The 56,802-nt window shown below is 68.0% G+C and carries 49 protein-coding genes and 1 pseudogene (2 of these 50 only partly in view); 22 read left to right on the forward strand and 28 right to left on the reverse strand.

Going from position 1 to position 56,802, the window contains the following annotated elements; genetic code table 11:
* The 5 genes from kdsB to cyoA all read right to left on the reverse strand — a co-directional run.
* Nucleotides 1-176, reverse strand: the start of a protein-coding gene (gene kdsB / locus CCO03_RS12225) for a 3-deoxy-manno-octulosonate cytidylyltransferase (protein WP_087281423.1). Its footprint begins 601 nt before the window's first position; the window shows 176 of its 777 coding nt (coding positions 1-176); the start codon lies at nucleotides 174-176; its stop codon lies off the left edge, out of view.
* Nucleotides 177-447: 271 nt separating this feature from the next.
* Entirely contained in the window at nucleotides 448-831 is a 384-nt protein-coding gene (gene cyoD, locus CCO03_RS12230; RefSeq protein WP_087281425.1) for a cytochrome o ubiquinol oxidase subunit IV, read from the reverse strand.
* Nucleotides 831-1,463, reverse strand: coding sequence for a cytochrome o ubiquinol oxidase subunit III (gene cyoC, locus CCO03_RS12235; protein WP_087281427.1), 633 nt, complete (start codon nucleotides 1,461-1,463; stop codon nucleotides 831-833). Before cyoC ends, cyoD begins: the two co-directional genes overlap by 1 nt.
* A complete protein-coding gene (gene cyoB / locus CCO03_RS12240; RefSeq protein WP_087281429.1) occupies nucleotides 1,456-3,465 on the reverse strand; it encodes a cytochrome o ubiquinol oxidase subunit I in 2,010 nt (669 codons plus the stop codon). The genes cyoC and cyoB overlap by 8 nt, the downstream gene beginning before the upstream one ends.
* A 29-nt stretch (nucleotides 3,466-3,494) precedes the next feature.
* Nucleotides 3,495-4,478, reverse strand: a complete 984-nt coding sequence (gene cyoA / locus CCO03_RS12245) for a ubiquinol oxidase subunit II (protein WP_087284625.1) — start codon at nucleotides 4,476-4,478, stop codon at nucleotides 3,495-3,497.
* Nucleotides 4,479-4,839: 361 nt separating this feature from the next.
* Here cyoA and CCO03_RS12250 point away from each other — a divergent pair, with 361 nt between their 5' ends.
* The 3 genes from CCO03_RS12250 to CCO03_RS12260 all read left to right on the forward strand — a co-directional run bounded on the left by CCO03_RS12250 (nucleotide 4,840) and on the right by CCO03_RS12260 (nucleotide 11,117).
* Entirely contained in the window at nucleotides 4,840-6,174 is a 1,335-nt protein-coding gene (locus CCO03_RS12250; protein WP_087281431.1) for an MFS transporter, read from the forward strand.
* Nucleotides 6,175-6,481: 307 nt separating this feature from the next.
* Complete coding sequence (locus CCO03_RS12255) at nucleotides 6,482-6,805, forward strand: thioredoxin family protein (RefSeq protein WP_087281433.1); 324 nt, start codon at nucleotides 6,482-6,484, stop codon at nucleotides 6,803-6,805.
* Between the two features lie 382 nt (nucleotides 6,806-7,187).
* A complete protein-coding gene (locus tag CCO03_RS12260; protein ID WP_087281435.1) occupies nucleotides 7,188-11,117 on the forward strand; it encodes a type I restriction-modification enzyme R subunit C-terminal domain-containing protein in 3,930 nt (1,309 codons plus the stop codon).
* A 168-nt stretch (nucleotides 11,118-11,285) separates the two neighbouring features.
* Here CCO03_RS12260 and CCO03_RS20605 read toward each other — a convergent pair whose 3' ends face one another.
* From CCO03_RS20605 to CCO03_RS12280, 5 genes are all read right to left on the reverse strand, one after another.
* Nucleotides 11,286-11,408, reverse strand: coding sequence for a hypothetical protein (locus CCO03_RS20605; RefSeq protein ID WP_257789715.1), 123 nt, complete (start codon nucleotides 11,406-11,408; stop codon nucleotides 11,286-11,288).
* Between the two features lie 281 nt (nucleotides 11,409-11,689).
* On the reverse strand, nucleotides 11,690-13,519 hold the full coding sequence (locus CCO03_RS12265) for an ABC transporter ATP-binding protein (protein ID WP_087281438.1): 1,830 nt from the start codon (nucleotides 13,517-13,519) through the stop codon (nucleotides 11,690-11,692).
* A gap of 5 nt (nucleotides 13,520-13,524) precedes the next feature.
* Nucleotides 13,525-14,598: an ABC transporter permease gene (locus CCO03_RS12270; RefSeq protein WP_087281440.1), complete on the reverse strand. Its 1,074-nt coding sequence runs from the start codon at nucleotides 14,596-14,598 to the stop codon at nucleotides 13,525-13,527.
* Nucleotides 14,599-14,603: 5 nt separating this feature from the next.
* Nucleotides 14,604-15,632 carry a microcin C ABC transporter permease YejB gene (locus tag CCO03_RS12275; protein WP_087281442.1) on the reverse strand — a complete coding sequence of 343 codons (1,029 nt, stop codon included), beginning with the start codon at nucleotides 15,630-15,632 and terminating at the stop codon, nucleotides 14,604-14,606.
* A 203-nt stretch (nucleotides 15,633-15,835) separates the two neighbouring features.
* Complete coding sequence (locus tag CCO03_RS12280) at nucleotides 15,836-17,686, reverse strand: extracellular solute-binding protein (protein WP_087281444.1); 1,851 nt, start codon at nucleotides 17,684-17,686, stop codon at nucleotides 15,836-15,838.
* A 39-nt stretch (nucleotides 17,687-17,725) separates the two neighbouring features.
* Here CCO03_RS12280 and fabI point away from each other — a divergent pair, with 39 nt between their 5' ends.
* The 6 genes from fabI (at nucleotide 17,726) to CCO03_RS12310 (ending at nucleotide 23,814) form a co-directional block, all read left to right on the forward strand.
* On the forward strand, nucleotides 17,726-18,541 hold the full coding sequence (gene fabI, locus CCO03_RS12285) for an enoyl-ACP reductase FabI (protein ID WP_087281446.1): 816 nt from the start codon (nucleotides 17,726-17,728) through the stop codon (nucleotides 18,539-18,541).
* A gap of 140 nt (nucleotides 18,542-18,681) precedes the next feature.
* A complete protein-coding gene (locus CCO03_RS12290) occupies nucleotides 18,682-19,365 on the forward strand; it encodes a DUF6348 family protein (protein WP_087281448.1) in 684 nt (227 codons plus the stop codon).
* Between the two features lie 304 nt (nucleotides 19,366-19,669).
* On the forward strand, nucleotides 19,670-20,188 hold the full coding sequence (locus tag CCO03_RS12295; RefSeq protein WP_087281450.1) for a hypothetical protein: 519 nt from the start codon (nucleotides 19,670-19,672) through the stop codon (nucleotides 20,186-20,188).
* A gap of 422 nt (nucleotides 20,189-20,610) precedes the next feature.
* Nucleotides 20,611-21,741, forward strand: coding sequence for an NADH:flavin oxidoreductase/NADH oxidase (locus CCO03_RS12300; protein WP_087281452.1), 1,131 nt, complete (start codon nucleotides 20,611-20,613; stop codon nucleotides 21,739-21,741).
* Between the two features lie 109 nt (nucleotides 21,742-21,850).
* Complete coding sequence (locus CCO03_RS12305) at nucleotides 21,851-22,720, forward strand: RluA family pseudouridine synthase (RefSeq protein WP_087281454.1); 870 nt, start codon at nucleotides 21,851-21,853, stop codon at nucleotides 22,718-22,720.
* A gap of 323 nt (nucleotides 22,721-23,043) precedes the next feature.
* Nucleotides 23,044-23,814: an SDR family NAD(P)-dependent oxidoreductase gene (locus tag CCO03_RS12310; protein WP_087281456.1), complete on the forward strand. Its 771-nt coding sequence runs from the start codon at nucleotides 23,044-23,046 to the stop codon at nucleotides 23,812-23,814.
* A 224-nt stretch (nucleotides 23,815-24,038) separates the two neighbouring features.
* Here CCO03_RS12310 and ppk2 read toward each other — a convergent pair whose 3' ends face one another.
* The gene (gene ppk2, locus CCO03_RS12315) at nucleotides 24,039-24,950 is read right to left on the reverse strand and encodes a polyphosphate kinase 2 (RefSeq protein ID WP_418236021.1); all 912 of its coding nucleotides are present in this window, start codon (nucleotides 24,948-24,950) and stop codon (nucleotides 24,039-24,041) included.
* Between the two features lie 274 nt (nucleotides 24,951-25,224).
* On the opposite strand from ppk2, the gene bktB reads away from it, so the two are divergent.
* Both bktB and CCO03_RS12325 read left to right on the forward strand, forming a co-directional pair.
* Complete coding sequence (bktB, locus tag CCO03_RS12320) at nucleotides 25,225-26,409, forward strand: beta-ketothiolase BktB (RefSeq protein ID WP_087281458.1); 1,185 nt, start codon at nucleotides 25,225-25,227, stop codon at nucleotides 26,407-26,409.
* A 159-nt stretch (nucleotides 26,410-26,568) separates the two neighbouring features.
* The gene (locus tag CCO03_RS12325; protein ID WP_087281460.1) at nucleotides 26,569-27,558 is read left to right on the forward strand and encodes a Bug family tripartite tricarboxylate transporter substrate binding protein; all 990 of its coding nucleotides are present in this window, start codon (nucleotides 26,569-26,571) and stop codon (nucleotides 27,556-27,558) included.
* Between the two features lie 129 nt (nucleotides 27,559-27,687).
* Here the strand turns inward: CCO03_RS12325 and CCO03_RS12330 are convergent, their stop codons facing one another.
* On the reverse strand, nucleotides 27,688-27,897 hold the full coding sequence (locus tag CCO03_RS12330) for a CsbD family protein (protein WP_087281462.1): 210 nt from the start codon (nucleotides 27,895-27,897) through the stop codon (nucleotides 27,688-27,690).
* A 78-nt stretch (nucleotides 27,898-27,975) separates the two neighbouring features.
* A complete protein-coding gene (locus CCO03_RS12335) occupies nucleotides 27,976-28,371 on the reverse strand; it encodes a hypothetical protein (protein WP_157667666.1) in 396 nt (131 codons plus the stop codon).
* A 253-nt stretch (nucleotides 28,372-28,624) separates the two neighbouring features.
* Between CCO03_RS12335 and CCO03_RS12340 the strand changes: the two genes are divergently transcribed.
* Nucleotides 28,625-29,737: a LysR family transcriptional regulator gene (locus CCO03_RS12340; protein ID WP_087281466.1), complete on the forward strand. Its 1,113-nt coding sequence runs from the start codon at nucleotides 28,625-28,627 to the stop codon at nucleotides 29,735-29,737.
* The gene (gluQRS, locus tag CCO03_RS12345; RefSeq protein ID WP_087281468.1) at nucleotides 29,734-30,723 is read left to right on the forward strand and encodes a tRNA glutamyl-Q(34) synthetase GluQRS; all 990 of its coding nucleotides are present in this window, start codon (nucleotides 29,734-29,736) and stop codon (nucleotides 30,721-30,723) included. The genes CCO03_RS12340 and gluQRS overlap by 4 nt, the downstream gene beginning before the upstream one ends.
* Before the next feature lie 622 nt (nucleotides 30,724-31,345).
* Here gluQRS and rimM read toward each other — a convergent pair.
* On the reverse strand, nucleotides 31,346-31,906 hold the full coding sequence (gene rimM / locus CCO03_RS12350) for a ribosome maturation factor RimM (protein WP_087281470.1): 561 nt from the start codon (nucleotides 31,904-31,906) through the stop codon (nucleotides 31,346-31,348).
* Between the two features lie 17 nt (nucleotides 31,907-31,923).
* Nucleotides 31,924-32,178: a 30S ribosomal protein S16 gene (rpsP, locus tag CCO03_RS12355; RefSeq protein WP_087281472.1), complete on the reverse strand. Its 255-nt coding sequence runs from the start codon at nucleotides 32,176-32,178 to the stop codon at nucleotides 31,924-31,926.
* Between the two features lie 274 nt (nucleotides 32,179-32,452).
* On the opposite strand from rpsP, the gene CCO03_RS12360 reads away from it, so the two are divergent.
* Nucleotides 32,453-32,911 (forward strand): TM2 domain-containing protein, encoded by a 459-nt coding sequence (locus tag CCO03_RS12360; protein ID WP_087281474.1) that lies wholly within the window; start codon nucleotides 32,453-32,455, stop codon nucleotides 32,909-32,911.
* 73 nt (nucleotides 32,912-32,984) lie between these two features.
* On the opposite strand, the gene CCO03_RS12365 is transcribed toward CCO03_RS12360, so the two are convergent.
* The 6 genes from CCO03_RS12365 to CCO03_RS12390 form a co-directional block, all read right to left on the reverse strand.
* On the reverse strand, nucleotides 32,985-33,995 hold the full coding sequence (locus CCO03_RS12365) for an inorganic phosphate transporter (RefSeq protein WP_087281476.1): 1,011 nt from the start codon (nucleotides 33,993-33,995) through the stop codon (nucleotides 32,985-32,987).
* 23 nt (nucleotides 33,996-34,018) lie between these two features.
* On the reverse strand, nucleotides 34,019-34,666 hold the full coding sequence (locus CCO03_RS12370; protein ID WP_087281478.1) for a DUF47 domain-containing protein: 648 nt from the start codon (nucleotides 34,664-34,666) through the stop codon (nucleotides 34,019-34,021).
* A 241-nt stretch (nucleotides 34,667-34,907) separates the two neighbouring features.
* A complete protein-coding gene (locus tag CCO03_RS12375; protein ID WP_087281480.1) occupies nucleotides 34,908-35,531 on the reverse strand; it encodes a DUF6806 family protein in 624 nt (207 codons plus the stop codon).
* A 296-nt stretch (nucleotides 35,532-35,827) separates the two neighbouring features.
* On the reverse strand, nucleotides 35,828-36,301 hold the full coding sequence (locus CCO03_RS12380; RefSeq protein WP_087281482.1) for a DUF2004 domain-containing protein: 474 nt from the start codon (nucleotides 36,299-36,301) through the stop codon (nucleotides 35,828-35,830).
* 86 nt (nucleotides 36,302-36,387) lie between these two features.
* Nucleotides 36,388-37,368: an alpha/beta hydrolase gene (locus CCO03_RS12385; protein WP_236903794.1), complete on the reverse strand. Its 981-nt coding sequence runs from the start codon at nucleotides 37,366-37,368 to the stop codon at nucleotides 36,388-36,390.
* 634 nt (nucleotides 37,369-38,002) lie between these two features.
* The gene (locus CCO03_RS12390; RefSeq protein WP_157667667.1) at nucleotides 38,003-38,959 is read right to left on the reverse strand and encodes a 2-keto-4-pentenoate hydratase; all 957 of its coding nucleotides are present in this window, start codon (nucleotides 38,957-38,959) and stop codon (nucleotides 38,003-38,005) included.
* A gap of 164 nt (nucleotides 38,960-39,123) precedes the next feature.
* On the opposite strand from CCO03_RS12390, the gene CCO03_RS12395 reads away from it, so the two are divergent.
* Nucleotides 39,124-40,272, forward strand: a complete 1,149-nt coding sequence (locus CCO03_RS12395) for an iron-containing alcohol dehydrogenase (protein ID WP_087281486.1) — start codon at nucleotides 39,124-39,126, stop codon at nucleotides 40,270-40,272.
* 281 nt (nucleotides 40,273-40,553) lie between these two features.
* Here CCO03_RS12395 and acs read toward each other — a convergent pair whose 3' ends face one another.
* From acs to pmbA, 3 genes are all read right to left on the reverse strand, one after another.
* Nucleotides 40,554-42,539: an acetate--CoA ligase gene (gene acs, locus CCO03_RS12400; protein ID WP_087281488.1), complete on the reverse strand. Its 1,986-nt coding sequence runs from the start codon at nucleotides 42,537-42,539 to the stop codon at nucleotides 40,554-40,556.
* Nucleotides 42,540-43,037: 498 nt separating this feature from the next.
* Complete coding sequence (locus CCO03_RS12405; RefSeq protein WP_157667668.1) at nucleotides 43,038-43,970, reverse strand: substrate-binding domain-containing protein; 933 nt, start codon at nucleotides 43,968-43,970, stop codon at nucleotides 43,038-43,040.
* A 259-nt stretch (nucleotides 43,971-44,229) separates the two neighbouring features.
* Entirely contained in the window at nucleotides 44,230-45,618 is a 1,389-nt protein-coding gene (gene pmbA, locus CCO03_RS12410; protein WP_087281492.1) for a metalloprotease PmbA, read from the reverse strand.
* Between the two features lie 191 nt (nucleotides 45,619-45,809).
* Between pmbA and yjgA the strand changes: the two genes are divergently transcribed.
* The 3 genes from yjgA to CCO03_RS12425 all read left to right on the forward strand — a co-directional run bounded on the left by yjgA (nucleotide 45,810) and on the right by CCO03_RS12425 (nucleotide 47,810).
* Entirely contained in the window at nucleotides 45,810-46,481 is a 672-nt protein-coding gene (yjgA, locus tag CCO03_RS12415) for a ribosome biogenesis factor YjgA (RefSeq protein ID WP_087281494.1), read from the forward strand.
* Nucleotides 46,482-46,559: 78 nt separating this feature from the next.
* Nucleotides 46,560-47,144 (forward strand): molybdopterin adenylyltransferase, encoded by a 585-nt coding sequence (gene mog, locus CCO03_RS12420; RefSeq protein ID WP_418236022.1) that lies wholly within the window; start codon nucleotides 46,560-46,562, stop codon nucleotides 47,142-47,144.
* Nucleotides 47,145-47,219: 75 nt separating this feature from the next.
* On the forward strand, nucleotides 47,220-47,810 hold the full coding sequence (locus CCO03_RS12425) for an IMPACT family protein (RefSeq protein WP_087281499.1): 591 nt from the start codon (nucleotides 47,220-47,222) through the stop codon (nucleotides 47,808-47,810).
* A gap of 681 nt (nucleotides 47,811-48,491) precedes the next feature.
* Here the strand turns inward: CCO03_RS12425 and hflX are convergent.
* The 3 genes from hflX to der form a co-directional block, all read right to left on the reverse strand.
* Nucleotides 48,492-49,658 (reverse strand): GTPase HflX, encoded by a 1,167-nt coding sequence (gene hflX, locus CCO03_RS12430; RefSeq protein WP_472298377.1) that lies wholly within the window; start codon nucleotides 49,656-49,658, stop codon nucleotides 48,492-48,494.
* Between the two features lie 126 nt (nucleotides 49,659-49,784).
* Nucleotides 49,785-50,030 carry an RNA chaperone Hfq gene (gene hfq / locus CCO03_RS12435; RefSeq protein WP_087281503.1) on the reverse strand — a complete coding sequence of 82 codons (246 nt, stop codon included), beginning with the start codon at nucleotides 50,028-50,030 and terminating at the stop codon, nucleotides 49,785-49,787.
* Nucleotides 50,031-50,160: 130 nt separating this feature from the next.
* Entirely contained in the window at nucleotides 50,161-51,492 is a 1,332-nt protein-coding gene (gene der / locus CCO03_RS12440) for a ribosome biogenesis GTPase Der (RefSeq protein WP_087281505.1), read from the reverse strand.
* Between the two features lie 306 nt (nucleotides 51,493-51,798).
* Here der and CCO03_RS12445 point away from each other — a divergent pair, with 306 nt between their 5' ends.
* The 4 genes and pseudogenes from CCO03_RS12445 (at nucleotide 51,799) to CCO03_RS12460 (ending at nucleotide 55,952) form a co-directional block, all read left to right on the forward strand.
* A complete protein-coding gene (locus tag CCO03_RS12445; protein ID WP_087281507.1) occupies nucleotides 51,799-52,506 on the forward strand; it encodes a helix-turn-helix transcriptional regulator in 708 nt (235 codons plus the stop codon).
* Between the two features lie 52 nt (nucleotides 52,507-52,558).
* Nucleotides 52,559-53,179, forward strand: a complete 621-nt coding sequence (locus CCO03_RS12450) for a glutathione S-transferase family protein (protein WP_087281509.1) — start codon at nucleotides 52,559-52,561, stop codon at nucleotides 53,177-53,179.
* Between the two features lie 185 nt (nucleotides 53,180-53,364).
* A pseudogene (locus tag CCO03_RS12455) lies at nucleotides 53,365-53,978 on the forward strand (TRAP transporter small permease subunit).
* Nucleotides 53,979-53,993: 15 nt separating this feature from the next.
* Nucleotides 53,994-55,952, forward strand: coding sequence for a TRAP transporter large permease (locus tag CCO03_RS12460; RefSeq protein WP_087281511.1), 1,959 nt, complete (start codon nucleotides 53,994-53,996; stop codon nucleotides 55,950-55,952).
* 227 nt (nucleotides 55,953-56,179) lie between these two features.
* On the opposite strand, the gene CCO03_RS12465 is transcribed toward CCO03_RS12460, so the two are convergent.
* Nucleotides 56,180-56,802 carry the 3' portion of a phytanoyl-CoA dioxygenase family protein gene (locus CCO03_RS12465; RefSeq protein WP_157667669.1) on the reverse strand. The gene runs 397 nt beyond the window's last position, so only the last 623 of its 1,020 coding nucleotides appear in the window; its start codon lies beyond the right edge, outside the window; it ends in the stop codon at nucleotides 56,180-56,182.

Genomic DNA, 56,802 nt, shown 5'->3' on the forward strand with positions numbered 1-56,802 from the left:
TGGCATGCGGCAACAACCTCGGGCGCGTCGGTGGCGACCACCACCTCCGTCGCCTGCGACTGGCGGGCGCGCTCGGCCACGCGCACCACCATGGGCTTGCCGCCCAGGTCGGCCAGCGGCTTGTTGGGCAGGCGGGTCGACGCCAGACGCGCCGGAATCAGAACGGTGAAGGGCATGGGGTCAAGCGCTTTCATGAAGGCGGTGTAGCGGGCTTTTCGGCGGCCTTCGTGGAGGCCTGCGCGGCGCGCAATCCGAGCGTGGGCAATCTGAAGACACGAAGGGTATGCCAAGCTCTCCGTTTCATCAACAACGGCATTGGACCCATACCCCTTGCCCCAAATGCAAATCAGCCAGCAACGGGTGCTGGCTGATGGCTTGGCGGCATGCAGTGCGCATGCGGGGCCGGCAACAAGCCCACGCCGGCTTGGCCGACGGGGCCTGGCGGCATCACGGCGCGCCGTGCTGCACGCCCTGCGGGTGCATGGGCATCATGTTGGTGTTCATGTGGAACATGACCCACAGCGTGCCGGCGATAGCGATGGCCACGAAGACCACGGTGAAGATGGTGGACAGCATGGTCCAACCGCCTTCGACCTTGCCGTTCATGTGCAGGAAGAACACCATGTGCACGATGATCTGCACCACCGCGAAGGCGCCCAGCACCAGCACGGCGGTCGAGCGGTTGGCGATGATGTCGGTCATCACCAGCCAGAACGGGATGGCGGTGAGGACGATGGAGAGCACGAAGCCCCACATGTAGCCCGAGAACGTGCTGTGCGGGCCATCGTCGTGGTGGTGGTCGTCGTGACCGTGAACGTCTTGTGCACTCATCAGAGCACCCCCATCAGGTAAACAAAGGTGAACACGCCGATCCAGACCACGTCCAGGAAGTGCCAGAACATGGACAGGCACATCAGGCGACGCTTGTTTTCGTGGATCAGGCCGTGCTTGCTGATCTGGATCATCAGCACGACCAGCCAGATCAGGCCGAAGGTCACGTGCAGGCCGTGGGTGCCCACCAGGGCAAAGAAGGCCGACATGGCGGCGCTGCTCTGCGGGCCCGCGCCCACGTGGATCAGGTGGTGGAACTCGTAGAGTTCGACCGCCAGGAAGCACAGGCCGAAGAAGCCGGTGATGGCCAGCCACAGCAGCGTGCCGCCCTTGTCATTGACCTGCTTGCGCAGCATGGCAAAGCCGAAGGTGATGGACGACAGCAGCAGGAAGGCCGTGTTCAGGGCCACCAGCGTCAGGTCGAACAGCTCGGCGCCGTTGGGCCCGCCCGCAAAGTTGCGGCCCAGCACGCCCCAGGTGGCGAACAGCGACGCGAAGATGAGGCAGTCGCTCATCAGGTAGAGCCAGAAGCCCAGCGCGGTGCCGTTCTCGGGATGGGGCTCGTGTGCGAGGTGGTACTCGCGCGTGGCCAGGGCGGCTGTGCCGCCAGCGTTCAGGTGTGGATTAGACATGTGCGGCAGCCAGCTGTTGCGTGCGCTTTTCTTCCGTGGCCGCCACGTCGGCCGCCGGGATGTAGTAGTCGCGCTTGTAGTTGAAGGTGTGAATGATCGAGGCCAGCACGGTGCCGGCGAACGATGCGATGGCCAGGGGCCACATGTGCCAGATCAGGGCGAAACCCAGCACCGTCGACAGGCCGGCGACCACGATGCCGGAACCGGTGTTCGCAGGCATGTGGATGGGCTCGAAGCCGGTCAGCGGACGCTGGTAGCCGTGCTTCTTCATGTCCCACCAGGCATCGACGTCGTGCACCACGGGCGTGAAGGCGAAGTTGTACTGCGGCGGGGGTGACGAGGTGGCCCACTCCAGCGTGCGGGCATCCCAGGGGTCGCCGGTTTCGTCACGCAGCTTGTCGCGCTGCAGGTAGCTGACCACGAGCTGGATCAGGAAGCAGCCGATGCCGGCGGCGATCAGGGCCACACCGAAGGCGGCAATGATGAACCAGATCTGCAGCGAGGTGTCTTCGAAGTGGTTGGCGCGGCGCGTCACTCCCATCAGGCCCAGGATGTACAGCGGCGTGAACGCCACCCAGAAGCCGACCAGCCAGAACCAGAACGACGCCTTGCCCCAGAACTCGTTGAGCTTGTAGCCAAAGGCCTTGGGATACCAGTAGTTGATGCCGGCGAACACGGCGAACACCACGCCGCCGATGATCACGTTGTGGAAGTGCGCGATCAGGAACAGCGAGTTGTGCAGCACGAAGTCGGCCGGCGGCACGGCCAGCAGCACGCCCGTCATGCCGCCGATGGCGAAGGTGACCATGAAGCCCACCGACCACAGCATGGGCACGCTGAAGCGGATGCGGCCCTTGTACATGGTGAACAGCCAGTTGAAGATCTTGGCGCCCGTCGGGATCGAGATGATCATGGTCGTGATCCCGAAGAACGAGTTCACGCTGGCCCCCGAGCCCATGGTGAAGAAGTGGTGCAGCCACACCAGGTACGACAGGATGGTGATACAGACCGTGGCGTACACCATGGAGGTGTAGCCAAACAGGCGCTTGCGGCTGAACGTGGCCACGACTTCCGAGAAGATGCCGAAGGCGGGCAGCACCAGGATGTAGACCTCGGGGTGGCCCCAGATCCAGATCAGGTTCACGTACAACATGGGGTTGCCACCCAGGTCGTTGGTGAAGAAGTTGGTGCCCACATAGCGGTCCAGCGACATCAGCACCAGGGCAGCGGTCAGCACCGGGAACGAGGCCACGATCAGGGCGTTGGTGCACAGCGAGGTCCAGGTGAAGACGGGCATCTTCATCAGGTTCATGCCGGGCGCGCGCATCTTGATGATGGTGACGATCAGGTTGATGCCCGACAGCGTGGTCCCCACCCCGGCGACCTGCAGCCCCCAGATGTAGTAGTCCAGCCCGGTGCTCCCGCTCTGGTGTCCCAGGTTGGACAGCGCCAGCCAGCCCGAGGTCGAGAACTCGCCCAGGAACAGCGAGATCATGACCAGCACAGCACCGCCGGTCGTCATCCAGAAGCTGAAGTTGTTCAGGAACGGGAACGACACGTCACGCGCGCCGATCTGCAGCGGCACCACGTAGTTCATGAAACCCGTCACGAACGGCATGGCCACGAAGAAGATCATGATCACGCCGTGGGCCGTGAAAATCTGGTCGTAGTGGTGCGGGGGCAGGTAGCCCATGTTGTCGCCAAAGGCCATGGCCTGTTGCAGACGCATCATCACCGCGTCGGCGAAGCCGCGCAGCAGCATGACCAGCGCCAGCAGCATGTACATGATGCCGATCTTCTTGTGGTCGATGGAGCAGATCCAGTCGTTCCACAACGGGCCCCAGAGCTTGAATTTGGTGATGCCGGCCAGCACAGCCAGACCACCGAGCACCACGGCAATGAAAGTCACCAGCACGATGGGCTCGTGCGTCATGGGAATCTGATCCCAGGTGATGCGACCCAACAGCCAGTGGGCCGGCGTAGTTTGTTCAGACACAGACATGTTTCTTGTCTCTCAATGATTGCTGGGGCTCAATGGCCCGCCTGGGGCGCGGATGCGGGCGTTTCAGACGCAGGCGCAGCCTGGGCGCTGGCCGGTTGCAGGCCGGCGTCCTTGGCCATGATCTCGTGCATGCAGACTTGGCCGTCTTCGACGCAGCGGTTCAGGATGCGCTGATAGAGCTGGTCTTCCACCGACGAGAACAGCTGCACGGGGTTGCGCTCGCTGGGCTTGACCAGCTCGCGGTAGGCATCGCGCGACAGCGGCTGGCCTTCCGCCTTGGCCTTGGCCACCCAGGCGTCGAAGTCCTGATCCGACAGGCCATGGAACTTGAACGTCATGCCCGCAAAGCCGGCGCCGCTGTAGTGCGCCGACTTGCCGGGGAATTCACCGGGCTTGTTGATGACCGCGTTGAGCTGCGTCTCCATGCCGGGCATGGTGTAGATCATGCCGGCCAGGTCCGGCACGTAGAACGCGTTCATGGTGTGGGTCGAAGTCAGCTTGAAGCGGATCGGACGATCCACCGGCGCGGCCAGCTCGTTGACCGTCGCAATGCCCTGCTCCGGCAGGAAGAACAGCCACTTCCAGTCCAGCGACACGACTTCCACCTCGAGCGGCTTCACATCGGGGCTCAGCGGCTTGTCGGCCGAGATGCGGTCCAGCGGGCGATAGGGATCGAGCTGGTGCGTGGTGATCCAGGTCAGGGCGCCCAGCGCGATGATGATCAGCAGCGGCGCGGACCAGATGATCAGCTCCAGCTTGGTGGAGTGGTGCCAATCGGGGTCGTAGTCGGTTTCGGCGGCCTTGCCGTTCTGGCGGTAGCGCCAGGCGAACAGCAGGATCAGGACGATCACCGGCACCACGATGAGCAGCATGAGGGCGGTGGCAACGACGATCAAACGGCCCTGTTGGGCCGCAATGTCGCCAGCGGGATTGAGTACCACGAGCTCGCAGCCGGCAAGTAAACCGACGGCGGCGAGCACGATGGCACTGCGGAGCAAGTTGATGAGACGCATGCTTTGGCAGACCAGAAGGTGGATGAGCCACACTGTTTTGGGGAAAACCCGGTGGGTCGGCGGGAATGTACGGCAAAACCAGGGGCACGCCTATAGGACGTTTTGTCCTATTGCACCCCGAAACAGTGCACACCCCAGGTCAGCCCAGCGCTGAAAGCAACGCTATCGTTTTTGCACCGCAGCGCTGCGGCCCTGATCCGCGCGGCGATTGAGCCTGTAGGGGCCCTGCTCCCCTCAGGAAAACCCTTGTCACCGCCGGCCTTTCTGCGCCCTGTTTTCCCCTATCCTGTGAAGCGTGCCCAGGGCACAAGCGGTTGCACTGCGGTGGTGCAACCGAGTTTGCTGCAGTAAGTGAGGGACCATGGCCACCTTGACCCAAACCTTTCCCACGCCAGCCGGTTCGCCGGGTGTCGGATCGTCTGCACCGTCCCAGGAGGACGTGAAGCCTGGCGACATCGCCGTGGGCGTGATCATCGGACGCACCTCCGAGTATTTCGACTTCTTCGTCTACGGCATCGCCTCGGCGCTCGTGTTTCCCAAGGTGTTCTTCCCCTGGTTGCCGGGCCTGGAGGCCACCCTGTGGTCCTTCGCGCTCTTTGCACTGGCCTTCATCGCGCGCCCCATCGGCACCGCGCTGTCCATGGCCATCCAGCGCCGCTGGGGCATGGCCACCAAGTTGACCACCGCGCTGTTCCTGCTGGGCACCTGCACTGCGTGCATCGCCTTTCTGCCGGGCTACGAGGTCCTCGGCATCCATGCCGTGATCCTGCTGGCCCTGTTTCGCTTTGGCCAGGGCTTGGCCCTGGGCGGCTCCTGGGACGGCCTGCCGTCGCTGCTGGCCATGAATGTGCCCCAGGAGCGCCGCGGCTGGTACGCCATGATGGGCCAGTTGGGTGCGCCGATCGGCTTCATCATCGCCAGCGGCTTGTTCGCCTACCTGTACACCAGCCTGTCGCACGACGACTTCTTCAGCTTCGGCTGGCGCTACCCCTTCTACGTGGCCTTCGCGATCAACGTCGTGGCCTTGTTCGCCCGCCTGCGGCTGGTCATGGACGATGAGTTCCAGACCATGCTGGCCCGCAGCGAACTCACCCCGGTCGACGTGGGCGAGCTCATGAGCAACCAGGGACACAACGTGATCATCGGCGCCTTCGCCGCGCTGGCGAGCTTCGCGCTGTTCCACCTGGTGACGGTGTTCCCGCTGTCCTGGGTGCAGCTGTTCACCTCGCAGCCGGTGGGCGAGTTCCTGGAGGTGCAGATCGTCGGCGGCTTCCTCTGCGCCATCGCCGTCGTGGTGTCGGGCTGGGCCGCCGACCGCTTCGGCCGCCGCAACACCCTGGGCTCCATGGCGGCGCTGATCGCCTTGTTTGCCCTGGCGGCGCCCATGCTGCTCAAAGGCGGCACGGCGGGCCAGAACACCTTCCTGCTGCTGGGCTTCGTGCTGCTGGGCCTGTCCTACGGCCAGTCCTCGGGCACCGTGACCTCGAACTTCCTGTCCAAGTACCGCTACACCGGCGCCGCCTTGACCACCGACCTCGCCTGGCTCATCGGCGCAGCCTTTGCGCCCCTGGTGGCGCTGGGCCTGTCGGCTTACTTCGGACTGGGCTACCTCAGCGTCTACCTGCTGTCGGCCTGCGTGTGCACGCTGGGCGCCCTGGCGCTGAACAAGTCCCTGGAATCGCGCGACAGCCAGTGAGCCTGGTTGGCCGCGGTCACCCCCTCAGGCACCTTCGGGTGCCTTTTTCATGCCCTGCCTCCATGCCTTCAATCTGACGCTCAGCTGTCTGCGCGCCAGCCACGCCGTTCCGGTTCCGGCGTCAGGATGAAGCCGAGTCTGCAGCGGGCTCGGCCGCCAACCGCGTCGGCTTCGCGCCACAGCACGGTGTGGATGCCGGATGCCAGCAGCCAGCAGCGCCGGCGACCTGGACCACCAGCATGTCGTTGCGGCCTCTGCATCGGCCTGGTGGCCGCCCGCCGGGTAGCCCTGGCGCACAATCCCTGCCATGAGCTACACCGCCAACTTCGCCCCCGAAACCCTCTCGCGCGCCGAGGTCGACGCCCAGCGCGGGCCGCTGGTGCTGGAATTCGGCACCAACTGGTGCGGGCACTGCCAGCGCGCGCAGCCCTCGGTACAGGCTGTGCTGGCCGCGAACGACGTGCCGCACGTCAAGGTGGAAGACGGTTCCGGCCGCCCCCTGGGCCGCTCGTTTGGCGTGCGCCTTTGGCCCACGCTGGCGTTCCTGAAGGACGGGCAAGAGCTGGCACGCGTGGTGCGCCCCACCGACACGTCCGAGCTGAGCCAGGCCCTGAGCCGCATCCTGACGTGAGACACAGCGAACCGCGGCACACATCCGCCCTGCTGGCCGGGCCTTGACTCCCCCGCCGCAACTCACCACCCGCGCTCGGGCCCAGTGCATCCACCCTCAAGCCGGCTCCGGTGACGCCCATCTCCGCATCGGTCTGACCGTCCGCACGCATGGCTGACGGCCACACCTGCCATGCCGCTCATGGCTGACGGGATCCAGCCGTGCTTGGTGCAATGCGGCGCGGCTCCAGCAACCAATCTCGATACGGAGTATGGATCCATCTCCGTCAATTTTTCATCGGCAACCACCCCATACCTCAACCCCTCGACAAGAAAAACACCCTCGTCCCGCTCGCACCGCCCACACCAATCAGCCCTGCTGCAAGACCACCGACAATCGCCGCATGAGCGCCGGCCCCGACTCCTCCAACTTCGACTTTCTGCGCAAACGTGAGCCTGAACTCTGGCAACTGGGCCAGCAGGCCGAGCGCTATTTCCATCCTGACCCCAACACCTGCCTGCTCAAGCTGCGCCAGTTCGGCGAAGTGCTGGCGCAGACGCTGGCCCAGCGCACCGGCCTGCAGCCCGAGCCGGGTGAAAGCCAGTTCGAGCTGATCGGCCGGCTGCAGCGCGCGCAGGTCGCCCCGTACGAGGTGAGCGACCTGCTGCACAAGGTGCGCATGATCGGCAACGATGCCAACCACGCCCAGTCGGGCGACCACCGCAGCGCGCTGACCACGCTCAAGCTGTGCTGGCAACTGGCGGTGTGGCTGCACCGCCAGTTCGAGGCCCCGGGCTTTCGCTCCGGCCCGTTTCGCCCGCCCGAAGCCCGGCAGGACGCCCCGCCCTCTGCGGCAAGCCCCGCGCTGTTGCAGGAGCTGAGCCGGCTGCGTGAACGCGTGCGCAGCCACGAACACAGCCTGGGCCGGGCGCGCCAGGCCCAGCAAGCCGCCGAGGCCGCGCACCGCGCCGCCCAGGCCACGCTCCAGACCCTGCAGGCCCAGCAGGCGGGCCTGCACAGCCAGACCCGATCGCAGACCCAGGCCCTCGCCAGCGCCCAGGCCGAGCGCGATCGCCTGCACCGCGAGCTGCAGGCCGCACAGGCCGAAGCCGACCACTGGGAGCAGCGCGCGCAAGCCCGGCTCGCGGACGACGACGCATCGACCGCCGAGCCACCCATCGTCTGCCTCGACGAGTTCGAGGCCCGCACGCTGGTGGACGTGCAACTGCGCGCCGCAGGCTGGCAGGCCGACAGCGAGCACCTGAGCTTTGCGCAAGGCGCCCGGCCCCAGCCCGGCGTGCACCAGGCCATCGCCCACTGGCCGCTGCTGGGCGGCGGCCCATCGGGCCTGGGCGAAGCCGACTACGTGCTGTTCCTGGGCCTGGAGCCCGTGGCCGTGGTCGAGGTGCAGCCCACGCGGCTGGATTTGTCCACCAGCATGCCGCTGGCCGAGGCCAAGGCGCAGCGCCTGCAGCCGCTGGATGACCAGCTGGCCTGGCCCGCCCCGCGCTGGCTGTATGCGGCCAATGGCCGGCCCTGGATGCCGTGCCTGCCCAACAAGAGCGGCATCTGGTTCCGCGACGGCCAGTGCGCCACCCACCTGCCGCACGACCTGCCGGAATTCCACCGGCCGCAGGACCTGGTGCACTGGCGGGCACGCACACCCGTCCGCCAGGCCTTGCCCGACCTGCAGCATCCGGCCTGGCGCGCCCTGGGCCTGCGACCGCACCAGACGGCCGCCCTGCACGCCGCCGAAGCCGCCCTCGGGGCCGGTCAGCGGCGGGTCCTGCTGAGCTTGGCGCCCGGCACGGGCAAGCGCCGCACGGCCGCCGTGCTGGCACTGCATCAGCTGGCCGCCAGGCAGGCGCGGCGCATCCTGTGGCTGGACCACAGCTCGGCCGCCGCGCCGGCGCGCGTGCAGCGCATCGACCAGGCGGCGGACCTGTGCGCATTGCTGGGCCTGCCCGCCAGCGCGGCCCGCCTGCTGCCCGCATCGGCCGATGGCGGCTGGGAGCTGGTCCACACCACCGCCACGGCCCTGGCGGACTTGCTGGCGCGCGACCCCGTGCGCCAGGCACAGGGCACGACACCGACCCACCCCTCACCCACGCATGGCGACGACATCCCTTGGCGCCAGGCCGAGTTCGACCTCATCCTGGCCCTGGACAGCCTGCCGCCCGGGTTGCAGGCCGACCGGCCTGCTGGTGCTGCCGCGGCCTCGCCGGTCGAAGAAGCCACACAGGCCGCCTCATCCGGCCTGACGCTGCAGCAGCTGTTGGCCGACACCAGCGAGGTGCTCGGGCGCTTCGACTGTCCGGCCATCGGGCTGGCGGCAGCCCCCACCGTGCACATGCAGGCCTGGTTTGGCGCGCCGGTGTTCGACTACGACCTGGCGCAAGCCGTGGTCGACGGCGTTCGCCTGGACCATGCCCCGCCGCTGGTGCTGCACACCCACCTCTCGGTCGCCGGCCTGGTGCTCAAGCCCGGCCAGCACGTGCCGCTGCTCGACCTTGCCAACCAGGACGTGCGCCCCCACACCCAGGCTCACGCCAGCGCGTACGAGCTGGAGGACTACAACCGCCGCGTCATCGTCTCGGCCCACACCCAGGCCGTCTGCGAGGCCGTGGCCCGCGAACTGGACCCGGGCGCGGGCGACAAAACCATCGTCTGCTGCGTCAGCGCCGAACACGCCGACCGCGTCGCCCTGGCCTTGACCCGCGCGCTGGGGCAACGCTTTCCCGGCCTGCCCGCGCACGCCGTGGTCCGCCTCGATGCCGACCTGCCCCAGGCCGACACCTTGCGCACCGCCTTCGCCAGCCAGCCCCTGCCGGCCATCGCCGTGTCGGCCCGCAGCATCGCCACCTGGCCCGCGCTCGCGGGGGTGGACACCCTGGTCCTGCTGCGGCGCGAGGACAGCACGCTGTGGCTGGACCAATGGCTGTCGCGCGCCGCCCGGCCAGCGGCTGTGCCGCACGAGGCCGCCCTGGCCTCGCCTCGCACCTTCCGCATCCTCGACGGCGCCAGCCAGTTCGAACCGGCGATGCGGTGGCACGACCTGGACCTGCAACCCACCAAGCCCGGCACCCCAGCACACGCGGCTGCGCCGGCCAGCCCTGCCCGGTCGTCGGCATCGGCCCCCGCTGCGCAGGCCAAGGCCGTGGCGCCCGCACGCAAACGCGGCAAACGCGCGGCCCGTGCCAAGCAAGTCCGCACGGCCGCGCAGGCCAGTGCCGCGATCAGCCAAGCCAAGGCGGCCGGTCTGCCGCCCATCACCGCCTTGGTGGCCGAGCTGTTGCGCGTGGACACGGCCGCCGCGCGCACGCGGCTTGTGCAGGCCCTGGGCGCCAGCTTGGCGCCCCTCGATGCGGCGGCCCTGCCCATCAGCCGCCACATCGTCGAGCAGGCCTGCGGCCAGCCGCTGGCCCGGCTCGGCGACCACCTGGCCACCCTGCCCGACGCGGCGCGAGCCCCCTGGTGGCAGGCCCGCCCCGGCCTGGCTGAATTGCTGGATGCCCTGCGGCCGCCCCCACCGCCGCTCACCCACCTGCCCGTCAGCGACGAGCCAGACATGCTGCTCGACATCAGCCCCAGCTGGGGCGACGTGGCACGCTGGGTGCCGGCTGCCGACACGGCGCCCGCGCGCCGGCCCGGCGCCTGGCGCAGGGTTGCCCCCGCCGTGCGCGACACCGACGAGCCGCACGCGATGCAGTGGCAACCCATCCATGCGGCCTCGGACGTCCTGACCGGTTTGGAGCACTGGCTGCGCGGCCTGCAGGCCTGCGCACAGGCCGGTCAGGCCCTTGAAACACGGCAGTACCCACAGGTTGGCGTCAGGTCAGCATCGCCCATCGGATCAAACTCCCCGCTGTTCCCACAAGCTGCGCTGCGAGCTCTGCACGGCCTGTGCACAAACCCCGCTCAGGTGGCACAGGCCGACATGCGGGCGCTGTCGGTGGCGCTGCAGGCCGCGGGTTTTGGCGAGGCCAGGCTCATGGCCGCGTGGCAGGCCCGCACTGGCCAGACGCTGTGGCCCGGCCATGCCGGCTGGATCCGACACCTGCTCTGCGGCGACGCGCTGATCAGCCGCCAAACCCGCGTGCAAACCGCGCTGGCGAAGCTGACCAGCCACGCCGCCCTGGGTGACGCGCAGCGCGACGCCTGGCAGGCCCTGGCCGCCCAGGCCAGCCAGCTGCTGACGCCGGACCTGGCGCAATGGGCCGAACCACGCCCCCACGAAACCCCCACGCAAGCGCTGGCCCGCCTGAACGCGCTGTTTCCGCCTGGCGCACAGGCCTGCGTGGACGCCCTGCGCCAAGCCCTCTGGGCTGTGTGACGCGCTGTTGCCCCACCGCGGAGCACGAAGCACTCACCGCTCGGTGCAAGGCGACATACCCGGTGCGGCATCGCCCGATCCAGCGGTCAGCGGCCCGACGGACCGAGCAGGTCCTTCGCAGCGTTGATCAGCACGTGGGCGAGCGGCGCGGCCATGACGGGTGTTGGATCAGGTTGAGCCGTTCACGCCCGCCATCGCCCAGCCGGTCGCCTTCGGCAATGCCTTGTGAACTGGGTATGCAGTGCTTTCCATTTTCAAAATACCGATCATGGCCAGATACTGGACGCGCATGGTGACTTGGCCCTTGACGATACGCCAACCGCGCCCACACCGATGCGTTGTGCGTGCCGCGCCCACACAGCGCCAGGTGCGCATCGTCCGCGTCACCGCAAAAGTGGACCGCCCGATGACGGCGGCGTGATCTGGGGGCACAGGGCGTCAACGGCCGCGATGGCCTGGCCGCGGCGACAGGCCGGGTGCGCGATGGTTGAGATCGCTGGGGGATGGGGCACAACGACCTCCTCCGCCCTGTCGGCTCGGCAGCAGCCACACGCCGCACCCGGCGACCGCGTTCACAGGCTGGATTCGCGGATCAAGGCCTGGGTGTATGGGTGCTTCGGCGATTTCAGCACCTCGTCCACGGTGCCGTACTCCAGGGTCTTGCCGTCCTTCATCACCAACACGTCGTGCGCCATGGCGGCCACCACCTCCACGTCGTGGGTGATGAGGATGTAGCCCAGGCCCCGCTCTTTCTGCAGCCGCTGCAGCAGCGACAGCACCTGCTTTTGCACCGTGACGTCCAGCGCGCTGGTGGGCTCGTCCAGCACCAGCAGGTCGGGCTGGGCGATGAGGGCGCGCGCAATCGCCAGGCGCTGGCGCTGGCCGCCCGAAAACTCGTGCGGGTAGCGTTGCAGCAGACCCGGGAACTGGTCCTCGGTCAGCCCCACCTCCGCCAGCACAGCGCGCACGCGGTCGGCGCGGGCCGCTGCGTCAAGCTGGGGCTCGTGCACGATCAGCCCCTCGCCGACCAGCTCCTCGACCAGCATGCGCGGCGACAACGAGGAGAACGGGTCCTGGAACACCACCTGCGCCAGCCGCCGCAGCGGCTTGTTGGCGCGCTCTTGCCGCTGCCAGGCCTGGCCAGCCACGTGCAGCTCGCCCTCGCTGGGCAGCAGCCCCAGCACCGCCTGCGCCAGCGTGGACTTGCCCGAGCCCGATTCGCCGATGATGCCCAGCGTCTGCGCCCGGGGCAGGCTGAAGCTCACGTCCTGCACGGCGACGAACCAGTCCTTGCGGAACCAGCCGGCCACCCCGGCGCGCGGCTTAGCGTAGCGCACGCGCACGTCGCGCGCCTGCGCCAGCGGCGTGTCGCCGGCCTGCGGCGGCTGGGCCGGCAACACATCGCGCACAGGGCGAGACTGCAGCAGCTTGCGGGTGTAATCGTGGCCAGGCGCCGCAAACACATCGTCGACCGGACCATACTCGACCGCCTGACCAGCTTGCATCACCAGCACCGAATCGGCGAAGCGCTGCACGAGGTTGAGGTCGTGGGTGATCAGCACCAGCGACATGCCCTGCTCGGCCTGCAGCCTGGCCATCAGCTGCAGGATCTGCAGGCGCAGGTTCACATCCAGCGCGGTGGTGGGCTCGTCGGCCAACAGCAGGCGCGGTTCGCAGGCCAGCGCCATGGCGATCATGGCGCGCTGCCGCTGCCCGCCCGACAGCTGGTGCGGATAGGCCAGCGCACGCCGCGCCGGCTCGGGGATGCCCATGTCCTGCAGCAGCGCCACGGCGCGGGCCCAGGCCTCGCGCCGGCTGGCCGCCCGCTTGAGCTGCACCACCTCGGCAATCTGCTCACCCACCGTGAGCAAGGGGTTCAGCGCCGTCATGGGCTCTTGAAACACCATGGCGATGTCGTCGCCCCGGATGCCGCGCAACTGCCGCTCTGGCAGGGCGAGTAAATCAACACCCCCACGCTCCCCTGCGCTGCGCGCATGGTCCGCTGCCCCTTGACCGGGCGTCCCCCCAGGGGGCTGGCCTTGCTTGGGGTGGCCCTGCGCTGCGGCCGCAATGCACCCACGTTCCCCTGCACTGCGCGCGGGGTCCGCTGCCCCTTGACCCGGCGTCTCCCAGGGAGACTGGCCTGCGGGTGCGTTGTCCCCCAGTCCGGTGCCTGGGGTCCACCAGGCATGACCACTGACCTCGGCACCCTCGGCCAGGCCCAGCAGGGCCAGCGCACTCAGCGTCTTGCCCGAGCCCGACTCGCCGACGATGGCCAGTTTCTCGCCCGCCGCCAGCGTGTAGCTCAGACCTTTGACCACGGCCTTGGCCCCGAAGCTCACGTGCAGGTTCTGCACCTGCAGCAGCGGCTGCGCGGGGTCGGTGGAATCGCCGGGGGACATCGGGCTCATGCGGGTTGCTTTCGCGGGTCCAGCGCGTCACGCAGGGCATCACCCGTGAACGTGAGCAGCAGCAGGGTGATGACGAGCACGGCAAAGGTCGACAGCGAGATCCACCAGGCGTCGATGTTGTTCTTGCCCTGCGACAACAGCTCGCCCAGGCTGGGTGTGCCCGGCGGCACGCCCAGCCCCAGGAAGTCGAGCGAGGTGAGCGCCAGGATGGCCGCGCTCATGCGGAACGGCAGAAAGGTCACCACGGGCGTCAGGCTGTTGGGCAGGATGTGGCGCCAGACCAGGCGGCTGCGCGACACGCCCAGCGCCCGGGCCGATTTCACGTAGTCGAGCTGGCGATTGCGCAGGAACTCGGCGCGCACGTAATCCGACAGCCCCATCCAGCCGAACAGGCTCAACAGGATCAGCAGCAGCGCCACGCTGGGCGCGAACACGGCGCTGAAGATGATGAGCAGGTAGAGCTCGGGCATGGACGACCAGATCTCGATGAAGCGCTGCCCCACCAGGTCGATCTTGCCGCCGAAAAAGCCCTGCAGCGCCCCCGCAGCCACGCCCAGCACCACCCCGATGGCCGTCAGCGCCAGCCCGAACAGCACGCTGACGCGAAAGCCGTAGATGAGCTGTGCCAGCAGGTCGCGCCCCCGGTCGTCGGTGCCCAGCAGGTTGTCGGACGTGGGCCCGCTGGGCGTTGGCGCCTGGGCAAAGTAGTTGATGGTGCCGGCGCCATACCGGTTCAGGGTGAACAGGGCCCAGTTGCCGTCGGCAGCCAAGCGATCGCGGATGAAGGGGTCGAGGTAGTCGGTGGGGGTTTCAAAGTCGCCGCCGAATGTGGTCTCGGGGTAGTCACGCCACATCGGCCAATAGGTCTGGCCTTCATAGCGCACCACGATGGGCCGGTCGTTCGAGATCAGCTCCGCCCCCAGGCTGAGCACCACCATCACCACGAACACCACCAGGCTCACAAACCCCAGCCGGTTGCGGCGAAACCGCTGCCAGGCCCGGCGCGCGGGTGACAGGCCCACGGGTGCGCCAGGCGCCTGAGGAGAAGACGAAACCGGACTGGCGGACATGGGCCTCACTCGAACTTCACGCGCGGGTCGACCCACACGTAGCAGAGGTCGCTGATGAGCTTGGTCACCAAGCCGATCAGCGTGAACAGGAACAGCGTGCCCAGCACCACGGGGTAGTCGCGGCGAATCACGCTCTCGTAGCTCAGCAAGCCCAGGCCATCGAGCGAGAACAGCGTTTCGATGAGCAAAGCGCCGGTGAAAAAGGCCCCCACGAAGGCCGCCGGAAAGCCCGTCACGATGGGGATGAGCGCATTGCGGAACACATGCTTCCAGAGCACCTGGCGCTCGCTCAGGCCCTTGGCGCGCGCCGTCAGCACATACTGCTTGCGGATCTCCTCGAGGAAGCTGTTCTTGGTCAGCATGGTGGTCACCGCGAACGCCCCCGCCACCATGGCCGTCACCGGCAAGGCGATGTGCCAGAGGTAGTCCACGACCTTACCCATCAGGCCGAGCTCGTCGAAATTGGGCGACGTGAGGCCCCGCAGCGGGAACCATTGCAACTGGCCGCCAAAGATCACCAGCAGCAGCACGCCGAGCACAAAGCCCGGAATCGCATAGCCCACCAGCACCACCACGGTGGTCACCAAGTCAAACCGCGAACCCGCGCGCACGGCCTTGGCGATGCCCAGGGGCACCGAGATCAGGTAGCTGATGAAGAAGGTCCACAAGCCCAGGCTGATGGAGACGGGCAGCTTCTCCTGGATCAGCGTCCACACGGCCTTGTTCTGGAAAAAGCTCTTGCCCAGGTCGAAGCGCGCGAACTGCCCCACCATCTGCACAAAGCGCTCGGGCGCCGGTTTGTCGAAACCGTAGAGCTGCTTGATCTGCGCCAGGCGCGCCTCGTCCACACCCTGCGCCCCGCGATACGCCATGCCACCGCCCTCGGCACCCCCGCCCGCACCGGCGCGCGCTTCGGCCAGGTATTGCTCCACCGGGCCACCGGGCACGAACTGGATCACCACGAAGGTGAGCAACAGCACCCCCAGCAAGGTGGGGATCATCAGCAGCAGGCGTTTGAGGATGTAGGCAAACATGGGCGGTGCATCACCTCGGGTGAAAGCGTGGTCGAGGATACCCGCTGACCTGCAGCCCCTCGGCATCGGCATGTGACAAGCTGCTGGCCAAAGGCATCTTCAACATGGGTATCAGGCCATTCATAAAGTTTAACGAACGACCACCCAACCATACCCCATACCACAGAATGCAACACCAGGAGCTACCTCGACCACCCTGCGCCTCACTTGGCCCACCAGGTGTCGACGGCCCAGCTCTCACCCTGAAAGTACTTGGGGGTGATGGCTGGCTTGTCCAGCCGCCAGTCGTTGTAAGCCATGCGCGCCACCCCCGAGTACCACTGCGGCAGCAGGTAGTGGCTCTGGCTGATGACACGGTCCAGCGCACGGCAGGCGGCCAGGTAGCGCGGCTGTTCGTCTGCACTCACCATGATCTGGATGAGTGCATCGACCGCCGGGTTCTTCACCCCCGCCAGGTTGCCCGAATCCACCACGTCCGCCGCCTGACTGCCGAACAGGTCCGCATACTCCTGGCCCGGGTTGATGGAGCCCTGGTAAGCGATGCTGGTGATGTCGAAATCGAACTTCTGCAACCGCTGCTGGTACAGCGCGAAATCGACCGCGCGGTAGTTCAGCGTGATGCCCAGTTTTTCCAGGTTGCGCTGCCACGGTGACACCGTGCGGATGCCGGTTTCCTGGCTGTCGAGGTACTCCAGCACGAAGGGCTGGCCCTTGGCGTTCTTCAGCACCCCGCCCTGCACCGTCCAGCCGGCCTCTGCCAGCAAGGCCTGCGCCTGGCGCAGGTTTTCGCGCAAGCCATAGGGGCTGCCATCGGTTCGCGGCGCCACATAGGCCTCGCCGAACGCTGCGGGGGGTATCTGGGCGCGCCAGGGGTTCATCAACGCCAGCTGGGCGGCGTCGGGTTCGCCTTTGGCCTGGCAGGCGGTGTTGCCAAAGATGCCTTCCACGCGGTGGTAGGCGCCATAGAACAGCTGCCGGTTCATCCACTGGTAGTCGATGGCCAGACCCAGGGCCTGACGCACGCGCATGTCCTGCAACAGCGGCTTGCGCGTGTTGAGCACATAGCTCTGAAAGCCCGTGGGGTTCTGGTTGCGGAACTCCCCCTTGACCAGCTCGCCCGACCGGAACTTGGGACCGTTGACACGGCGCGCCCAGTCGCCCGCCGAGTAGAAGGCCATGAGGTCGAACTCGCCGGCCTTGAGCGCCTCCAGCCGCGCAGTGCTGTCCTTGTAGATCTTGACCAGGATGCGGTCGAAGTTGGCCGTGCCGCGCCGCACGTTCAGGTCGCGCGCCCAATACCGGGGGTCGCGCACGTAGGTCACGTCGCGGCCGAACTTCACTGGACCGATCTTGTAGGGGCCGGAGCCAATCGGCGTGTCCATGACCACCTGGTCGAACGGCTTGCCCGCCCCCCAGTGCCGGCTGAACACGGGCAGCGCACCGACGGTCAGCGGCAACTCGCGGTTGGGGGCCTTGAAGCGAAAGCGCACCGTGCGCGCATCCAGTGCCTGTGCGCCTGCGACGTCGATCAACAGCGTTTTGTACGCGGGTGAGGTGTAAGGGCCAACCAGCGTCTCGTAGCTGTGCACGACATCCTGCGCCGTCACCGGGCTGCCATCGTGAAAGCGCGCTTCGGGCCGCAGCCGGAAGGTGACCGAAAGCCGGTCGGGCGCCACCACCACGTCCTCGGCCAGCAAGCCATAGGCCGCGCCCGGCTCATCGAGCGAGCTGACCAGCAGCGTGTCGAACATCAGCGCGCTGAGGTAAGCCGGCGCATTGCCTTTGATGGTGAACGGGTTGAACTTGTCGAAGGTGGACACGCGCAGGTTGCTCACCAGGCGGATCTCGCCGCCCTTGGGCGCCTGCGGGTTGACGTAGGCGAAGTGATCGAACCCCGGTGCGTACTTCAGGTCGCCCCACAGCGCATACCCATGGGCAGCCCAGGCCGGCTGGGCCAGCACGGCCGCCAGGGCCAGGCCCGCTCCCAGGCGGCGTAGGCCCCAGGCGCGGGGGCGGCGCGTGTCACGCGATGGGCGGCGAGCGAATACCTGCATGCGACAATTCTGCAAGATATTTCCACGGAGCCTATTCGCATGAGTCAACACCCCACTGGATTCCTGAGCGGCAAAAAACTGTTGATCACCGGTGTGCTGTCCAACCGGTCCATCGCCTATGGCATTGCCAAGGCCTGCCGCGCCCAGGGCGCCGAGCTGGCGTTCAGCTACGTGGGCGAGCGGTTCAAGGACCGCATCACCGAATTCGCCGCCGAGTTCGACTCGCAGCTGGTGTTCGACTGCGACGTGGGCGACGACGCCCAGATCGACGCCATGTTCGCCGGCCTGGGCGCGGCCTGGGGCACGTTCGACGGCTTCGTGCACGCCATCGGCTTTGCGCCGCGCGAGGCCATCGCCGGCAACTTCCTCGACGGCCTGACGCGGGAAAACTGGCGCATCGCGCAGGACATCAGCGCCTACTCCTTCCCCGCCATGGCCAAGGCCGCGCTGCCCTTGCTCAACGACAAGTCGGCGCTGCTGACGCTGTCTTACCTCGGCGCACTGCGGGCCATCCCCAACTACAACACCATGGGCGCGGCCAAGGCCAGCCTCGAAGCCTCGGTGCGTTACCTGGCCGAAGCCGTGGGCCGCACCGCCGACGGCCGCTCGATCCGCGTCAACGGCATCTCGGCCGGTCCCATCAAGACGCTGGCGGCCTCGGGCATCAAGGACTTCGGCAAGCTGCTCTCGCGCGTGGCCGATGCGGCCCCGCTGCGCCGCAACGTCACCATCGAGGACGTGGGCAACGTCGCCGCCTTCCTGCTGAGCGACCTGGCCAGCGGTGTGACGGCCGAGATCACCTACGTCGACGGCGGCTTCAGCGAAACCGCCGGCCTGTCGGCCGATCAGGTCTGATCGGCGGCTGAGGCGCGGGCCGCGCCCGCCCATGGACGCAAACCCGGTTCGCCGGGTTTTGCTTTTTCTGCAGTATCCCGCTGTTGCCGTTGACTTTGAAACGGCGATGGCACCATACCCCTTCTGACACCGCATTCCGCATGTCCAACGACCCCGTCCCCCCACCGGAAGCCCCGGCGCAGCCCGACGCCAACCCCGCGCAGGCCGCGCTCACGGCGCTGCTGGCCGCCCATGGCCTGCCTGTCGAGGACTACAACGGCTGGCTGCTGCCGCATGGCCAGCCTCCTGGCCTCAGTGCGCGCTGGACGCCGGCCTCGAACGGCCACGCCCTCATCGGCGTGCTGAGCGTGGTGCTGCGCATGGCCGACCGGCGCGAAATCGTCGAGAACTTCGCCGGCCTGGGCGAGGGCGAAGCCGGCCTGCGCGACGCCCTGGCCAGCTTTGCCGAGGGCGGCTTGCACGCCATGCTGGCCGCCATCTGGAACCTGCGCGGCGAAGCCCTGCCCGAGCCCGAGCGCTGGACCGTCAAAGGCCAGACCTACGAGGTGTTCAGCGGCCCCTGGCAGCTGCGCAACAACGCCCCCTTGCCCGGCGACATCGAGGCCCACCTGCGCGCCTGGATCGAGCACGAGCCGCTGGACCAGGCACTGCACTGGTTCCGCTTCTTCGTCTCGCAGCACGAGGGCAGCCTGGGCATCGAGGCGCTGAAAGACAACGCCCTGTGGGAGCCCGGCAAGCACCTGGCCGAGCTGGACTGGGCATCCAGCGATGCGTTCTACAGCGCGCGGCGGTTCATGCTGCTGCGGCGCGTCGACGAGGTCTGAACGGGGCAGACTCGGGCGGGCACCGCCGCGCGCGTCAGCTCGGCAAGGCCAGCCCCGCAAACTGGAGGCTCGCAGCCCACGGCAAGGCCGCACCAGGGCACTGAGCGCCAAGCCATGCGTTGGCGGCCTGCCGCCAGCGACCAGCGCTGCAAGGCGCGTACAGACCACACCCATGTCGCCCCAGGCAGCACCTGACCCAAAATGGCCGGCAGGACCCAGGCGCCCCCTTGGAAATCGATCCACGCTGCCCAGTCCAGCCCCGCACAACCGACACGCTGCCGCACGCGCGTGAACGGACGCCACCATGAACACCCTGAGGCACCCCATCTTTGGCGAACTACCCCGCCAAAACGGCCACACAGCCTTTGCCGATGCCCTGTGGACGGGTCAGGTGCAGCTGGCGGCGCAGGCGGTGCCGGTCCACCTCCGGGCGGGCGACCACGCCCTGGACCTGCCGCTGCTGGATCAGCTCGCCGCGCACCGGCACCAGCTGCCGCAGCTCGACGCCACCGCGCGCCAGCACCTGCGTGCGCACCTGGACGCGAACCGCGATGACATCGACTTCCATGTGGACGAAGCGCCGCGGCAACGCCCCGACCTGGATGGGTCCTTCGTTCAGACGCTGGCGCCGTCGGGCCAGGGCGCGGCCGTCGCCACCGACGACTTCGTCCAGGCCCTGCGCCTGAATGCGGTGTCGCTGTCGTGCGCGGGCCTCTGCCTGGACGACGTGATTGGCCTGGGCCTGCAAGGCATCGCCGACCAGATCCTCGCGGTCCGCTTCACCGCACAAGGGGCCTTCTTGCACGTCAGCGAAGAAAGCTGAGCGCCGCCGGCACACGCCCGATGCCCATGCGCGTGTGGCCGTCGTGATGCCCGCGGCACATCAACGCCAGCGCGTGAGCTCGCGACTTCAGCCGCCGGCTGGGTGCAGCCGGCGGGCTGGGTTTTCAGCCTCGGAGCCTCACAACCCCGATGCGCCCGCTGCCAACGCCTTGATCGCCAACCGCCTGAAACCCCAAGCTCCGGCGTGGCTTTGCGGCGCGCCGGCAAGCGGCGACCGCGGCGTCGCATACTCCCCCGTCTCATCGGCCACACCCGTCACACCTGTCGTCCTCCATCGGCCTGCCAGGCCTGCCCCGGCGATCACTGCCCATCCCGCCATGCTCAGGCCCACGTGCCACCAGATGTAGCCGCAACCACAGCCCCTTGCGGGCGACCTTCGCAACTGCCACGCACTTTCCGCCCATGTCCCACCTGTTTTCCCCGATCGCCCTCGGCCCGCTGACCTTGCCCAACCGCATCGTCGTCGCCCCCATGTGCCAATACTCGGCCGACGATGGCCGCGCCACCGCCTGGCACTGGCAGCACTGGGCCAACATGAGCCTGGCCAACCCCGGCCTCTTCATCGTCGAGGCCACGGCCGTGTCGCCCGCTGCCCGCATCAGCTGGGCCGACCTGGGCCTGTGGGACGACGGCTGCGAGGACGCCATCGCCGGTGCGCTGCGCTTTGCGCGCGGCGTGGCACCGCACACGGCCATGGCCATCCAGCTGGCGCACGCCGGCCGCAAGGCCTCGACCGAGAAGCCCTGGGTGGCGCAGGGCCAGCTCATCCCGCCCCATGATCCGCATGGCTGGCAGACCGTGGCCCCGAGCGCCCTGCCCTTTCGGGCCGCAGACCCCGCGCCGCACGCCCTCAGCGAGGCCGAGATCGACGCCGTCGTCGACGACTTTGCCGCCGCCGCCCGCCGCAGCGTACGCCTGGGCTTCGATGCCATCGAGGTGCACGGCGCCCACGGCTACCTGCTGCACCAGTTCCTCACACCGCTGGCCAACCAACGCACCGACGCCTGGGGCGGCTCGCTGGCAGGCCGCATGCGCCTGGCGCTGCGCGTGTTCGACGCCGTGCGCGCGGCCGCGCCCGACATCGCCGTGGGCATGCGCATCTCGGCCACCGACTGGGTGAACGGCGGCTGGGACCTGACGCAAAGCGTCGCCCTGGCCACCGCCCTGCAGGCCCGCGGTTGCGACTTCCTGCACGTCTCGTCGGGCGGCGCCGACGTGCGCCAGCAGCTGCAGATCGGCCCCGGCTACCAGGTGCCATTTGCCGGCGAGCTCAAGCGCGCGCTGGCCGATGCAGCCGCGCCGGCCGCCACACCCATGCCGGTCATCACCGTGGGCCTGATCACCGAGCCGAGCCACGCCGAGGACATCCTGGTGCGCGGCGAGGCCGACGCCATCGGCCTGGCCCGGGCCATGCTCTACAACCCGCGCTGGCCCTGGCACGCCGCCGCCGAGCTGGGTGCCAGCCTGCATGCCCCCGCGCAGTACCTGCGCTGCGAGCCACTCGGCCACCGGGGGTTGCTCAAGCCTGATTGAAATCAGGCAGTATGAACCCATCACCGATTATTCTTGAACGAGCATGCATGCATACCCCGATGAATGAGTCACACCCTCGGACACGTCAATCCTGGACGGCGCGCCGCGCATGAGCGACACGGCCCCGCTGGACGACCAGCCCCGCAACGACCTGGGCCTGGCCGACGTCGCCATCGTTTACGCGGACGACCACCTGCTCGTGGCCAACAAACCCGCGGGGCTGCTCACCGTGCCCGGCCGTGGGCCCGACAAAGCCCATTGCCTGGTCCAGCTGCTGGCCGAGGCGCACCCCGGCCTGCGCGTGGTGCACCGCCTGGACATGGCCACATCGGGCCTGGTGGTGCTGGCCCGGCACGAGGCCGCGCAGCGCACGCTGAGCCAGGCGTTTGCCGAGCGCCGCGTGCACAAGCGCTACGAAGCCCTGGTGGCCGGCCACCTGGTCGCCAGCGCTGACGACAGCCCGGGATGCATGCCCACGCCTGCCGCGGACGTGTCATCGTCCTCGTCTTCCCTGCCATCGGCCGAGGACGCCCCGTCCGCCGGGCCAGGGTCAGCGCCAGATCGCCACGCCGATCCGGCGCCGCCGCAGGCACCCGAGGACGGCTGGTCCACCATCCGCCTGCCGCTGTGCATCGACTGGCCCAACCGCCCCCGCAGCAAAGTCGACGTCGAACACGGCAAACCCAGCGAAACGCACTGGCGCGTGCTGGGCCACACGCGCTGGCCCGCGCTCGCCACGGCACCAAGGCAAGCCGGCCTGCCGGTGACGCGCGTGGCGCTGGTGCCTCACACCGGCCGCACGCACCAGCTGCGTGTGCACCTGCAGGCGCTGGGCCATCCCATCGTCGGCGATCGCCTGTACGCCCCGCTGGCCGTGGCCCACGCCGCACCGCGCCTGCTGCTGCACGCCTGCCGCCTGGTGCTGCCCCACCCGGTCAGCGGGCAGGTGCTGGACCTGCACACCGCGGTGCCGTTTTGAGGGGGTGGGTTGCTCAAGCGCCGTCGTGCGCGCTGACGCACCAGGAGCGGCTTGAACAACGGCACCGCACCGCGGCCTTGCGCTGCGCGCGCCAGTGGATGCGATCCGGCCAGCCGGTCAAGCGCGCACGGGCGCGGCGGCAGGTCTGAGCCGCCAACGGCAAGGGGCCGAGGGGCAGGCAAGGGGCCGCCCGGCCAGCACCACGCCGTGCTCGGGCCGCCGCGCTGTGCAGCGCTGCGCCTCGCCATCCCGGCCCGACGCCACCGCCCACGCATTCCCGCGGCCTGCGGTGGCTTGGCCCGCTGGGCTAGCATCCCCCCATCATGGGTCTCTCCAATCATTTGTACATCCTCACCGGCGCCTCGCGCGGGCTGGGCCTGGCCATGGCCGAGCAGCTGCTGCGGCCCGGGCATTCGCTGATCTGCATTTCGCGCGGCACGCACGCGGGCCTGGCGCGCGCGGCGCAAGCCCAGGGCGCGCAGCTGGTGCAGTGGCAGCAGGACCTGGCGGACAGCCAGACCGCCTCGCTGCGGCTGACCAACTGGCTGGCGCTGCAGCCGGCCGACCGTTTCGCCTCGGTCACGCTGATCAACAACGCCGGGGTGCTGGCCCGCATTGCCCCGCTGCGCGACGCGAGCGCGGCCGATCTGGCCAACGCGCTGCGCGTGGGGCTGGAGGCGCCCATGCTGCTGACGGCGGCCTTTTTGAGCGGCACGCGGCACTGGGCCGTGCCGCGCAAGGTGCTCAACATCTCGTCCGGCCTGGGCCGGCGCCCGCAGGCATCGCAGGCGCCCTATTGCGCGGCCAAGGCCGGCATGGACCTGTTCACGCAGGCCGTGGCGCTGGAGGAGGCGGGCCAGCCCAACCCGGCGCGGCTGTGCTCGCTCGCGCCCGGCGTGATCGACACCGACATGCAGGTGCAGATGCGCAGCCCCGATGCCGGCCGTTTTCCCGATGTGGGCCGCTACGCCCAGCTGCACGAGGGCGGCCAGCTGAACACGCCCGAGGCGGCGGCCGAAGCCGTGCTCGCCCACCTGGCGCGGCCGGACTTCGGCGATGCGCCGCTGGCCGACGTGCGCGACGCGCCGGCATGACCTGAGACGAGACGAGCCGCAGGGCGAGCCGGTTGGCGCCCGTGCGGCTGCCGACGTCGCCGGGTCCGGCCAGGGCACGCACCCGATGGCAGATTGCATCTTCCATGAGTATGGGCCCATTACCGTTCAATCAACAACGGCAATGGGCCCATACCCTGTTCACCTTGAGCACCAGACCGCCACGCGTGCGGCCACGGCGCCGCGGCGTCCGCTTCGCGTGTTGCTCAGAAGCGCTGCGGCACGATCATGCTGCTGGGCACCTCGTGGCGCACGTAGTCCTCGTGGCGCACGCGCGCGGGCAGCACCACCTCGGGACGCGGCACGTCCTGGTAGTGCACCTGATCGAGCAGGTGCGAGATGCAGTTCAGGCGGGCACGCTTTTTGTCGTCCGCCGGTACCACCCACCAGGGCGCTTCGGGGATGTGCGTGCGCTCCAGCATGACCTCCTTGGTCTGGGTGTAGGCCTCCCATTGGCGGCGCGACTCCAGGTCCATGGGGCTGAGCTTCCACTGCTTGAGCGGGTCGTGGATGCGGCTGAGGAACCGCAGGTGCTGCTGCTCGTCCGAGATGGAGAACCAGTACTTGATCACCTGGATGCCCGAGCGCACCAGCATGCGCTCGAACTCAGGCACCGAGCGGAAGAACTCCTCGTACTCGTCGTCAGTGCAAAAGCCCATCACGCGCTCGACCCCGGCGCGGTTGTACCAGCTGCGGTCGAACAGCACCATCTCGCCAGCCGCCGGCAGGTGCGAGGCATAGCGCTGGAAGTACCACTGCGTGCGTTCGCGGCTGTTGGGCGCCGGCAGCGCCGCCACCCGCACCACGCGCGGGTTCAGCCGCTGCGTGATGCGCTTGATGACCCCGCCCTTGCCGGCCGCATCGCGCCCTTCGAACACGATGACCATCTTGTGGCCCGAGCTGACCACCCAGTCCTGCAGCTTGACCAGCTCGCCCTGCAGGCGAAACAGCTCGCGGAAGTACTGGCGGCGCTGCTCCCGATACGCCTCGCTCTCGATGGCCAGACCGGCAAGCTCGTCTTCGGTGCGGTCCTCGACCTCCATCTCGAGCTCTTCGTCGTAGGCGTCGATCAATTCGTGCCGCAGGCGCAGCATCATTTCGTCTTCTGTCACGGACATACCTCGTTCCCTCTGCGGGTGTGAACGCCAGCAATGTATGCCGTTCGTGTGACAGATGAATGACAGTCACATGACGATTCACACGCCACCACGCATGCCTGCATTGAAGCCGATTCCGGGGTGCAGGCGCGAGCATGCAAACCCGCAAGCAGGCGTCCCCGCCGAGGTGCCAGGCATGGGCCAGCCCACCGGCTCGGCGCGCCCTGCGGTGGCATACTTGATCGGTTCAACCGCTGGCCCGCCCAGCCACCCAGACCCCACAGGAGCATCCCGCATGAGCAAAGAAGTCGTCGTCGTCAGCGCCGTTCGCACGGCCATTGGTACCTTTGGCGGCAGCCTGAAGGACGTGTCCCCGACCGAGCTGGGCGCCTTGGTCGTCAAGGAATCGCTGGCCCGCGCCCAGGTCGAAGGCAAGGACGTGGGCCACGTGGTGTTCGGCCACGTGGTGAACACCGAACCCAAGGACATGTACCTGAGCCGCGTGGCCACGATCAATGGCGGCTGTCCCAAGGAAACGCCGGCCATGAACGTGAACCGGCTGTGCGGCTCGGGCCTGCAGGCCATCGTCAGCGCCAGCCAGGGCATCCTGCTGGGCGACTACGACATCGCCATCGGCGCCGGTGCCGAAAACATGAGCCGCGCGCCCTACGCCAGCCTGAACACGCGCTGGGGCGCCCGCATGGGCGACACGCAGATGGTCGACATGATGACCGGCGCGCTGCACGACCCCTTCCACAAGATCCACATGGGCGTCACCGCCGAGAACGTGGCCAAGGAATTCGGCATCAGCCGCGACGACCAGGACCAGCTGGCCCTCACCAGCCACCAGCGCGCTGAAGCCGCCTGGGCCGAAGACCGCTTCAAGGGCCAGATCGTGCCCGTCACCATCAAGGGCCGCAAAGGCGACGTGGTGTTCGACAAGGACGAGCACTTCCGCAGCGGCGCCAAGCTCGAAGACTTCCAGAAGATGAAGCCGGTGTTCGTGAAGGAAGACGGCACCGTCACCGCCGCCAACGCCTCGGGCATCAACGACGCCGCCGCCGCCGTGGTGCTGATGGAAGCCGCCACGGCCAGCGCGCGCGGCGCCAAGCCCCTGGCCCGCCTCGTCGGCTACGCCCACGCCGGGGTCGAGCCCAAGCTCATGGGCATCGGCCCGGTGCCCGCCACCCAGGCCGTGCTGGCCAAGACCGGCCTCAAGCTCGACCAGATCGACGTCATCGAAGCCAACGAAGCCTTTGCCGCCCAAGCCTGCGCCGTCACCAAGGGCCTGGGCGCCGACCCGGCCAAGGTCAACCCCAATGGCTCGGGCATCTCGCTGGGCCACCCGATCGGCGCCACCGGCACCATCATCACCGTCAAGGCCATCCACGAGTTGCACCGCACCGGCGGCCGCTACGCGCTGGTGACCATGTGCATCGGTGGCGGCCAGGGCATTGCGGCAATTTTCGAGCGGATGTAACTCTGCAGCCACGCGGGCAACGGCGTCGCGCCGCGGCCCTGCCCCGCCCAGCCCCGCTGCACGCCTGTGCATGCGGGGCTTCATCATTGGCAGTATGCACACAATGCCGTTGATGAATAAACGGCAGCCGCCGCATACTCCCATTACAGACATCACCCCATGCAGACCCTGAACCGCCGTCACCTCACCGCCATGGCCTTGGCCACCACCCTGGGTGGCCTGACCACCCCGCTGGCCCTGGCCGCCGATGCGTACCCCAGCCGCCCCATTCGCATGATCGTGCCCTTCCCGCCCGGCGGCGGCACCGACGTGCTGGCCCGCATCGTGGCGCAGAAGCTGACAGAGACCTACAAGTGGAGCATCGTGCCCGACAACCGAGGCGGCGCGGGTGGCACGCTGGGCATCACCGAGGCGGTGCGCGCCAAGCCCGACGGCTACGAGATGGTGATGGGCCAAAAGGACAACCTGGCCGTGGGCCCGTGGCTGTACAAAGGCCTGAGCTGGAACCCCACGCGCGACCTGGTGGCCGTCTCGCACGTGGCCTATGCGCCGGTGCTGATCGCCACCTCGGCCAAGTCCAAGTACAAGACGCTGGCCGACGTGGTCGCGGCGGCCAAGGCCGCGCCCGACACCGTGACCTATGGCTCGCCGGGCAGCGGCACCACCATCCACCTCGCGGGCGACCTGTTCCAGCGGGCGGCCAAGATCCAGATCCGGCACGTGCCCTACAAGGGCTCGAACCCGGCGCTGATGGACGCGCTCTCGGGCAACGTGGACCTGGTGGTGTCGTCGATTCCCTCGGCCATCGGACAGATCAAAGCCGGCGCCTTGCGGCCGTTGGCCGTGACCTCGGCCAAGCGCTCGTCGAGCCTGCCCGATGTGCCCACCGTGGCCGAATCGGGCTACGCTGGGTTTGACGTCAGCACCTGGTATGGCCTGTTCATGCCCGCCAAGGCCAATCCGCAGGCGGTGAAAGCCATGCACGAGGCGGTGAACGCGGTGCTGGCCCTGCCCGACACCCAAAAGGCGATCCAGGAGCAAGGCGCCGAGCCCCTGACCATGAGCCAGCCCGCCTTCAGCCAGACCATGGCCAAGGACTACAAGGCGTGGGAAAAAATCGTGCAGGACGCCGGCCTGAAGCTGGAATGAACGCAGCGAGGGCGCTGACTGGCAGCGCCCTCGCGCGGGGTGATGCAAGCCACCCTTTGGGGGGAACCCTCTGGCAACGCCCCGCAACCGAGACGGGTCGCCGGTCATTCGACGGGCCCGCGGCTCAGGTCACCAGTGGTAGGCGTTTTTCTTTTCCCAATCGGCCACCTGCTGTTCGGCCACGTCTTTGGCCAAACCCTGGCGTTCCTGAATTTTCCCGACCAATTGATCGCGGCGACCGGCAATCACATCCACATCGTCGTCCGTCAATTTGCCCCAGGCTTCCTTGACCTTGCCTTTGAATTTCAGCCAGTTGCCTTGGATGCGGTCTTCATTCATTGCATGCTCCTGTTTTTCAAATCATTGAATCAAAATGGTTCGTCGAAATCGCTCGCCGAATTGGTTGCCTGAAATGAATCATTTCATTTCAGCATTGGCTTTTTCTTTGTCGTGAACGGCTTTGGCGTCCTTCACGCAGGCATCTTTCGCCTCGCCGCTCAAATCGTCGCAGCGCTCTTTGGCCACGTCATAATCGGCGTCCGCCTTGGCCATTCGGGCGTCGTAACGCGCTTTCTCGCTGGGTTTGTCCTTCAGGCGCAACTCGGCTTCGGCCACCTTTTTGTTGCCCTTGGCTTGCTGCTCGCAAATGTCCTGCGCGTTGTCCTTCATGGGCTTGCAGCTTTCCATGGCCGATTTGTAGGTGCTTTCGATGCGGGTCCGTTCCGCTTTCATTTCTGCGGCGGTCAGGGCAAATGCACTGGCGCTGAGCCCCATGAACACCGATGCAACCAGACAGGTCCATGTGCGTTTCATGTTTTCTCCTGAAGTGAACAGGCCTTCAGGTTAAATCGGTGGCCCCGTTTTGGGGGTCGGCCATTCAGCCCGCTGGCTGTAGGACATATTTCCCCATATTCGGATCCAGCAACAAGGCTTACACGTCATTCAACCGATTCCCAGGGAAGACACATTTTCCCTGGGCGGACGACCCTGACCAAGGTGGGTGGGCCCGCGGCCTCGGGGCTGCTCTCGATTCGCTACCATCGTCGTTTTACCCAGCCTTGTCCGCATGCCCAGCCACCGCGATGTGCGCAACGTCCTCACCCCTGAAACCCTGGCCATGGTTCAGACCATCGCCAGCATGGGCAGTTTTGCGGCCGCCGCGCGCGAGCTGGGCCTGGTGCCCAGCACCCTGACCTACCGCGTGCGCCAGCTGGAGGACCAGCTGGACGTGCTGCTGTTTGACCGCAGCGCCCGGCAGGCCGTGATGACCGAGGCGGGCCGCGCCCTGCTCGCCGAGTCCGAACGCCTGCTGACCGAGCTCGATGCCATCGCCAACCGCGTGCGCCGCGTTGCCACCGGCTGGGAGCCGCAGCTGACGATCGCGCTCGATGGCGTGATCCGGCCCGGCGCCTTCCTGGACCTGTGCGAACAGTTTTACACCCTGGAAGCACCCGGTGGCCCGCCGACACAGCTGCGGGTGCGCGAGGAAATCCTCAGCGGCTGCTGGCTCGCCCTCAAGCGCGGCGCGGCCGACCTGGTGCTGGGGGCGGTGGAAATGCCATCCGACACGCTGGGCCCCGAAATCACCGTGCAGGTGCTGGGCGACCAGCGCTTCGTGTTCTGCGTCGCGCCTGGCCATCCCCTGGCCCAGTTGCCCACGCCCTTGACCGACGCCGACCTGGTGCGCCACCGCGCGGTCGTCGTGGCCGACTCCGGCTCGGCCGGTCAGCGCATGAGCGTGGGGCTGCTGAGCGGCCAGCCCACCTTCACGGTCAGCAGCCTCACCGCCAAGCTCGAGGCCATGGTGCACGGCCTGGGCGGCGGCTTCATGCCCGAATGGCTGGTGGCGCCCGCCCTGGCGCGCGGCGAGCTGCTGGAGCTGCCCGTGGCGCGCCGCGAGCGCGTCGTCCGGCTGTGCATGGCCTGGCGCCACGGCCATGCCCAAGCCATGGGCAAGGCCCTGCAGTGGTGGATCGCCCAACTGCAGCACCCGGTCACGCGCGCCGCCCTGCTCGGTGTGGCGCCCGGCGACCTGACACCCGAAGGTGCGGCCACGCCCTCGCCCAACGCCCAGCACATCCACCCCGAACTGCGGACGCTGGCCCAGCGTGGCCTGGCGCGCCCCGGTGACGCCGCCGATGCCCTGGTCGACGACGCCAAGCCGGAGCCCCGGGCATGAGCGCGCCACCTGGCACGGCGGCCGGCGACCGCCCACCCGCGCCAGAGGGCGCCCTGCCCTACGTGGGCCGCTTTGCCCCATCCCCCACTGGCCTGCTGCATGCGGGTTCGCTCGTTGCCGCCCTGGCCAGCTGGCTGGATGCGCGGGCGCATGGCGGGCGCTGGCTGGTCCGCATCGAGGACGTGGACACGCCCCGCTGCCAGCCAGGGGCCGATGACGGCATCCTGCAGCAGCTGGCCACGTGTGGGCTGACCAGCGACGAGCCGGTGTGCTGGCAATCTCAGCGAGATGCCGAGTATCAGGCTGCTCTCGATGGCCTGAAAACGGAACAGGCTGCATACCCCTGCGGCTGCTCGCGCAAAGACATCGCCACCGCGCAAGCCGCCGCGCACCTGGAAGCCAGGCGCCACCACATCCTGCCCTACCCCGGCACCTGCCGACCCGACCACGGCGGCCTGCGCGGCAAACCCGCGCGGGCCTGGCGTTTCGACACCCGCTGGGGCCTGCCCCCGGACGCGCCCGCCCCGTTGACGACCTGGCGCGACCGCCGGCTGGGCGCCCAGCACCAGTGCGTGAGTGACGAGGTCGGCGACTTCGTGCTGCGCCGTGCCGACGCGCTGTGGGCCTACCAGCTGGCCGTGGTCGTGGACGATGCCGCCCAGGGCGTGACCCACGTGGTGCGCGGCGAAGACCTGGCCGACAACACGGCCCGCCAAATCCTGCTGCAACGGGCCCTGAGCCTGCCCACACCGCGCTACCTGCACACCCCGCTGGTGCGGGGCGACAACGGCGAGAAGCTCAGCAAACAAAATGGCGCGCGTGCGCTGGACCTGCGTGACCCGACGGCCGCCCTGCACGCCGCCGGCCAGCACCTGGGCCTGCACATCGCCCCCACCGGCAAACCAGCCGACTGGCTGCAGCAAGCCGTGCCCGCCTGGCGCGACCAGCTGCAGGCCTGGGCCACGGGTCAGCAGACGGCGTTCTGAGGCGCACCTTCAGCCTCAAGCCTGAGCCCGCAGCGGTGGATCTTTCGGGCACATGGCGGCCCCCGTCAGGCGCCGCGAAGTTCGCCCTGGCATCAGCATGCGAGTCCATGAGCTTTCATGGCGGGCAGGCGGGCGCTGACACCCAAGCTCAGACACAGAAAGAGGCGCGCCCCGAACCATGTCAGGAGGTATAGGTCATCATCCGATTGAAGGACTTTTGCCAACAGCCCCATACTGGCTGGTAGATTTTGCTCAACGCACCTCTGGGGAGGCGTGCAAGCTGCATTCAACAGATGGCAAAAAGACGCCTCGGAAAGCAGGCTCGCGCGCAGGAAGTAAGCCATGGCTCACCTTTCGATACGCGATGGGGCTGCCGACTCAGGCAGATCGCGGGCGTCAGGCTGGCGCAGGTCGTTGCGATGCCACGGGCCTACCGATCGGCGAGGCGTCGGGGCAGAACGGGCCGAGCGTTGCTGGCTTTGGACGGCGCGCAGCGAAGCCTTGTTCAGCAGCCAGCCGGCGAAGATGGCGTTTGGGTGTCGACGTTGTGTCCCAAGTCCCTGAGCTTCACGGCACAGACCCGCGCCAGCTTCGCAGCTCGGCGCCCAAGCGCCGCAGGGGCTCAGTAATCCGGCTGCCAATCCACCGTGATGCGCTTGCCGGGCAGGTCCACGCCATCCACGTAGGCATCCACGAACGGAATCAGGTGCTCTTGAAGCTTGTCATCCACCGTCTGGTGCACGACCAGGGTGGTCTGCGGACCAGCCGCCATCAGGTCGGCGACTTCGCCCAGGCTCACGCCTTCGCGGTTGACCACCGTCAGGCCCATGAGGTCGACCCAGTAGTACTCGCCCTCTTCGGGCGGCGGGAACTCGGCGCGCGAAACGTAGATGCGTGCGCCCTTGAGCTGTTCTGCTGCAGTGCGATCGGGCACCTCGGGCGCCGTGGCCACGATCACGTCGGCATGCGGCTTGACCTGGTCGATCTGCAGCACCAGGGGGCCAGCGAACCGGGGCACGCCGCGCTCGGACGGCTGCAGATACCACGTGCGGGCAGAAAAAAGCGCCTCGGGCGAGGCGCTGTGGGGGGTGAGCTTGAACCAACCTTTGACCCCCCAGGCATCGAGCACACGCCCCACTTCGACGGCGTCGTCGGGCAGCTGGGCGGGCGATGCGGAATTCACGTCAGCGTGACGCGAGATCAAGCGGCCACAGGCTTGGGAGCCTGAGCAACCAGACGGGCCACGGTGGGCGACACCTGTGCGCCCACGCTTTGCCAGTACGCCAGGCGGTCCTGGGCGATGCGCAGCGATTCTTCACCGCCCGTGGCGCGGGGATTGTAGAAACCCAGACGCTCGATGAAGCGGCCATCGCGGCGAACGCGCTTGTCGGCCACGACGATGTTGAAGAAGGGGCGATGCTTGGAGCCGCCGCGCGAGAGACGAATGACAACCATGTTGGGTATCCAGTGGGTGGTAAGAAATTCTTCCAGCGTTTGAGACACGCGACATGGCCACCCGGCCAGCGACACACTGAAAAGCCTTGGATTATACGATGTCACAGACCCGTCGCACAAACCACCGCCGGAAATCGTCCCGGCAGCCCCTGCGCACAGCCGCCTGACGCCTGGGGCTCAAGCCCCCGCAGGCGCTCTGCCACAATGGGTTGGCCTCCGGCGCCAGTCACCCGGGCGAACCCTTCACCCCGGGCCTTCTCCTGATTCGCACTGCATGAACGCACGTCCCAAACACAAGACCGTGGCCGCCTGGCTGAGTTTCCTGGGTGGGCCTCTGGGCCTGCACCGCTTTTACCTGCACGGCCTGGGCGACTGGCTGGGCTGGCTGCTGCCCATCCCCACCGCCCTGGGCCTTTATGGCCTGGAACGGGTGGCCACGCTGGGGCAAGACGATCGGCTCAGCTGGGTGCTGATTCCGTTGCTGGGCGCCACGGTGGCCGCCACCTCGCTCACGGCCATCGTCATGGGACTCAGCAACACCGAGGCCTGGAACGCGCGCCACAACCCCGGCCAGCCGGCCGACGCCGCGCCCGGCGCCACCAGCTGGCTGACCATCTGGTGCGTCGTGGCGTCACTGCTGATCGGCGCCACCGTGCTCATGGCCACGCTGGCCTTCAGCTTTCAGCACTACTTTGAGTACCAGATCGAAGAAGCCCGCAAGATGTCTCAATGAAAGACAAAAGGGGTATGGGGCTGTTGCCGTTCATCATTGAACGGCAACAGCCCCATACCCCTTGCTCAACCGATCAGAACAGCAGCGTGCTCAGGCCATAGGCCACCGCGGCCACCACGGCGCTGGCCGGAATGGTCAGGATCCAGGCCCAGACGATGCCGCCGGCCACGCCCCAGCGCACGGCGCTGGCACGCTGGGTCGAGCCCACGCCCATGATGGCGCCCGTGATGGTGTGCGTGGTCGACACCGGCACGCCCAGGAAGGTGGCGATGAACAAGGTCAGCGCCCCGCCCGTTTCGGCGCAGAAGCCGCCCACGGGTTTGAGCTTGGTGATCTTCTGGCCCATGGTCTTCACGATGCGCCAGCCGCCGAACATGGTGCCCAGGCCGATCGCCAGGTAGCACGAGACGATGACCCAGGTGGCTGGGGTTTCGGCCCCGGGCGCGCTGTAGCCCGTGGCGATGAGCAGCATCCAGATGATGCCGATGGTCTTCTGGGCATCGTTGCCGCCGTGGCCCAGGCTGTACGCCCCGGCCGACACCAGTTGCAGGCGGCGGAACCAGCGGTCGACCTTGAGCGGACGCGCGCGGCGGCAGATCCAGGCCACCAGCACCATCATCAGCGACCCCAGGATGAAGCCCAGCACCGGCGAAATCACGATGAAGGCCGCCACCTTGCCAATGCCGCTGAGGATCAGCGCATCGGGACCGGACTTGGCCATGACGGCGCCGGCGATGCCCCCGATGAGCGCGTGCGACGAGCTGCTGGGGATGCCGTAATACCAGGTGATCAGGTTCCAGACGATGGCGCCGATCAACGCCCCGAACACCACATGCGTGTCCACGATGCCCGGCTGGACGATGCCTTTGCCCACCGTGGCCGCCACCGACAGGTGGAAGACGAAGATGGCGATGACGTTGAAGAACGCCGCGAACACCACGGCTTGCGTGGGCCGCAGCACCCCCGTTGACACGACGGTGGCGATGGAGTTGGCGGCGTCATGAAACCCGTTCATGAAGTCGAACACCAGGGCCAGGGCCACCAGGAGGATGACCACCCACAGTGCAGTCTGCATTGCTTCCATGATTGAGACTGTCTGGCGGGTGGTCAGGAATTCTCGAGGACGATGCCCTCGATCTGGTTGGCCACGTCCTGGCACTTGTCGGTCACGGTCTCGAGCAGCTCGTAGATGGAGCGCAGCTTGAGCACCTCCCGCACGTCCGGCTCTTCGCGGAACAGCGCGCTGATGGCCGAGCGCATCACGCGGTCGGCCTGGTCCTCGAGCTTGTCGATCTCCTCGCAGGTCTTGAGCGCGTCGGCCACCACCTTGGGATCCTTGACCTTGCCCAGCAGGCTGACGGCATGCTGCACCTTGGCGCAGCACTGCACCGAGACCTGCGTCAGCTCCTTGATGGCGGGCGAGGCCTCGCGCACGTCGTACAGGTACAAGGCCTCGGCCGTGTCCTGGAACAGGTCGGCCACGTCGTCCATCAGGTTGATGAGGGCGTGGATGTGTTCGCGCTCGATCGGGGTGATGAAGGTGGTGTGCAGCAGGCGCGAGGTTTCGCGCGTGACCTCGTCGGCGGCACGCTCGGCCTCGTCCACGGCGCGGGCGAGCTCTTCGCGTTGGTCGGCCTGGGCATAGTTGTCCACCAGCCTTTCGAACGCGTTTGCGGCATCCATGATGTGGGATGCATGCCGGTTGAACAGCTCAAAAAAATTGCCCTCTTTGGGCAACAGTTTGGCAAACAGCATGGGATGAATACTCCGGGGAGAAGCTGCCACTTGATTGTGACAATCGTGTGAATTTCCCGCAGTGTAACGCCCCGCCTGTCGCGTTTTCGCGAAAGAAGCCGTTTTTTACGGCGGCGCCCTGGCCGCCCGCAGGGGCGAAAAAGCCCGTCAAGCGGGCGGATCGCCAGCCGGCGCAAGCCCTGCCGAGGCGTCGCTCACACGCGCGGGCATCACGCCGGCCGACGAGCTTGCGCCACCGGGCTCAATGCAGGTGACGAGGCCGCCGGCCACCCGCATGGCCGCCCGAGCCCGAGCCGCCGCGCGGCGTCCGGCTCAGGTCGAGCGAGCTGGTGAGGGCCTCGAAACGCTCGCCGAACAGCTTGTCGATTTCGCCGACGACACCGCTCAGTTCGCTGGCGTCGAAGTGGCGCTCCATCAGGCCGATCACGTCCTGCACCAGCAAATCGCGCTGCACCTGCATGATGGCCGCGGGCGTGGGGCCCACGAACAGCATGACGAAATCGTCACGCGACTCACGGCCCTCGGCCTCGTCTTCCTCGTCGAACTCGGCGTCGTAGAACGTCACCTCGATCTGGGCGCCGGTCTCGGACAGGTCGTTGAGGTTCATGCACAGGTCGTCGAGCTGCTGGCGAAAACCGTTGTCGCCGCGCACGGTCCAGCACATCTGCAGCATGTGCTCCTTGGGGTCAACGCGGATGCCGGGCTCGTCCTCGTACAGGCTGCCGGCGCCGGACGTGAGCGAACGGGCGCCCGCGTACGACCACAGGGGCTTGAGCGCCTCCTGGACCGCCTCAAAACCCACATCGGGCCGGAGTTTGATGTCGCCATGGACATGGATTTCAAAGGGTGGATCAAACGAACTCATGGCGCTTCCTTGTCATGTGTCACATGGCCGCATGTGGCTGCGACCATGGCCACCTCATTCTCCCACAGGGGTCTGGCGCCGGCACGCCCCCGTGAGATGTCCGGGTTGCGGCTTGGTGCACGCCGGCTCCAGCCGTGTCGAGACTCGCGTGCGCTCTTGGCGTCTAGCTTGGCGTCCTGGTGGCGTCTCGCACCTTGCTCGCGCATCGAATGCACCGGGGATTGCGCTCGCGCATCGGGGGGGTCGACGCGCACCGCCCATCGCCATCCGCCGGCTCGCGCCGCGCAGGCAGGCCCTCAGCTTTCCCAGGCGATCTCCTGCAGCTGGCCTTGCGGATCGAGTTTGACGGCCAGGATCTGGTCGCTGTGCTCGGGGTCCATCTGGTAGTCCAGCACCACGAGGCCATCGGCCCACAGCGAGGCATGGGTCAGCCGCATGGCCTGCACGAACGCCGCGGGCGTGATGGCGCCGTCGGGCGCGATGGCGGCCAGGCCGGGGAAGTTCTCCCCCTCGTCGGTGTGGTAGGTGATGAAGTCGTCGTCGGCCTCGAGCTCGGCCAGCAGGTGCACACGGGCCCGCGCATCCACGCCGGCCAGGTCCTGCAGCAGGCTGGCGAAGGCGTCGAGCATGCCGGGGTCGAGCACCTGCCCGGCATCGGCCCACAGCGCCACGTCCACCGCCTGCCCCTCCAGGACCAGGTCACGCTCCCAGACGACATCGCGCCCCTCGATGCTCGAGGTGTCCAGCTCGCCAAAGTGCGGGTGATTCATGATCGGTGCCTCCTCAAACCCAATGTGACAGGTATGCCATCATTCCCGTTCAATTTCAAACGAGCATCACTACATACCCCACTCGCTCACCGCAAGCCGAACGCGTCGCGCAAGGCCTTGGCGGCATCGCGCTGGGCCTGGCGGGCCTCGGCGATGGCCCGGCTCATGGTCATCATGGCGTGGGTCACGCCGCGGTAGATCTCGAGCTCGACCGGAACGCCCGCCATGCGGAGCTTGTCGGCGTAGGCCACGCCCTCGTCCACCAGCGGGTCGACTTCAGCCAGGCCGATCCAGGCCGGCGCCACGCCATCCACATCGGCCGACACCAGCGGGGCAAAACGCCAGTCCTCGCGGTCGACCTCGTCGATGTACTGCTGGAAGAACCAGGTGATCAGCGCCTCGTCCAGCAGCGGGCTGTGAGCAAAGCGCGTGTGGCTGGGTGTGTCCTGATGCGCGCAGGTGCCGGGGTAGAACAGCACCTGCAGCGCCAGCGGCAGGCCGATGTCGCGGGCGTGCACGGCCGCCACGGCCGCCAGGGTGCCGCCAGCGCTGTCGCCCCCCACCGCCAAGCGGCGGCCGTCCAGGCCCAAGCCCTCGGCCTCGCGCACCAGCCAGTCCAGCGCGTCCCAGCTGTCGTGCACGGCCGTGGGAAAGCGGTACTCCGGCGCCAGCCGGTAATCCACCGAGACCACGGCCGCGCTGCTTTGCACGCTGAGCACGCGGCACAGCACGTCGTGCGTGGCCAGGTTGCCGACGGTGAAGCCGCCGCCGTGGAAGTACATCAGCACCGGCAGCGGATCGCCCTCGCCCTGCGGCCGCGGCGCATAGAGGCGCGCGCCGATCTCGGCGCCGTCGCGCGTGGGGATGCGCAGCGCCTGCACCCGGGCGAGGTCAGGCGGCGGCACGTCGAGCAAGCCGGCCACGCCATCGTATGCGGCGCGGGCCTGGGCCACGGGCAGCGTGTGGAACGCCGGGCGCTTGGCCCGCTCGATGTGCTGAACCAGCTGGCGCATGGCCGGGGTCAACAGGTGCAGGATTTCGTCGTGGCTCAGGGGCGTGGTGGACATGGCACAGCAGTCGAGGCAGGAAAGCCTGCATCGTCTCATGCGCAGGCGCCGATGCGCCCCGCCGTCCGGCATGACCGACATCGCCACGCAAGGGCGGGCCGGCCTGGCCCTGGTCGCAGAGCCCGCCAACCGCCGACGGGGGGAGGCCCCCCACAGCAAGGCCCGCGCGTTGTTCGCCTCGGCGACACGCTGTGGCGCGGTTGGTGTTCAGTTGCGCTCGAGTACGGCAGCCGCATGCTCAGCGTCGGCATGACCGCCCGCAGGAAATCCCTCTGGCTTCGAGCCAAACCGCGAACGCCAGCCACAGGCCCAACTCCAGGTCGACTCCCGCTGCGGCCGCCCTGCCCGCGTGCGCAGACCCCGCCAAGGGATGTGGGCGACGCCACCGGCTGCAGGTGTTCCATCACCCGGGCCGCCGCCGCATCCTCGCTCCACGCGCGCTTTGACCCCGAGCGGTCGCGAGCGGCCAAGGTGCGCTGGCGACGACGCGACGCGCGTTGGGTGCCGGTGTGCGGGGCTGGTGCGTCAGGGCGGCCAGTCGGGTTTTGCCCCTTGAACCGACAAGAATTTTTACGGGGTATGCCATGGTTTCCGATTCAAATTCATCGCATGCTGTCGCATACCCCTGACTCGCTCACCGAAAGCTGACCTGCGCCGCAGCCAGGCCGGGCACGCCTTCGTAGTGCACGTTGACCTGCAGGCCGGCCTTGGGCGGCAGCAGCGGCGAGAACGAACCCAGGCTGACGTACTGCCCCGGCTGCAGCGACCGGCCTTCGGCCTTGAGCGCACCAGCCAGCCAGACCACGGCCTGCAGCGGGTTGCCCAGCACATCGGCGCCCTTGCCCTCGGCCAGCGACTTGCCGTGTTGATCGCGCAGGTGCACGCGCATGTCGGCCAGCTGGCGCACCAGCGTGGCCTGGGCCTGGGGCTCGGCCGGCACGGCCAGCGGTGCACCCGTCACGCCCAGGCGGGCGCCCACGTTGATGGCGGTGAGCGCGTTGCCGTTGAGGTCCGTCGGCTTTTGCACCATCAGGTCGGGCAGCTCGATGAACGGCACGATCTGGTCGACGCTGGCCAGCACCTGCTCGGGCGTGCTTGCCTGGTTGATGCGCGCGTCCTTCACGCGCACCAGCAGGTCGGCCTCGAACACGGGCCGGGCACCAAATTGCGCCGGCACCTGTGCCGGGCTGGTCAGCAGCATGGCCTTGCCCAGGCTGCCCCAGACGGGCTGATCGGTGTGGAAGCGCTTTTGCACCGCAGGGTTGGTGAGCCCGGCCTTGTAGCCCACCAGCGGGCCGGTGAGCCGCGCCGTCTCGGCCTGAAACTTGGCGCGCGAACACGCGGCGGCGGCCGGCGACAGGTTGACCGGCGGGTTGTCGGCCGGGATGCGTGCCTCGTAGGCACTGGTCAGCGCGGCTACGGCCACGGCATCCAGGCACCCGGGCGCCTCGGCCTGCTGGATGGCCTGGCCGGCGCACCCGGCCAACAGGGCGGCGCAGCCCGCCGCCAGGCCAAGGCGCCACGCGGTGGCCGGGGTGGATGAGCCGGACGTGAGCCGGCCGTGAATCGAGGGCAAAGGGAATGTGCGCATGGGCAGTCTCCAGCGCGCCAGATAGATTGGCGGCGCCTGAATGCTAGAGCGTGTGCTGTGGCTTGGGGTCCCCGCGTTGACCCTGAGCCGATGGCCGCGCGCCACGCCGGCCGGCGTCAGGAATCGCCCCGAAACGGGCACCCCTTTGTGAGAGCTGTTGTGCCATGTCCCAGATCCGCTATGTGACCCAGATCGAGTTTGACTTCGGTGCCGTGCGCAAGCTGCGCGGCGAGTGCGAACGCGTCGGCATCATCCGTCCCTTGATCGTGACCGACGCCGGCATCCGCGCGGCGGGTCTGCTCGATCGCGTGCTGCAGGCGCTGGGCGACGTGCCCGCGGCGATCTTCGACGAAACCCCGTCCAACCCCACCGAAGGCGCCGTGCGCGCCGCCACGCGCCTGTACCGCCAGGCCGGGTGCGACGGCCTGATCGCCCTGGGCGGCGGCAGTGCCATCGACTGCGCCAAGGGCGTGGCCATCGCCGCCACGCACGAGGGACCGCTCAAGACCTACGCCACCATCGAAGGCGGCTCGCCGCGCATCACCGAGGCCGTGGCGCCGCTGATCGCCGTGCCCACCACCTCGGGCACCGGCAGCGAGGTGGCGCGTGGCGCCATCCTCATCGTCGACGACGGGCGCAAGCTGGGCTTTCACAGCTGGTCGCTGGTGCCGCGCGCGGCCATCTGCGACCCCGAGCTGACGCTGGGCCTGCCCCCGCTGCTGACGGCCGCCACCGGCATGGACGCCATCGCGCATTGCATGGAAACCTTCATGGCCGCGGCCTTCAACCCGCCGGCCGACGGCATCGCGCTGGAAGGCCTGCGCCGCGGCTGGGCCCACATCGACACCGCCACGCGCGATGGCAGCAACCGCGACGCCCGGCTGAACCTGATGGCCGCGTCCATGCACGGCGCCATGGCGTTCCAGAAAGGCCTGGGCTGTGTGCATTCGCTGAGCCACAGCCTGGGCGGCGTGAACCCCAGGCTGCACCACGGCACGCTCAACGCCCTGTTCCTGCCCGCCGTGGTGCGCTTCAACGCCAGCGCCGCCAGCGTGCAGGCCGACCAGCGGCTGGCCCGGCTGGCCCAGGCCATGGGCCACGCGTCGGCCAGCGACGTGGTGCCCGCGCTGGTCGAGATGAACGCGCGCCTGAACCTGCCCAGCGGCCTGGCCGAGCTGGGGGTGACCGAAGCCGACTTCGAGCGCATCACGGCCGGCGCGCTGGCCGACCACTGCCACGCCACCAACCCGCGCGAGGCCAGCGCCGAGGACTACCGCGAGATGCTGCGCGCGTCGCTGCGGGTCCAGGCCTGACGGCCAGGCACAGTTCGACGCCCTCCCCCGAGAGGTTCAGGCGCTTGGCCATCCGGTGGTCAGATCGGGGCCCGACAGCCCATCCCCGAAGCGGGTGCCCCATGGCCCCGCCGGCCATGAGCATGTCGATCACACGGCGGTGCAGAAGCCAGGCCCGGCCAAGGCACTGCCGTCGAGTCGCCTGGATCCACGGCGCAGTGGCCTGCCCCTTAAAAGCAGTATGCCCCTGCTGCCGTTCATCCACAAACGGCGACAGGGGCATACCCTAGAATGTCAAACGATCAGTACTTCTGATCGAGCTGCCCCAGGATGGCGGGGTTCTCCAGCGTGCTGGTGTCCTGCGTGATGGCGTCGCCCTTGGCCAGGCTGCGCAGCAGGCGGCGCATGATCTTGCCGCTGCGGGTCTTGGGCAGGTTGTCGCCAAAGCGGATTTCCTTGGGCTTGGCGATGGGCCCGATCTCCTGCGCCACCCAGTCGCGCAGCGTCTTGGCGATGGCGGCGCCGTCGGCGGCATCCTTCACCGGGCGCTTGAGCACGACGAAGGCGCAGATGGCCTCGCCGGTCAGGTCATCGGGGCGCCCGACCACGGCGGCCTCGGCCACCAGGTCGGTCTTGGCCACCAGGGCCGACTCGATCTCCATGGTGCCCATGCGGTGGCCCGAGATGTTCAGCACATCGTCGATGCGGCCGGTGATGCGGAAGTAGCCGGTCTTCACATCGCGCACGGCGCCATCGCCGGCCAGGTACACGCCCCCGCCCAGCTCGGGCGGGAAATAAGCCTTCTTGAAGCGCTCAGGGTCGCCCCAGATGGTGCGGATCATGCTCGGCCAGGGCTTGCGGATGACCAGCATGCCGCCCGAGCCCTTGGGCATGTCCTGCCCGCTCTCGTCCACGATGGCCACGTCCACGCCCGGCATGGGCAGGGTGCACGAGCCCGGCACCAGCGGCGTGACGCCGGCCAGCGGCGTGATGACGTGGGCGCCGGTTTCGGTCTGCCAGAAGGTGTCGACGATGGGGCAACGCTCGTGGCCCACCTCGCGGTAGAACCACATCCAGGCTTCGGGGTTGATGGGCTCGCCCACCGAGCCGAGCACGCGCAGGCTGTCCAGGTTCCAGTTGCGCGGGTGCACCGTGGCGTCCGAATCGGCCGCCTTGATGAGCGAGCGGATCGCCGTGGGCGCGGTGTAGAAGATGCTGACCTTGTGGCGCTCGATCATCTGCCAGAAGCGCCCGGCATCGGGATAGGTGGGCACGCCTTCAAAGATGACCTGCGTGGCCCCGGCCGCCAGCGGCGCATAGGCCACGTAGCTGTGCCCGGTGATCCAGCCGATGTCGGCCGTGCACCAGAACACGTCGTCGGCCGCCCAGTCGAAGGTCCACTCGAAGGTCTGGCGCACCATGAGCAGGAAGCCCGCCGTGGCGTGCTGCACGCCCTTGGGCTTGCCGGTGGAGCCCGAGGTGTAAAGCACGAACAGCGGGTGCTCGGCGTCCACGGGCGTGGGTGCGCACTGGTCGGACTGACCGGCCAGCGCCTCGGCAAAGCCCTTGTCGCGCCCGTCCACCTTGTCCCAGGCCGTGGCCGTGCGCTCGTACACCAGCACGCGGCGCACGCTGTCGCAGCCGCCCATGGCCAGCGCGTCGTCCACGATGCGCTTGAGCGGCAGCTCCTTGCCGCCTCGCATCTGGTAGTTGGCCGTGATCACGAGCACCGCGCCCACGTCCTGGATGCGCTCTTGCAGGGCCTTGGCCGAAAAGCCGCCGAACACCACGGAATGGGTGGCGCCGATGCGCGCGCAGGCCTGCATGGCCACCACGCCCTCGACCCCCATGGGCATGTAGAGGATGACGCGATCGCCCTTTTGCACGCCTTCGGCCTTCAGCGCGTTGGCAAAGCGGCTCACGCGCGCCAGCAGCTCTTTGTAGGTCACGCGGCTGACCTGGCCGTCGTCGCTTTCGAACACGATGGCGGTCCGGCGCTCGACCGGTGTGCCCAGGTGGCGGTCCAGGCAGTTCGCGCTGGCGTTCAGCTCACCGTCGGCAAACCAGCGGTAGAACGGCGCCTGGCTGTCGTCCAGGGTTTGCGTGAACGGCTTGTGCCAGACCAGCAGGTCGCGTGCGCGCTTGGCCCAGAACGCGGGCAAGTCGGCGGCGGCTTCAGCGCACAGGGCTTCGTAGCCCGCCATGCCCTGGATGCGGGCATGGGCGGCTTGCGCTGCCGTGGGGGGGAACACGCGGTTCTCGACCAGAACCGATTCGATTTCGCTCATGGGCTTGTCTCCTGTAGCCAGGCCGCGCCACCACCCAGGCCGGGCGCCGCCAACACGGGCCATCATAGCGAAGCCACGCCCCGCGGCGCGGGCCGGCGGCCGGGGCGAGCAACCCATGGCGCCGCCTACAGACAGGCAGTATCACTGAGCTGCCGTTGATTTTGAGACGGCAACTGCCTCATACCCCAACCCAGACACCAGAGACGCCATTGACCGAAGCCGACGGCCTGCGTGCCGGCGATTCATCGGGCTGCGGAGGCCGCAGAGCCGTTGCATCCGCAGCGGCACGAAGCGAGTGGCCGCTGCTGTTGCCGATGGCGCCGCCCAGATGCCGCCAATGGCCGCAGCCGCGGCTGCGCTGGCCTGTGGGTTGGCGCGGTCGCCGTGTCCATCGCGTTTCCGTCAACTGGCGCCGGGCCACGCCGGGCGGTGACCCAAGGCGGCTTGCCCGGCGCTGACCGTGCGCGGTCCTGCAACAGCGGGCGGCCCCTGCCCGCCTCATGGCTGTGGTGCCGCCGTCATCCCCAACTGCCGGCTCGTGGTGGCCGTGGCCTCGGACTGCAGGTGGTCGGCCAGCTGCCGGGCCGTGGCGCTGGCGTTGTGGCGCACGGCCATGCCGTAGTCCAGCGACACGTTCAGCGCCGGCGTCATGGCCGCCAGCTGCAGCCCGGCCGGCAACTCGCCCAGCGCGCGGCCCTGGGCACAGGGCGCGATGGCCATGTGGGCCTGATTGGCCTGCACCGCGGCCACGGCGCTGTCCTGGCCCGGGTTCTGGGCGCGCCATTGCCGCAGCTTGCCCTGCAAGGTCTCGCGCAGGCCGGGCTGCAGGCCCTCGGCCTGCACCAGCACGCGCGCCAGCGGTTCGGTGGGGGCATGGCCCTGCAGGTCGCCGGCCAGCACCACGCCCTTGCGCTGCCACTGCCCCATGGCCGTGGCGGGCACCACGGGCAGGCGGCTGAGCGTGCACAGCTGGTCGCGCCACAGCCACTGCGTGCGGCCCCAGGCATCGCCCACGCCCAGCGTCTGCGGCAGCACATCGCCCGGGTGCACCACGAGCACGTCGTTGTCCGACGGCGGCACGGCCAGGCCGACGTACAGCTGCACCGCGCTGCCGGCGGTGCTGTTCAAGGCCTGGCGCAGCTGGCCCGAATCACCGTAGTGGACCGTGACGGGCTGCGCGTGCCGGCGCTGGAAATCGGCCAGGACACGCATGAGCATGGGTTTGAGGCTGGCGTCGGCCCAGATCAGGCTGGCCTGGGTGGCTGCCGCGGGCGCAGGGGCCGATGCCGCGGCCGGGTTGGCCGGTTCGCTGGTCCGCGTGCAGGCGGCCAGCAAAGCCAGCGCGCCCAGGCTCAGCCAGGCCACGGCGCGCCGGGCGCCAGCCAGCGGCAAGCGGTGCACCACCGACGCGGGAGGGCGCGCCGGCTTCATGAAGCGGGGGGAAACAGGTTCATGCATGCGGCCATTGTCGCTGCATGGCCGTGGGCGGCCCGTGCGCCGTCCGCCAGACCTGCGCTGCCGCTGCCCAATGGGTGCGAATCAGGTTGACTCACTCCCGGTGGCCACAGTCCTACCTTGAGGGCCATCGCCGGGGCGCGAATTCGGTGCTGCCCCCGCAGGCCGCGCAGGTCCCGGCAGACCGTTTGCGAACGCCTGGCCTGCGCGAGCCCGCGGTTGGCGGCCCGCCCGCTCAGCTGCCCGCCACCTTCATGCGCTTGACGAGCACGGAGCCCACGGTCTTGGCGCCGTAGTTGTAGGCATCGGCGCCAATGGCCGCGATGTCCTTGAACATCTGCTTGAGGTTGCCGGCGATGGTGATTTCCTCCACCGGGTAGGCGATTTCGCCGTTTTCCACCCAAAAGCCGCTGGCGCCGCGCGAGTAGTCGCCCGTCACGGGGTTCACGCCCTGGCCCATCAGCTCGATGACGAACAGGCCGGTGCCCAGCTTCTTGAGCATGGCCGGCAGGTCATCGCCGGGCCGCGTCTTGCTCGACGTCAGCAGCAGGTTGTGCGAGCCCCCTGCGTTACCGGTGGTCTTCATGCCCAGCTTGCGCGCCGAATAGGTCGACAGGAAATAGCCCTGCACCACGCCGTCCTTCACCACGTGGCGCGCCTTGGTGCGCACGCCCTCGTCGTCGAACGGGGACGAGCCCTTGCCACCCGGGATGTGCGGGTCTTCGAACAGGTCGATGTGCTTGGGGAACACCTGCTGGCCCAGGCTGTCGGGCAGGAAACTGCTCTTGCGGTAGAGCGCGCCGCCGCTGATGGCCTGCACGAAGCTGCCCAGCAGGCCCGCGGCCAGCGTGGACTCGAACAGCACCGGGCACTGGGTGGTGGGAATCTTGCGGGCGTTCAGCCGGCTCAGCGCGCGCTCGGCGGCGTAGCGGCCCACGGCCTCGGGCGCCGCCAGGTCCGCCGCATTGCGCATGGACGAGTACCAATGGTCGCGCTGCATGCCGGCGCCCCGGCCGGCGATGGGCGCCACCGAAAGGCTGTGGCGCGAGCTGGCGTAGCCGCCGCGAAAGCCGTTGCTGTGGGCCGTGAAGAAATGGCTGTGCTGGGCCGACACGCCCGCGCCTTCGCTGTTGGTGATCTTCTTGCTGGTGGCAAAGGCCGCGCCTTCGCAGCGCAGGGCCAGCTCGGTGGCCTGCTCGCTGGTCACGGCCCAGGGGTGGAACAGGTCCAGGTCGGGCTGGGTCTTGGCGATGTCGCCCTTGTTGGGCAGGCCCGCGGCCGGGTCCTTGGCCGTGAAGCGCGCGATGTCGTAGGCAGCCTGCACCGTGCGCTCGATGGCCTCGCGCGAGAAATCAGAGGTGCTGGCATTGCCGCGCCGCTGCCCCAGGTAGACCGTGATGCCCAGCGACTTGTCGCGGTTGCGCTCCACCGACTCCAGCTCGCCCTTGCGCACGCCGACCGACAGGCCACAGCCTTCCGACGCTTCGGCGCCCGCCGCCGTGGCGCCCAGCTTCTTGGCGTGCTGCAAGGCGTGATCGACCAGGGATTCGAAAAAATCGCGGCTGAAACTGAAACCGGCCTCGCGAAATGCAGGCGAGGCCGGGGAATGCGTGTTGTGCTTCATATGGCCGGCTATGATACTTGCCCGTTTGCGAGGCACTGCGCGGCGTCCGCGCCGCGCCGGTGCTGCACCCCTGTACCGCGGGCGGCCACGACCTCAGCCTGCGCCCGGCCGCCCTGCAGCGGGCCGCGTCATGCGGGCTCAGGCAGCCCCAGGCGCACCGCCCGCCCACGCCCAACACCCTTCATCACCCCATGTCCCGCAAACCCAAAAAAGGTTACTTCGTCAAAGGCCACTTTGTGGCGGCCGGCAGCGAACTCGACCAGGAGCTGCAGCGCGAACTGCGCGGCGGCGAAGCGCCCACCAAAACCGAACTCAAGGCACAAAGCACCGAGCTGCAGGCGCTGGGCGAAGCCCTGCTGACGCTGCGCAGCGACCTGCGCGCCAAGATCGCCCTGCCCGACCGCCTGGCCGAAGCCATCGCCGAGCTGGGCCGCATCACCAACTTCGAGGGCAAGCGCCGTCAGAGCCAGTTCGTCGGCAAGCTGATGCGCAAGCTGGACGAGGACGAGGTGCAGGCCATCCGCGAAGCGCTGGAGCTGCAGCGCCAGGGCGCCAACGCCGACGCCGCCGCCCTGCATGCGGCCGAGCATTGGCGCGAGCGCCTGGTGGCCGATGACGCCGCCGTCACCGACTGGCTGGCGCAGTTTCCGGCCACCGACACCCAGCAGCTGCGCGCGCTGGTGCGCCAGGCCCGCAAGGACCACATCGCGCCCGATGCCCGTGCCGTGTCCGAAGGCAAGGCGCCGCGCCAGGGCCGGGCGTTTCGCGAGCTGTTTCAGCTGGTGCGCGAGCAGATGCTGGCCGCCCGCGACGCGCAAGGCGAGGCCGACACCGACCGCGAAGCCCACGACGACGAGGCCTGAGCCATGGCCGACGCACCCTCGCCCGACCGCCCGCACGATCCTGTTCACGCCGACCCAGCCCGCGCCGTCAGCGGCGCGTTGGACCCCGTTCGCATCGGCATCGTCTCCATCAGCGACCGCGCCAGCCGCGGCGTGTACGCCGACCAGGGCCTGCCCGCCCTGCAGGACTGGCTCACCCAGGCGCTGCGCAACCCGCTCACGATCGAGGCACGGCTGATCGCCGACGAGCAGGCCTTGATCTCGCAGACCCTGATCGAGCTCGTCGACGCCGGCTGCGCGCTGGTGCTGACCACGGGCGGCACCGGGCCCGCACCGCGCGACGTGACCCCCGAGGCCACGCTGGCCGTGGCCGACAAGGTCATGCCGGGCTTCGGCGAACAGATGCGGCAGATCAGCCTGGCCTTCGTGCCCACGGCCCTCCTGTCGCGCCAGGTGGCCGTCATCCGCGGCCGCAGCCTCATCGTCAACCTGCCCGGCCAACCCAAGGCCATCGCCGAGACGCTGGCCGGCTTGAAAGACGCCGACGGCCAGCCGCGCGTGCCCGGCATCTTCGCCGCCGTGCCCTACTGCATCGACCTGATCGGCGGGCCCTACCTCGAAACGCACGACGCAGTGTGCGCCGCGTTCCGCCCCAAATCGGCGCAGCGGCCGCCCAGGCCTTGACACAGCGACCCGGTATCAGGCCACTGCCGTTTTCAAACAAACGGCAGCACCACCATACTGCCCATTTGATTTGACATGCCTTTCACCCTGCGCGCGCCTTGCCACAGCGAGCTGACGATCAAGAAAAGCCGCTTCATCGGCTGCGTGCAGGCCGTGGCGTCGCGCGAGGAGGCCCAGCGCATCGTCCAGGACCTGTGGCGGGTACATCCGCAGGCGGCCCACGTGTGCTGGGCCCTGATGGCCGGTGGTCAGTCGGCCGCGGCCGACGACGGCGAACCCTCGGGCACGGCCGGCCGGCCCATGCTCGAGGTCTTGCGCCATCAAGACCTGACCGGGGTGCTGGCCACCGTGGTGCGGTACTTCGGCGGCGTGAAGCTCGGCGCCGGCGGCCTGGTGCGCGCCTACACCGACGCGGTGGCCCAGGCGCTGCTGCAGGCCGAGCGGCAGCCCGTGATCGCCCTGACCGAGCTGCACTTCGCCTGCGCGTATCCCCACGAAGGCCTGGTGCGCCGCGCCATCGAGGCCCATGCCGTCACCCTGCTGCAGGTGGACCACGGCTCGGACGTGCGCTGGCGGGTCAAGCTGCCCCAGGCGCAAGCGGCCGACTGGCTGGACGCGCTGGCCAACCAATGCCAGGGGCGGCTACAGCGCATCGAGCCGGACTGACGCCGCTGGGGGGCCTGGACCTGGCGACGCGGCGCTGGCGCGTGGACCTGATGGTGGCGGCGCGGGCAGGTGGGTGACATGGGGTGGCAGTGCCGGTTGCGGCTGGCCGCAAGCCGATCGGCCAGCGCGCTCTTTGCTGGCCTCAAGCAGCACCATCCGCTGCCCATGTGCATGACCGCGGCGTGTGCCACCGAGCCATCGCGTGTGCACGGCAACCGCGATGACGCGCATGGGTCTATCCCTGCGTCGTGCACCGACGCCTGAAATCGCTCCTTGACAATTGAACGGGGGAATGACGAATTCCTTTTGCATGACAACGGGTTGGATGCAAGAGGTTGCCCCGTACACGCGGGGATAGACCCATCAAAACCACGCTCGCCGACAAGATGGTGGGGGTTGCCCCGCACACGCGGGGATAGACCCTCACCGGACGAATCACGCTTGGAGTCGTTCGAGGTTGCCCCGCACACGCGGGGATAGACCCGTGCCGAAGCTTGGGAAAGCATCGCGCAAGCGGGTTGCCCCGCACACGCGGGGATAGACCCAGAGAGGCAAAGCCCTGTCACACCATCACCGGTGGTTGCCCTGCACATGCGGGGCCGATGGCCGCCATGCAGCACATCGGTCATGGGTATCAGTCGTTTCCCGTCTGTTTTTCAACGGAAAACAGCCCATACCCCATCACAGCCCGCGCGGATCCGGTGGTTCGGGTTCGGCCGGCGGGGGCGCCTGGGCCGCGTCCAGCGCGCGCTGGGCCAGCTCGGCGCGCAGCGCGTCCAGCCCCTGGCCGCTGGCCGCCGAGACGAACAGCCGCGTGACCATCTCGCCGTCGACCTCGAACAGCCCGCGCAGGCTGGTCGGCTGGCGCTCCGGCTCGATGAGGTCGAGCTTGTTGAACACCAGCAGCTGCGGCACGGTGTCGGCGCCGATTTCGGCCAGCACGTGCTCCACCTGGTCCATCTGTTCGATGAAGTTGGGATTGGATGCGTCGACCACGTGCAGCAGCAGGTCGGCGTCCGCCGCCTCCTGCAAGGTGGCCTGGAAGGCATCGACCAGGCCATGCGGCAGGTCGCGGATGAAGCCCACGGTGTCCGACAGCGACACGGCGCGCCCCGCCTCGGCCAGCCAGAGCTGGCGCGTGGTGGTGTCCAGCGTGGCGAACAACTGGTCGGCGGCGTAGGCGCGGGCCTTCACCAGGGCGTTGAACAGCGTCGACTTGCCGGCGTTGGTGTAGCCCACGAGCGAGATGTTGTAGACCTCGCGCCGCTCGCGCTGCTTGCGCTGCGTGCCGCGCTGGCGCTTGACCTTTTCGAGCCGCTCCTTGGTGCGCTTGATGGCGTCGCCGATCATGCGGCGGTCGAGTTCGATCTGGGTTTCGCCGGGGCCGCCGCGCGTGCCGATGCCGCCGCGCTGACGCTCCAGGTGGCTCCAGCGTCGCACGAGGCGGGTTTGCAGGTACTGCAGGCGGGCCAGCTCGACCTGGAGCTTGCCTTCGTGGCTGCGGGCGCGCTGGGCGAAGATCTCGAGGATGAGCAGCGTGCGGTCGTTGACCGGCAAGCCGATGTGGCGCTCGAGGTTGCGTTGCTGGCCCGGACTGAGGGCCTGGTCGAACAGGATTTCCTGGGCACCGTGCTGGGCCGCCAGGGCCTTGAGCTCGTCGGCCTTGCCGGAGCCCACGAACAGCGCGGCATCGGGTGCGCGGCGTTTGCAGGTCAGGCGCGCCACGGGCTTGAGGCCCGCGGTTTCGGCCAGCAGGCCCAGCTCTTCGAGTTCGGTGTCGAAATGGGGGAGTCCAAAGTCCACGCCCACGAGCAGAACGGGGGCGGAAGGTGTGGCTTGTGCAGTCAAAGAAGTGTGTGAAGTGAGGGGGTCGCCGCCTGCCTGATGTCGCTTCAAAAGCAGTATGGCCGGGTTTCCGTTGATTCCTCAACGGCAACCCGGCCATACTGCCTTACGACAGGCGGTGGTCAGGCATCAGGCCTGGCCTTCTCCAGCGTCGTTCAGGGCCAGGTTCACAGGGCGGCCGGGAACAATGGTCGAGATGGCGTGCTTGTACACCATCTGGGTCACCGTGTTTCGCAGGAGGACCACATACTGGTCGAAAGACTCAATCTGACCTTGCAGCTTGATGCCGTTGACCAAATAAATGGACACTGGCACATGCTCGCGACGCAGGGTGTTGAGAAACGGGTCTTGTAGAAGTTGCCCTTTATTGCTCACGATATTCTCCGTGTTCGAGAGAGTTGAAAGAACGGCGGACGATAGCACAGCAGGTCCGGCCACTCGGGAAAATGCACTTCCAAAACCTTACGGTTTGTGCTTGTGACGGGCCGCGGCATGGCCGGGTCCATCAGTCTGCGTAGGGGTTGTGGCTGGTCTTGGTTTCGATGCGCAGCGGCGTGCCGACCAGGTCGAAGGCCTGGCGGAAGCGCCCTTCGAGGAAGCGCTTGTAGGCGTCGGTCAGGTGCTCGACGGAGTTGCCGTGGATCACGATGACGGGCGGGTTCATGCCGCCCTGGTGCGCGTAACGCGGCTTGGGCCGGAACATGCCGGCGCGCTTGGGTTGCTGGAATTGCACGGCCTCTTGCAGCTGGCGCGTGAGCTGAGGCGTGGACATCTTGCGGTAGGCAGCCTTGTGGGCCCGCGTGAGCGAGCCCCACAGCGGCCCCAGCCCCTGGCGCTTCTGCGCCGAAATGGTGTGCAGCTGCGCAAACTTGAGGAACGCCAGGCGCTTGTCGATGGAGGCCTGCACCTGCTCGCGCTGGTAGCTGTCCACGGCGTCCCATTTGTTGATGGCCACCACCAAGGCGCGGCCGCTGTCGACGATGAAGCCGGCGATGTGCGCGTCCTGGTCGGTCACACCTTGCGTGGCATCCAGCAGCAGCAGCACGACGTTGGCGTCTTCGATGGCCTGCAGGGTCTTGACGACCGAGAACTTCTCGATGGCCTCGAACACACGACCCTTGCGGCGCAGGCCGGCGGTGTCGATGAGCTCGAACTTCTGGCCTTCGCGCTCGAAGGGCACGCTGATGGCATCGCGCGTGGTGCCCGGCATGTCGAACGCCACCAGGCGCTCTTCGCCCAGCCAGGTGTTGATCAGCGTGGACTTGCCGACGTTGGGCCGGCCGGCCACGGCCAGGCGGATCACGCCCTCTTCCTGCGTCTCCTCGGCATCCTCGTCGCTGGGCAGGTTCAGCGAGTCCAGCGCCAGCTCGAGCAGCGAGCGCACGCCCTGGCCATGCGCGGCCGACACGGGCAGCACGTCGCCCAAGCCCAGCTCGTAAAACTCGGCCAGCTGCGCGCCTTCGCGCATGCCTTCGGCCTTGTTGGCCACCAGCAGCGCCGTCTTGCCCAGGCGGCGCAGGTACTCGGCGATGTCGTGGTCCTGGCCCGACAGGCCGGCCCGCGCATCGACCACGAACAACACCACGTCGGCCTCGGCCACGGCCTGCTGGGTTTGCTTGGCCATCTCTTTGTAGATGCCGGCATCGGCCTCGGGCTCGAAGCCCCCGGTGTCGATGACGATGAATTCGCGCTTGCCCAGGCGGCCATGGCCATAGTGGCGATCACGCGTGAGGCCGGCAAAGTCGGCCACGATGGCATCACGCGACTTGGTGAAGCGGTTGAACAAGGTGGACTTGCCGACATTGGGCCGGCCCACGATGGCGATCACGGGTTTCATTATTTGCAATCAAATTTCTTATCGGATTACGCCCATCAAACGCCAAATGAATTTTTATTAATGCGTTTGATTGCAAACATCCGGTCTGACAGCTTGGCGCGCCAAGTGTCGCTGGGCCCCGATTGTCGCTGCTTGGGCGACGCCTCGGTCCACAGGCCGCCATGCCCCCATGTCCAGCAGGCCACCGCGCCACCGCCCGGGCCCGGCATCCAGCGGCGTGACGGCCTATGCTCGGGCCATGCTGCACGCCGCGCGCTGGACCTCGCCTCTTCGACTTTGCCATCGGCCCACAGGCCAGGCCCGGCCATGAGCGCCCCCCGCTCGGCGCGCCTGCTGACCTTGCTGGACGAACTGCACCGACGCCGGCGGCCGGTGCAGGGGGCGGTGCTGGCCACGCGGCTGGGCATCAGCCTGCGAACGCTGTACCGCGACATCGACACCCTGCGCGCGCAGGGCGCAGAGATCGACGGCGAGCCCGGCATCGGCTACCTGCTGCGCGCCGGCCACCTGCTACCCGCCATGATGTTCTCGGCCGAGGAGCTGGAGGCCGTGGTGCTGGGCACACGCTGGGTGGCCGCGCAGGGCGACGCCCAACTGGCTGTGGCCGCCCAGGCAGCGCTGGACCGCATCGTCACCGTGCTGCCCCCGGCCCTGCGCCTGCAGGTGGAAACCAGCGGGCTGTTCGCGCCCCAGTGGGGCACGCGGCCAGCCGAGCCCTGGGTGGCCACGCTGCGCCAGGCCATCCGCGATGGCCACCGCGTGCGCCTGCAGTACGCCGACGCCGAGCAGCGCACCAGCGAACGCGTCATCTGGCCCTTCGCCATGGCGTTTCTGGCCGACAAGCGCCTGCTGGCTGCGTGGTGCGAGCTGCGTCAGGGCTATCGGCACTTTCGGGCCGACCGCGTGCTGGCGCTGGACGACCTGGGACAGCCCTACCCGCGCCCACGCCACGACCTGCTGCGCGACTGGCAGCAGGCCCTGCGCACGTCGTCCGTCACTGCTGACAGAAGCTGACAGGAGCAGGCGGCACCATGGCGTCTTCGTTCACCTTTCTGGAGCCCAACCCATGACCGACCTGACCCTGTACACCCACCCCATGTCGCGCGGCCGCGCCACGCGCTGGATGCTGGAGGAAACGCGCCTGCCCTACGACGAGGTGATCCTGGACTGGACCGGCAGCATGAAGTCACCGGCCTACCTCGCCATCAACCCCATGGGCAAGGTACCGGCCCTGCGTCACGGCGACGTGGTGGTGACGGAGAACGCCGCCATCGCCCTGTACCTGGCCGACCTGGTGCCCGAGCTGCAGCTGGCACCGCCCCCGGGCAGCGCCGAGCGCGGCACCTACTACCGCTGGATGCTGTTTCTCGCCGGTCCGTTCGAAGCCCTGCTGACCGCGCGGCAGGCGGGCGCACTGGCACCGCCCACCAGCGCGGGCTACGGCCAGGCCGACGACACCCTGCACGTGCTGCAGCAGGCCGTGCGCGACCAGCGGCACCTGGTGGGCAACCACTTCACCATGCTGGACCTGTATGCGGCCGCTTGCCTGGGCTATTACATGCAGGTCGGTGTTGTGCCCAAGCTGCCCGAGTTCGAGGCCTATGTGGCGCCGCACCTTGCACGCCCGGCCTGCACGGCCGCCGCCAGCCGGGACAACGCGCTGGCGGCGGCCCTGCCCACGCCCTGAAATTCCGATTACCTATCGCGCTTTTCAAACCTCGCGTTCACGGGAAATCCCGGGGAGCATCTCCCCGAAGCCCTTGTCCACGAGGGGATACGGCTCATTACAATCGGCGCTTTCAACGTTGCCCGTCCGTGCCTCACGGCGCGCAGCGTTTTCTTTTGCCTACGCCGCAGTTGAAAGGCGCGCCCATGCAATTTCTCTTGTCCATCTCAAGGGCCATCGACTGGCTCAACGCCCAGGTCGGCCGATGGGGCATCTGGCTCATCCTCATCGCCACCTTGATCAGCGCCGGCAACGCCTTGGTGCGCTACGTGTTCAACTACAGCTCCAACGGCTTCCTCGAAGTGCAGTGGTACCTGTTCGCATGGTCGTTCGTCATCGCGGGCGGCTACACCCTGCTCAACCGCGAACACGTGCGCATCGACGTGATCAACAGCCGCCTGTCCAAACGCACCCAGGTGTGGATCGACATCATCGGTTTCGCCTTCTTCCTCACCCCGCTGTGCATCCTGGTGCTCGTGCTGTGCGTCCCCGAGCTGCTGAGCAAGATCGAATCGGGCGAAATGTCGGGCAACCCGGGGGCCTCATCCGCTGGCCCGTGTGGCTGGCCATCCCCATCGGCTTCACGCTGCTGATGCTGCAGGGCTGGTCCGAGCTGATCAAGCGCGTCGCCTTCCTGCGTGGCCAGGGGCCTGACCCCATGGGCCGCTTGAGCGATGCTTCGGCCGAAGAAGAGCTGGCGCAGGCCCTGCGCGCGCAACAAGAACAACAAGCCAAGGCCGGCGCGCCTTCGGCCCCCTGAGGCAGGAGACCCCACATGGAGTTCATTGCCAACAACTACGCCCCCATCATGTTTGCGGGGCTGATCGTGTTTCTGCTGCTGGGTTTCCCAGTGGCCTTCAGCCTGGGGGCCTGCGGCCTCTTCTTCGGTGTCATGGGCATCGAGCTGGGCGTGTTCCCCGCCCACGTGATGGCCTGGTTGCCCCAGCGCCTGATCGGCATCATGGCGAACGACACGCTGCTCGCCGTGCCCTTCTTCACGCTCATGGGCCTGGTGCTCGAACGAAGCGGCATGGCCGAAGACCTGCTCGACACCGTCGGCCAGGTGTTCGGCCCCATGCGCGGCGGCCTGGCCCTTGCGGTGATCTTCGTCGGCGCCCTGCTTGCTGCCACCACCGGCGTGGTCGCTGCGTCGGTGATCTCCATGGGCCTGATCTCGCTGCCCATCATGCTGCGCTACGGCTATGACCGGAAACTGACCAGCGGCGTGATCGCTGCCTCAGGCACGCTGGCGCAAATCATCCCGCCCTCGCTGGTGCTCATCATCATGGCCGACCAGCTCGGCAAGAGCGTGGGCGACATGTACAAGGGCGCCTTCGTGCCGGCCTTCATCCTGGTCGGGTTGTACGTGCTGTACATCGTCTGCCTGGCCATTTTCAAGCCCGCCAGCGTGCCGGCCCTGCCCCGCGAGGCCCGCATCTACCGCCAACCCGACGGCAGCAGCGGCTACACCTCGCTGTGGGTGCTGCTGGCCCTGTCGGCCGCCGTGTCGTTCTTCATCGCCGAGCACCTGGAAGCCGTGCACGCCTGGTTCGGCAAACCCGTGGACGTCGTCGCCACCGACGAACGCGTGGTGGTCGCGGTCTGCGGCGGCACCTTCGTCGCCTTCGTCATCGCCATGGCCAACAAGCTGCTCAAGCTGAACATGCTCTCGCGCCTGGCCGAACGCGTCACCTTCGTGCTGATTCCGCCGCTGCTGCTCATCTTCCTGGTGCTGGGCACCATCTTCCTGGGCGTGGCCACACCGACCGAAGGCGGCGCCATGGGCGCGGTGGGCGCGCTGTTGATGGCCTGGTTGCGCGGCCGCCTGCCGTTCCATCAGCTCAAGCAAGCCCTGGCCTCCACCACCAAGCTGTCCAGTTTCGTGATGTTCATCCTCATCGGCGCCACCGTGTTCTCCATGGTGTTCCAGGCGGCCGACGGCCCGCTGTGGGTCGAGCACCTGCTCACGGATCTGCCAGGCGGCCCGGTCGGCTTCCTCATCTTCGTGAACGTGCTGATCTTCTTCCTCGCGTTCTTCCTCGACTACTTCGAGCTGTCGTTCATCGTCATTCCCCTGCTCGGCCCCGTGGCTGACAAGATGGGCATCGACCTGATCTGGTTCGGCGTGCTGCTGGCCGTGAACATGCAGACCTCGTTCATGCACCCGCCGTTCGGCTTCGCGCTGTTCTTCCTGCGCTCGGTCGCCCCCGAAAAGCAGTACGTGGACAAGGTCACGCACAAGGTCATGGAGCCCGTGACCACCATGCAGATCTACAAGGGCGCCATCCCCTTCCTCATCATCCAGCTGACCATGGTCGGCCTCCTGATCGCCTTCCCGCAACTGGTGACCGGCAGCCTGGACAAAAAGGTGGATGTGGACATGAACGCCGTCGGCGAGCAGATGCTGCGCGACCTGAACGCCCAGGAAGGCGGCAGCAGCACCGCCAGCGACGTGCCCAATGCCGGTGGCTATGGCGACAACCCCTTCGCCACCTCGGGCGACAGCCCGGCCACCGAAGGCCAGGCGCCGGCCGAAGCCGCCCCCAGCTCGGGCGACGACGGCAACTACGGCTACAACCCGTATGGCGAAGCCGCCGAGCCTGCGCCGGGCGCCGAGGCATCAGGTGGCGAGGCACCCGGGGCTGCCGCGACCGAAGCGCCCGCGGGCGCATCGACCGAGGACGCGGCCGCCAAGGCGCTGGAAGACGCCCTGCGCGCGCAAGAAAGCAAGTGATGCCGACCGCGTGAGAGAGTATGGCCGGTTTCTCGTTTCACAATGAACGGGAACCGACACATACTGCCATCACCGCATCACCACAATGGCCTGACCACATCGTGTGGTCAGGCCATTCGCTTTTGGGCGCCAGCAGCGCGCTTGCCTGAGATGATCTGGGACGCTCGGCGCTGCAATGGCTCGATCCCACAAAGGGGTGAAGGCAGCTTGCTGCCGCCTCAGACCTATCAGTAATACATCGTGGCCGTGTGACAACCCGGCTGGTAGGTCCGATAGACCTGCTTGTCCTTGGGCAAGTAGCGGAAGTAATTCGGCGTTGCCGACTGCGGCGAGAAATGGGTCACCAGACTGCGGCGCGTGACATCCGGGTTCAAAATCTGGCTGCCGCCATGGGCCAGATCGGCCGACCATATGAGCACATCACCCTTTTTAGGCAGGAAATGCGCCAGCTCCAGACCCTGGGCCTCGGAGCGTTCGACCAGGCTGTTGAGGTGCCCCATGTGCTCCGCGTGCGGATCGCGTTCGTGGTTGTAGTGCTTGAATCGGCCGCTGTACTTCCAATCGGCCAGCGCATGGTGGCTTCCCACGTAGTAGATCAGCTCACCGGAACCGGGCTGAATGTCTTCCAGCGCCAGCCAGGACGCACAAATCTCCAATGGCCGATCCGCCACCACGTACGCCGTGTCCTGGTGAATGGCCTGTGTGGAGCCCCGTTCGAAATGCAATCCTTGAAAGGCCAGCACCTCCTCTTCGAACACCGCCCTCAAAAACTTATGCACCGCTTCGTTGAACACCATGGGCAAGGCACTGGGCATGCAGGCGTAGGTGTCCAGGATTTTGGACAGCGGCG

The sequence above is a fragment of the Comamonas serinivorans genome (assembly GCF_002158865.1).
GTDB classification, from domain to species: Bacteria; Pseudomonadota; Gammaproteobacteria; order Burkholderiales; family Burkholderiaceae_C; genus Comamonas_E; species Comamonas_E serinivorans.

Bases quoted from the DNA above. Each gene is read 5' to 3' on its own strand.
- cyoD (WP_087281425.1), bottom strand. From the start codon at position 831: ATGAGTGCACAAGACGTTCACGGTCACGACGACCACCACCACGACGAT.
- cyoC (WP_087281427.1), bottom strand. From the start codon at position 1,463: ATGTCTAATCCACACCTGAACGCTGGCGGCACAGCCGCCCTGGCCACG.
- cyoB (WP_087281429.1), bottom strand. From the start codon at position 3,465: ATGTCTGTGTCTGAACAAACTACGCCGGCCCACTGGCTGTTGGGTCGC.
- cyoA (WP_087284625.1), bottom strand. From the start codon at position 4,478: ATGCGTCTCATCAACTTGCTCCGCAGTGCCATCGTGCTCGCCGCCGTC.
- CCO03_RS12250 (WP_087281431.1), top strand. From the start codon at position 4,840: ATGGCCACCTTGACCCAAACCTTTCCCACGCCAGCCGGTTCGCCGGGT.
- CCO03_RS12255 (WP_087281433.1), top strand. From the start codon at position 6,482: ATGAGCTACACCGCCAACTTCGCCCCCGAAACCCTCTCGCGCGCCGAG.
- CCO03_RS12260 (WP_087281435.1), top strand. From the start codon at position 7,188: ATGAGCGCCGGCCCCGACTCCTCCAACTTCGACTTTCTGCGCAAACGT.
- CCO03_RS20605 (WP_257789715.1), bottom strand. From the start codon at position 11,408: ATGCGCGTCCAGTATCTGGCCATGATCGGTATTTTGAAAATGGAAAGC.
- CCO03_RS12265 (WP_087281438.1), bottom strand. From the start codon at position 13,519: ATGTCCCCCGGCGATTCCACCGACCCCGCGCAGCCGCTGCTGCAGGTG.
- CCO03_RS12270 (WP_087281440.1), bottom strand. From the start codon at position 14,598: ATGTCCGCCAGTCCGGTTTCGTCTTCTCCTCAGGCGCCTGGCGCACCC.
- CCO03_RS12275 (WP_087281442.1), bottom strand. From the start codon at position 15,632: ATGTTTGCCTACATCCTCAAACGCCTGCTGCTGATGATCCCCACCTTG.
- CCO03_RS12280 (WP_087281444.1), bottom strand. From the start codon at position 17,686: ATGCAGGTATTCGCTCGCCGCCCATCGCGTGACACGCGCCGCCCCCGC.
- fabI (WP_087281446.1), top strand. From the start codon at position 17,726: ATGAGTCAACACCCCACTGGATTCCTGAGCGGCAAAAAACTGTTGATC.
- CCO03_RS12290 (WP_087281448.1), top strand. From the start codon at position 18,682: ATGTCCAACGACCCCGTCCCCCCACCGGAAGCCCCGGCGCAGCCCGAC.
- CCO03_RS12295 (WP_087281450.1), top strand. From the start codon at position 19,670: ATGAACACCCTGAGGCACCCCATCTTTGGCGAACTACCCCGCCAAAAC.
- CCO03_RS12300 (WP_087281452.1), top strand. From the start codon at position 20,611: ATGTCCCACCTGTTTTCCCCGATCGCCCTCGGCCCGCTGACCTTGCCC.
- CCO03_RS12305 (WP_087281454.1), top strand. From the start codon at position 21,851: ATGAGCGACACGGCCCCGCTGGACGACCAGCCCCGCAACGACCTGGGC.
- CCO03_RS12310 (WP_087281456.1), top strand. From the start codon at position 23,044: ATGGGTCTCTCCAATCATTTGTACATCCTCACCGGCGCCTCGCGCGGG.
- ppk2 (WP_418236021.1), bottom strand. From the start codon at position 24,950: ATGTCCGTGACAGAAGACGAAATGATGCTGCGCCTGCGGCACGAATTG.
- bktB (WP_087281458.1), top strand. From the start codon at position 25,225: ATGAGCAAAGAAGTCGTCGTCGTCAGCGCCGTTCGCACGGCCATTGGT.
- CCO03_RS12325 (WP_087281460.1), top strand. From the start codon at position 26,569: ATGCAGACCCTGAACCGCCGTCACCTCACCGCCATGGCCTTGGCCACC.
- CCO03_RS12330 (WP_087281462.1), bottom strand. From the start codon at position 27,897: ATGAATGAAGACCGCATCCAAGGCAACTGGCTGAAATTCAAAGGCAAG.
- CCO03_RS12335 (WP_157667666.1), bottom strand. From the start codon at position 28,371: ATGAAACGCACATGGACCTGTCTGGTTGCATCGGTGTTCATGGGGCTC.
- CCO03_RS12340 (WP_087281466.1), top strand. From the start codon at position 28,625: ATGCCCAGCCACCGCGATGTGCGCAACGTCCTCACCCCTGAAACCCTG.
- gluQRS (WP_087281468.1), top strand. From the start codon at position 29,734: ATGAGCGCGCCACCTGGCACGGCGGCCGGCGACCGCCCACCCGCGCCA.
- rpsP (WP_087281472.1), bottom strand. From the start codon at position 32,178: ATGGTTGTCATTCGTCTCTCGCGCGGCGGCTCCAAGCATCGCCCCTTC.
- CCO03_RS12360 (WP_087281474.1), top strand. From the start codon at position 32,453: ATGAACGCACGTCCCAAACACAAGACCGTGGCCGCCTGGCTGAGTTTC.
- CCO03_RS12365 (WP_087281476.1), bottom strand. From the start codon at position 33,995: ATGGAAGCAATGCAGACTGCACTGTGGGTGGTCATCCTCCTGGTGGCC.
- CCO03_RS12370 (WP_087281478.1), bottom strand. From the start codon at position 34,666: ATGCTGTTTGCCAAACTGTTGCCCAAAGAGGGCAATTTTTTTGAGCTG.
- CCO03_RS12375 (WP_087281480.1), bottom strand. From the start codon at position 35,531: ATGAGTTCGTTTGATCCACCCTTTGAAATCCATGTCCATGGCGACATC.
- CCO03_RS12380 (WP_087281482.1), bottom strand. From the start codon at position 36,301: ATGAATCACCCGCACTTTGGCGAGCTGGACACCTCGAGCATCGAGGGG.
- CCO03_RS12385 (WP_236903794.1), bottom strand. From the start codon at position 37,368: ATGTCCACCACGCCCCTGAGCCACGACGAAATCCTGCACCTGTTGACC.
- CCO03_RS12390 (WP_157667667.1), bottom strand. From the start codon at position 38,959: ATGCGCACATTCCCTTTGCCCTCGATTCACGGCCGGCTCACGTCCGGC.
- CCO03_RS12395 (WP_087281486.1), top strand. From the start codon at position 39,124: ATGTCCCAGATCCGCTATGTGACCCAGATCGAGTTTGACTTCGGTGCC.
- acs (WP_087281488.1), bottom strand. From the start codon at position 42,539: ATGAGCGAAATCGAATCGGTTCTGGTCGAGAACCGCGTGTTCCCCCCC.
- CCO03_RS12405 (WP_157667668.1), bottom strand. From the start codon at position 43,970: ATGAAGCCGGCGCGCCCTCCCGCGTCGGTGGTGCACCGCTTGCCGCTG.
- pmbA (WP_087281492.1), bottom strand. From the start codon at position 45,618: ATGAAGCACAACACGCATTCCCCGGCCTCGCCTGCATTTCGCGAGGCC.
- yjgA (WP_087281494.1), top strand. From the start codon at position 45,810: ATGTCCCGCAAACCCAAAAAAGGTTACTTCGTCAAAGGCCACTTTGTG.
- CCO03_RS12425 (WP_087281499.1), top strand. From the start codon at position 47,220: ATGCCTTTCACCCTGCGCGCGCCTTGCCACAGCGAGCTGACGATCAAG.
- der (WP_087281505.1), bottom strand. From the start codon at position 51,492: ATGAAACCCGTGATCGCCATCGTGGGCCGGCCCAATGTCGGCAAGTCC.
- CCO03_RS12445 (WP_087281507.1), top strand. From the start codon at position 51,799: ATGAGCGCCCCCCGCTCGGCGCGCCTGCTGACCTTGCTGGACGAACTG.
- CCO03_RS12450 (WP_087281509.1), top strand. From the start codon at position 52,559: ATGACCGACCTGACCCTGTACACCCACCCCATGTCGCGCGGCCGCGCC.
- CCO03_RS12460 (WP_087281511.1), top strand. From the start codon at position 53,994: ATGGAGTTCATTGCCAACAACTACGCCCCCATCATGTTTGCGGGGCTG.